The 57,671-nt window shown below is 59.2% G+C and carries 41 protein-coding genes, 3 pseudogenes and 2 riboswitches (1 of these 46 running past the window's edge); of the genes and pseudogenes, 27 read left to right on the top strand and 17 right to left on the bottom strand.

Annotated elements, in window-relative coordinates; all coding sequences use genetic code 11:
* Together mnmC and CTATCC11996_RS20950 are read right to left on the bottom strand one after the other, a co-directional pair.
* Positions 1-1,067 carry the 5' portion of a bifunctional tRNA (5-methylaminomethyl-2-thiouridine)(34)-methyltransferase MnmC2/FAD-dependent 5-carboxymethylaminomethyl-2-thiouridine(34) oxidoreductase MnmC1 gene (mnmC, locus tag CTATCC11996_RS20955; RefSeq protein ID WP_034349880.1) on the bottom strand. 901 nt of this gene lie to the left of the window's left edge, so only the first 1,067 of its 1,968 coding nucleotides appear in the window; its start codon is at positions 1,065-1,067; its stop codon lies beyond the left edge, outside the window.
* Positions 1,068-1,209: 142 nt separating this feature from the next.
* Entirely contained in the window at positions 1,210-1,875 is a 666-nt protein-coding gene (locus tag CTATCC11996_RS20950) for a trimeric intracellular cation channel family protein (protein ID WP_003069687.1), read from the bottom strand.
* 52 nt (positions 1,876-1,927) lie between these two features.
* Positions 1,928-2,047, bottom strand: a riboswitch (glycine riboswitch).
* A 13-nt stretch (positions 2,048-2,060) separates the two neighbouring features.
* Positions 2,061-2,153, bottom strand: a riboswitch (glycine riboswitch).
* Positions 2,154-2,549: 396 nt separating this feature from the next.
* On the opposite strand from CTATCC11996_RS20950, the gene CTATCC11996_RS20945 reads away from it, so the two are divergent.
* The 6 genes and pseudogenes from CTATCC11996_RS20945 (at position 2,550) to CTATCC11996_RS26405 (ending at position 19,065) form a co-directional block, all read left to right on the top strand.
* Positions 2,550-4,283, top strand: a complete 1,734-nt coding sequence (locus CTATCC11996_RS20945) for a ShlB/FhaC/HecB family hemolysin secretion/activation protein (RefSeq protein WP_003080149.1) — start codon at positions 2,550-2,552, stop codon at positions 4,281-4,283.
* 38 nt (positions 4,284-4,321) lie between these two features.
* Positions 4,322-16,594, top strand: coding sequence for a two-partner secretion domain-containing protein (locus CTATCC11996_RS20940; protein WP_003080147.1), 12,273 nt, complete (start codon positions 4,322-4,324; stop codon positions 16,592-16,594).
* A gap of 373 nt (positions 16,595-16,967) precedes the next feature.
* Positions 16,968-17,231, top strand: coding sequence for a MafI family immunity protein (locus tag CTATCC11996_RS20935; protein WP_003080145.1), 264 nt, complete (start codon positions 16,968-16,970; stop codon positions 17,229-17,231).
* Positions 17,232-17,309: 78 nt separating this feature from the next.
* Positions 17,310-17,999: pseudogene (locus tag CTATCC11996_RS25255) on the top strand (IS5 family transposase); the annotation flags it as partial.
* 270 nt (positions 18,000-18,269) lie between these two features.
* A complete protein-coding gene (locus CTATCC11996_RS26410) occupies positions 18,270-18,587 on the top strand; it encodes a helix-turn-helix transcriptional regulator (RefSeq protein ID WP_238532433.1) in 318 nt (105 codons plus the stop codon).
* 190 nt (positions 18,588-18,777) lie between these two features.
* Positions 18,778-19,065: a hypothetical protein gene (locus CTATCC11996_RS26405; RefSeq protein ID WP_236597809.1), complete on the top strand. Its 288-nt coding sequence runs from the start codon at positions 18,778-18,780 to the stop codon at positions 19,063-19,065.
* A 190-nt stretch (positions 19,066-19,255) separates the two neighbouring features.
* Here CTATCC11996_RS26405 and CTATCC11996_RS20920 read toward each other — a convergent pair whose 3' ends face one another.
* A complete protein-coding gene (locus CTATCC11996_RS20920) occupies positions 19,256-19,999 on the bottom strand; it encodes a LuxR C-terminal-related transcriptional regulator (RefSeq protein ID WP_042438064.1) in 744 nt (247 codons plus the stop codon).
* Between the two features lie 507 nt (positions 20,000-20,506).
* Complete coding sequence (locus CTATCC11996_RS26400) at positions 20,507-20,686, bottom strand: hypothetical protein (protein ID WP_238532432.1); 180 nt, start codon at positions 20,684-20,686, stop codon at positions 20,507-20,509.
* Here CTATCC11996_RS26400 and CTATCC11996_RS25980 point away from each other — a divergent pair.
* The 3 genes from CTATCC11996_RS25980 to CTATCC11996_RS20900 all read left to right on the top strand — a co-directional run bounded on the left by CTATCC11996_RS25980 (position 20,604) and on the right by CTATCC11996_RS20900 (position 22,407).
* Positions 20,604-21,227 (top strand): hypothetical protein, encoded by a 624-nt coding sequence (locus tag CTATCC11996_RS25980; protein WP_236597810.1) that lies wholly within the window; start codon positions 20,604-20,606, stop codon positions 21,225-21,227. The genes CTATCC11996_RS26400 and CTATCC11996_RS25980 overlap by 83 nt on opposite strands.
* A gap of 76 nt (positions 21,228-21,303) precedes the next feature.
* Positions 21,304-22,044 (top strand): hypothetical protein, encoded by a 741-nt coding sequence (locus tag CTATCC11996_RS25975; RefSeq protein WP_172590554.1) that lies wholly within the window; start codon positions 21,304-21,306, stop codon positions 22,042-22,044.
* A gap of 30 nt (positions 22,045-22,074) precedes the next feature.
* Positions 22,075-22,407 carry a hypothetical protein gene (locus CTATCC11996_RS20900; protein ID WP_034349878.1) on the top strand — a complete coding sequence of 111 codons (333 nt, stop codon included), beginning with the start codon at positions 22,075-22,077 and terminating at the stop codon, positions 22,405-22,407.
* Between the two features lie 136 nt (positions 22,408-22,543).
* Here CTATCC11996_RS20900 and CTATCC11996_RS25250 read toward each other — a convergent pair.
* Together CTATCC11996_RS25250 and CTATCC11996_RS20890 are read right to left on the bottom strand one after the other, a co-directional pair.
* A pseudogene (locus CTATCC11996_RS25250) lies at positions 22,544-23,248 on the bottom strand (IS30 family transposase); the annotation flags it as partial.
* 77 nt (positions 23,249-23,325) lie between these two features.
* Positions 23,326-23,949 carry a glutathione S-transferase family protein gene (locus CTATCC11996_RS20890; RefSeq protein ID WP_003080125.1) on the bottom strand — a complete coding sequence of 208 codons (624 nt, stop codon included), beginning with the start codon at positions 23,947-23,949 and terminating at the stop codon, positions 23,326-23,328.
* Between the two features lie 1,117 nt (positions 23,950-25,066).
* On the opposite strand from CTATCC11996_RS20890, the gene CTATCC11996_RS20885 reads away from it, so the two are divergent.
* Both CTATCC11996_RS20885 and CTATCC11996_RS20880 read left to right on the top strand, forming a co-directional pair.
* Positions 25,067-26,026 carry an ABC transporter substrate-binding protein gene (locus tag CTATCC11996_RS20885; RefSeq protein ID WP_003080121.1) on the top strand — a complete coding sequence of 320 codons (960 nt, stop codon included), beginning with the start codon at positions 25,067-25,069 and terminating at the stop codon, positions 26,024-26,026.
* A gap of 15 nt (positions 26,027-26,041) precedes the next feature.
* Complete coding sequence (locus CTATCC11996_RS20880) at positions 26,042-27,421, top strand: LLM class flavin-dependent oxidoreductase (protein WP_003080119.1); 1,380 nt, start codon at positions 26,042-26,044, stop codon at positions 27,419-27,421.
* Positions 27,422-27,487: 66 nt separating this feature from the next.
* Here the strand turns inward: CTATCC11996_RS20880 and CTATCC11996_RS20875 are convergent, their stop codons facing one another.
* Entirely contained in the window at positions 27,488-29,089 is a 1,602-nt protein-coding gene (locus CTATCC11996_RS20875) for a rhodanese homology domain-containing protein (RefSeq protein WP_003080118.1), read from the bottom strand.
* Positions 29,090-29,117: 28 nt separating this feature from the next.
* On the bottom strand, positions 29,118-29,741 hold the full coding sequence (locus tag CTATCC11996_RS20870) for a cysteine dioxygenase family protein (protein ID WP_003080116.1): 624 nt from the start codon (positions 29,739-29,741) through the stop codon (positions 29,118-29,120).
* 156 nt (positions 29,742-29,897) lie between these two features.
* Between CTATCC11996_RS20870 and CTATCC11996_RS20865 the strand changes: the two genes are divergently transcribed.
* From CTATCC11996_RS20865 to CTATCC11996_RS20820, 10 genes are all read left to right on the top strand, one after another.
* Positions 29,898-30,926 (top strand): ABC transporter substrate-binding protein, encoded by a 1,029-nt coding sequence (locus CTATCC11996_RS20865; RefSeq protein WP_042438597.1) that lies wholly within the window; start codon positions 29,898-29,900, stop codon positions 30,924-30,926.
* A gap of 10 nt (positions 30,927-30,936) precedes the next feature.
* Entirely contained in the window at positions 30,937-31,980 is a 1,044-nt protein-coding gene (locus CTATCC11996_RS20860; protein WP_034349873.1) for an ABC transporter permease, read from the top strand.
* Complete coding sequence (locus CTATCC11996_RS20855; RefSeq protein ID WP_003080111.1) at positions 31,974-32,780, top strand: ABC transporter ATP-binding protein; 807 nt, start codon at positions 31,974-31,976, stop codon at positions 32,778-32,780. Before CTATCC11996_RS20860 ends, CTATCC11996_RS20855 begins: the two co-directional genes overlap by 7 nt.
* A 43-nt stretch (positions 32,781-32,823) precedes the next feature.
* Positions 32,824-33,951, top strand: coding sequence for a c-type cytochrome (locus CTATCC11996_RS20850; RefSeq protein WP_003080109.1), 1,128 nt, complete (start codon positions 32,824-32,826; stop codon positions 33,949-33,951).
* A gap of 116 nt (positions 33,952-34,067) precedes the next feature.
* Positions 34,068-35,189, top strand: coding sequence for an LLM class flavin-dependent oxidoreductase (locus CTATCC11996_RS20845; RefSeq protein WP_003080106.1), 1,122 nt, complete (start codon positions 34,068-34,070; stop codon positions 35,187-35,189).
* Between the two features lie 28 nt (positions 35,190-35,217).
* Entirely contained in the window at positions 35,218-36,045 is an 828-nt protein-coding gene (locus CTATCC11996_RS20840) for a class II aldolase/adducin family protein (RefSeq protein WP_003080102.1), read from the top strand.
* A complete protein-coding gene (locus CTATCC11996_RS20835; RefSeq protein ID WP_003080098.1) occupies positions 36,042-37,187 on the top strand; it encodes an acyl-CoA dehydrogenase family protein in 1,146 nt (381 codons plus the stop codon). The genes CTATCC11996_RS20840 and CTATCC11996_RS20835 overlap by 4 nt, the downstream gene beginning before the upstream one ends.
* Positions 37,188-37,198: 11 nt before the next feature.
* The gene (locus CTATCC11996_RS20830; protein ID WP_114865082.1) at positions 37,199-38,191 is read left to right on the top strand and encodes a D-isomer specific 2-hydroxyacid dehydrogenase family protein; all 993 of its coding nucleotides are present in this window, start codon (positions 37,199-37,201) and stop codon (positions 38,189-38,191) included.
* A gap of 105 nt (positions 38,192-38,296) precedes the next feature.
* Positions 38,297-39,247: an ABC transporter substrate-binding protein gene (locus CTATCC11996_RS20825; RefSeq protein ID WP_003080090.1), complete on the top strand. Its 951-nt coding sequence runs from the start codon at positions 38,297-38,299 to the stop codon at positions 39,245-39,247.
* A 516-nt stretch (positions 39,248-39,763) separates the two neighbouring features.
* Positions 39,764-40,174 carry a VOC family protein gene (locus CTATCC11996_RS20820; RefSeq protein WP_003080088.1) on the top strand — a complete coding sequence of 137 codons (411 nt, stop codon included), beginning with the start codon at positions 39,764-39,766 and terminating at the stop codon, positions 40,172-40,174.
* A gap of 269 nt (positions 40,175-40,443) precedes the next feature.
* Here CTATCC11996_RS20820 and CTATCC11996_RS20815 read toward each other — a convergent pair whose 3' ends face one another.
* Positions 40,444-41,385 carry a LysR family transcriptional regulator gene (locus CTATCC11996_RS20815; RefSeq protein WP_003080086.1) on the bottom strand — a complete coding sequence of 314 codons (942 nt, stop codon included), beginning with the start codon at positions 41,383-41,385 and terminating at the stop codon, positions 40,444-40,446.
* Between the two features lie 140 nt (positions 41,386-41,525).
* Between CTATCC11996_RS20815 and CTATCC11996_RS20810 the strand changes: the two genes are divergently transcribed.
* The 3 genes from CTATCC11996_RS20810 to CTATCC11996_RS20800 all read left to right on the top strand — a co-directional run bounded on the left by CTATCC11996_RS20810 (position 41,526) and on the right by CTATCC11996_RS20800 (position 45,983).
* Complete coding sequence (locus tag CTATCC11996_RS20810) at positions 41,526-42,752, top strand: FAD-dependent monooxygenase (RefSeq protein WP_003080084.1); 1,227 nt, start codon at positions 41,526-41,528, stop codon at positions 42,750-42,752.
* Positions 42,753-43,148: 396 nt separating this feature from the next.
* Positions 43,149-44,291, top strand: a complete 1,143-nt coding sequence (locus CTATCC11996_RS20805; RefSeq protein WP_042438592.1) for a porin — start codon at positions 43,149-43,151, stop codon at positions 44,289-44,291.
* Positions 44,292-44,396: 105 nt separating this feature from the next.
* The gene (locus CTATCC11996_RS20800; RefSeq protein WP_003080080.1) at positions 44,397-45,983 is read left to right on the top strand and encodes an esterase-like activity of phytase family protein; all 1,587 of its coding nucleotides are present in this window, start codon (positions 44,397-44,399) and stop codon (positions 45,981-45,983) included.
* A 221-nt stretch (positions 45,984-46,204) separates the two neighbouring features.
* Here CTATCC11996_RS20800 and CTATCC11996_RS20795 read toward each other — a convergent pair whose 3' ends face one another.
* Positions 46,205-46,786, bottom strand: a complete 582-nt coding sequence (locus CTATCC11996_RS20795) for a TetR/AcrR family transcriptional regulator (RefSeq protein WP_003080078.1) — start codon at positions 46,784-46,786, stop codon at positions 46,205-46,207.
* A gap of 97 nt (positions 46,787-46,883) precedes the next feature.
* On the opposite strand from CTATCC11996_RS20795, the gene fabF reads away from it, so the two are divergent.
* A complete protein-coding gene (gene fabF, locus CTATCC11996_RS20790) occupies positions 46,884-48,155 on the top strand; it encodes a beta-ketoacyl-ACP synthase II (RefSeq protein WP_080569920.1) in 1,272 nt (423 codons plus the stop codon).
* A 220-nt stretch (positions 48,156-48,375) separates the two neighbouring features.
* Here fabF and CTATCC11996_RS26395 read toward each other — a convergent pair whose 3' ends face one another.
* The 3 genes from CTATCC11996_RS26395 to CTATCC11996_RS25750 form a co-directional block, all read right to left on the bottom strand.
* Positions 48,376-48,528: a hypothetical protein gene (locus CTATCC11996_RS26395; RefSeq protein WP_003080073.1), complete on the bottom strand. Its 153-nt coding sequence runs from the start codon at positions 48,526-48,528 to the stop codon at positions 48,376-48,378.
* Between the two features lie 210 nt (positions 48,529-48,738).
* Positions 48,739-49,302 carry a cyclic-phosphate processing receiver domain-containing protein gene (locus tag CTATCC11996_RS25970; RefSeq protein ID WP_174437025.1) on the bottom strand — a complete coding sequence of 188 codons (564 nt, stop codon included), beginning with the start codon at positions 49,300-49,302 and terminating at the stop codon, positions 48,739-48,741.
* Between the two features lie 222 nt (positions 49,303-49,524).
* Positions 49,525-49,893 (bottom strand): hypothetical protein, encoded by a 369-nt coding sequence (locus tag CTATCC11996_RS25750; RefSeq protein WP_157999254.1) that lies wholly within the window; start codon positions 49,891-49,893, stop codon positions 49,525-49,527.
* Between the two features lie 133 nt (positions 49,894-50,026).
* Between CTATCC11996_RS25750 and CTATCC11996_RS20775 the strand changes: the two genes are divergently transcribed.
* Positions 50,027-52,465 (top strand): autotransporter family protein, encoded by a 2,439-nt coding sequence (locus CTATCC11996_RS20775; RefSeq protein WP_003080069.1) that lies wholly within the window; start codon positions 50,027-50,029, stop codon positions 52,463-52,465.
* A gap of 672 nt (positions 52,466-53,137) precedes the next feature.
* On the opposite strand, the gene CTATCC11996_RS20770 is transcribed toward CTATCC11996_RS20775, so the two are convergent.
* Positions 53,138-54,046, bottom strand: a complete 909-nt coding sequence (locus CTATCC11996_RS20770; protein WP_003080068.1) for a sulfite exporter TauE/SafE family protein — start codon at positions 54,044-54,046, stop codon at positions 53,138-53,140.
* 20 nt (positions 54,047-54,066) lie between these two features.
* Here CTATCC11996_RS20770 and CTATCC11996_RS20765 point away from each other — a divergent pair, with 20 nt between their 5' ends.
* Positions 54,067-54,837 carry an AraC family transcriptional regulator gene (locus CTATCC11996_RS20765; protein ID WP_034349865.1) on the top strand — a complete coding sequence of 257 codons (771 nt, stop codon included), beginning with the start codon at positions 54,067-54,069 and terminating at the stop codon, positions 54,835-54,837.
* Between the two features lie 657 nt (positions 54,838-55,494).
* On the opposite strand, the gene CTATCC11996_RS20760 is transcribed toward CTATCC11996_RS20765, so the two are convergent.
* The 3 genes and pseudogenes from CTATCC11996_RS20760 to CTATCC11996_RS25645 form a co-directional block, all read right to left on the bottom strand.
* Positions 55,495-56,382, bottom strand: a complete 888-nt coding sequence (locus CTATCC11996_RS20760; protein ID WP_003080064.1) for a SphA family protein — start codon at positions 56,380-56,382, stop codon at positions 55,495-55,497.
* Positions 56,383-56,464: 82 nt separating this feature from the next.
* Positions 56,465-57,496 carry a 4-hydroxy-2-oxovalerate aldolase gene (gene dmpG / locus CTATCC11996_RS20755; RefSeq protein WP_003080063.1) on the bottom strand — a complete coding sequence of 344 codons (1,032 nt, stop codon included), beginning with the start codon at positions 57,494-57,496 and terminating at the stop codon, positions 56,465-56,467.
* A gap of 14 nt (positions 57,497-57,510) precedes the next feature.
* Positions 57,511-57,671 (bottom strand): annotated as a pseudogene (locus CTATCC11996_RS25645) (acetaldehyde dehydrogenase); the annotation flags it as partial.

Raw genomic sequence — 57,671 nt, 5'->3', positions numbered from 1 at the left:
AGCCATGACCTGGGCAGATGGGAAGGCTCGTTCAGGTCATGCTCGAGCACGCCGCCATGGGCCCAGTCCTGGGCTGGATGCAACTTTTGCGCTTGGCTCAGCTGCTGCAGATTTTGTAGCGTTGTGCGCACGCCGCTTCTGGACAGGCGCGACAGAACACTGTCATCGGGCGAAATATGCGGGCAAAACAAGCCGGCAGGCAGGCCTGATGCTCCTGCCGCAGGCTCGGCCGCCGCATCCAGCACCGTCACCTCCCAGCCGCGCCTGGCCAGACTGGCGGCAGCGGCGGCACCAGCCAGGCCCGCACCCAGCACCAGGCAGCGGCCGGCCTGGCCCACGGGCGCAGGCAGGCCGTCCGGGCGATGGCGCGGCTCCCATGCCGGGTTGTAGGCTGCATGCAGGTTATGGCGCTTGGGCGGCACGCCGGCGCGCTTCTTGACTTCGAAACCCTGAGCCTTGAGTGCCTGGCGCACATGGCCGGCCACGCACCAGGTGGCCAGCTGCGTGCCCCGGCGGCAATGGCGGGCAATGTTCTTCATGGCATCTTCATCCCACATCTCGGGGTTGAGCTGGGGAGAAAAACCATCCAGATATACGCTGTCCGCTGTCATCTGCTGCTTGCGCAGCATGGTCCCGGCATCGCCTATATAGAGCGTCAGCAGCACCTGGCCGTTGTCAAACGAGAGGCGATGCACGCCGGGCAGCAGTCCCCACCATTGCTCGGCCAGTTGTTCGCCAAGCGGGCGCAGCTCCTCATCGGCCGGCAGAAATGCGAGCAGATCCTCGCGCGAGACAGGGTAGGCCTCCACCGAGACAAAATGCAGAATGCGCGGGCGTCTGGGGTCGGCTTTCCATGCCGCCCAGGTGACCAGGAAATTCAGGCCGAAGCCAAAGCCGGTTTCCAGAATGCGCCACTGCGCTGCATCGGCCCAGGCAACTGGCAGATCGCAGCCACCGAGAAAAACCTGGCGTGCCTGGTCGAGGCCGCCGAACTCGCTGTGATAGCGATCGCCGAATCTGGAGCTATAGGGGGTGCCATCCGGCATCCATGTGATCGGTTCAGACATGGAAAGTGAAACTACATAGGTAATGCATGGCGCAGTCTAGGTCAGAGCAGCCAGGCAAGGGCCGCCCCGCAGTGATGGCTGCCTCCCCCTCCTGCGTAGCAAGAGAGGGGGAAGGCGCGCAGCGCCACAGGGGGAGTCTCGATCACTCCCAGCGCTGCTGGTACGAAAAAACCGGCAGGCGCCATTTGAAACGAATGGCGGCCAGACGGAAGGCCAGACCGCCGGCAAAACACACGATGGTGCTGATATTGGGGCTGACATCCAGATAGCGCAGGCCCAGGAACATCAGGCATACGGACAGCGACACGCTGGCATACAGCTCGCGTCGGAACACCACGGGGACCTGGTTGCAGAGCACATCGCGCAAGATGCCGCCGCTGATGCCGGTAATCATGCCGGCCATGATGATGACGATGGTCGGGTAGCCCAGCTCCAGCGCGGTATTGCAGCCGATCAGCGAAAAGGCGATCAGTCCCATGGCATCCAGCAGCAAAAACACCTGCTTGAGCCTGTGCATATGGCGTGCAATCACGGTGGTCAGCAAACCGAAGCTGATGACCAGATACACATATTCAGGGTGCTGGGTCCAGCCGATGGGGTAGTGGCCCAGCACCATGTCGCGGATGGTGCCGCCGCCCAGGGCAGTGACAAAGGCGATGACGACGACGCCGAAGATATCCATATTGCGCCGGCCAGCGGCGAGTGCGCCGGACATGGCTTCGGCAGTAATGGCCACCAGATAGATGACCAGCATGACGGTGAAGTTGGAGGCCTGGAACGAGTCCAGCAAAGAGACGGAAGGAAGCATGAAGGCACTTGAAAATAGACCAGCCACTCACATCGGCGGGAGTGTCCGGCTTGCCTCTCCCGCTGTCCTTTTACCTGAGAGTTGCGCATGAGCACCTTCGCGGTGGACATGCTTGCCCCTTCGGTGAGCCCTGCAGACTTGTGGTTGCGGGCTGCTCTCCAGTTGGCGATATCCGGGTCCTGTCAGACCCACCTGCGGTACTTATTGCCTGAGCGATTATGGGAGTTTGCGCCTTCGGCGGGAACCCTCGAAAGGCTCCGCTCTCCCGCGGGATGGGCGCGATTCTAGCCAGTTTCAGCGACTTTATTCGGGTTAATACCTGTATTGGTGTGTTTCTGCGGCTGCCGGCTCGGGGTGCGGAGGGCCGGTCTGAATCTGCCATGGCGCGCACAGGCGCGCGTCTTCGTCTGTGAAACAGTCCGCCATAAAAAACGCATACGCACGACATCGAAGCCCAAAAAGCGCAAAGCTCGTCGCAACGAAGGCCATTGCGCTTCGTTTGGCCAGCGCTGCGCCGCAACAAAGCATCCCCACGGCCATTTTTAAGACTCTTCTTATTTCGCTCGTTCGAGTCCGTTCCTATCCTTGTTCATTCCAGATCAAACGGTCACGGCGAACCTCGGCGTTCGCGTAAGGCCGCAGCGTGTTTGCTCACGCATGCAAAAGGGGATGGGATGGGAGATTGGTTTCGCCAGGCGCGTTGGGCCTCATTTGGCCTGCTGGTGCTGATGGCGCCGGCGTCTGCACAAGCGAAAAACAGTGCCGCACAGGAGAGCGCGGCGCAGAGCAATGCGGCGCAGGAGCTACTGCGCCAGCAAGAGCGTGAGCGGATACTTCGCGAGACGCAGGAAACAGCGACCGATGTACGGTTGCAGCCGGCGCAGGCTCCGCCGCTGGACCGGCTCCCGTTGGACGAAACTCCATGCTTCCCGATTGAACGCATCTGGCTTGATGGCGAAGACGCTCACAGATTCATCTGGTCCCTGAAAGCGGCCGACCCCGGCAATGACCCTGCCATGGGGCGATGCCTCGGCACCGACGGCATCAACATGGTCATGGCGCGTGTGCAGAACGCCGTCGTCGTCCGCGGCTTCGTTACCACGCGCATCCTCGCCGCGCCGCAGGACCTCACAACCGGCACGCTGACACTGACCGTCGTTCCCGGTCGCATCCGCCACATCCGTTTCGCGCCCGGTACTTCGCCCAAGGCCACTGCCTGGAATGCCGTGCCGGCCAAGCGCGGCGACCTGCTCAATCTGCGCGACATCGAACAGGCGCTGGAGAACTTCAAGCGCGTACCCACCGTCGAAGCAGACATACAGATCACCCCTGCCGAGGGCGACGATGCACGCCCCGGCGAAAGCGACCTGCTGGTTCTCTGGCGGCAGCGCTCCCCACCCGTTCGCTTCAGCGTGTCGCTGGACGACTCCGGCAGCAAGGCGACCGGCAAGCTCCAGGGCGGTGCCACGCTCTCGCTCGACGATCTGCTCATGTGGAACGACCTGTTCTACGCCAATATCAATCACGACGTCTTCAACGGCGGCAACAAGGCTACCCGGGGCTACACGGCGCATTACAGCGTTCCCTATGGCTACTGGACCCTCAGCGCGACCGCCAGCGGCTACAGGTACCGGCAGGGCGTTGCCGGCTACAGCCAGAACTACCTCTACAGCGGCACCAGCGAGAACGCCGAAATGCGCCTGTCGCGTCTGCTCTACCGTGATGCCAGCCGCAAGACCTCGCTCTATGGGCGCGGCTGGATGCGCAAGTCCAACAACTTCATCGACGACACCGAAATCGAGGTGCAGCGCCGCCGCACGGGCGGTTGGGAGCTGGGGCTCTCACACCGTGAATATCTGGGCAAAGGCACGCTGGATGCGAGCTTTGCCTACCGCCGGGGCACCGGGGCGTTTCATGCGATGCCAGCACCCGAAGAGGACTTCGGTGAAGGCAGCTCGCGGATGAAAGTCTTCACGGCTGAAGCCCAACTCATGGCACCCCTCAGCCTCGGCTCGCAAAGCGCACGCTACATCGGCAGCTGGCGTGCGCAGTGGGACCGCACGCCGCTGGTACCCCAGGACCGCTTCTCCATCGGCGGCCGCTACACCGTGCGCGGCTTTGATGGCGAGCTGACACTGATGGGAGAGCGTGGCTGGGTCTGGCGCAACGAACTCGGCCTGCAGCTGGGCGCCGGCCAGGAGCTCTATTTCGGCGTCGACTACGGCCGCGTCAGCGGCCCGTCCACGCGCTGGCTTCAGGGGCGCAACCTGGCCGGCTCGGTCATCGGCCTGCGCGGCGGCGCCAAGGGCTTCCATTGGGACCTCTTCGCCGCCACGCCCCTCCACAAGCCCCAAGGCTTCCTGACCGACTCGCTCACCACCGGCTTCACCCTCGGCTGGTCCTACTGAATCCGTACCGATTTCGCACAAGCAAGGGATGTGATGGCATGAACAAGAACCTCTACCGCATCATTTTCAACCGGGCGTTGGGCCTGTTCCAAGTCGTAGCAGAGATTGCTCGCTGCAACAGAGCAGGCGCAAGCTCGGGCACTACCGCCGGCAGCCGGTTCCTGGCCACCCTCCGTCCCTTGTGCTTCGCCCTGGCGCTTGCGCTCGTCCAGGCGGTCATCGTACCGATGGCCAACGCCCAGGTCGTCGCCGACCCGAATGCACCCGGTAACCAGCGTCCGACCGTACTGGAGGCTGCCAACGGCGTGCCCCTGGTGAACATCCAGACGCCCAGCGCTGCCGGCGTATCGCGCAACACCTACAAGCAATTCGACGTCGACCAGCAAGGCGCCATCCTCAACAACTCCCGCACCAATACGCGCACAGAGCTGGGTGGCTGGGTGCAAGGCAATCCTTGGCTGGGCAAGGGCACGGCCCGCGTCATCTTGAACGAGGTCAACTCCAGCGCCCCCAGCAACCTACGTGGCTATGTCGAAGTGGCCGGCGACCGCGCGCAGCTCGTCATTGCCAACCCGGCCGGTATCTCCTGCGACGGCTGCGGCTTCATCAATGCCGACCGTGCCACCCTCGCCACGGGCAAGCCGATCATCAACGGCGGCTCGCTGGAAGGCTACCGCGTGGGAGGCGGCGCCATCCAGGTGCAGGGCAAAGGCATGGACGCCAGCGGCACCAACTACACCGACCTGATTGCCCGCTCAGTGGAGGCCAACGCCGGCATCTGGGCACAGCAGCTGCGGGTCACCACTGGCAGCAACGAGGTCAGTGTCGACCATGCCCAGGTACGGAAGACCGACGCCAGTGGCGAAGCACCGGCCTTTGCACTGGATGTGGGCGCGCTCGGCGGCATGTACAGCCAGAAGATTGTTTTGGTCGGCACCGAGCAAGGCGTCGGGATGCGCAACGCAGGCAGCCTTGGCGCTCATGCCGGTCAGTTGGTGGTCACGGCCGACGGCCGCCTGGAAAACAGCGGCACGATGCAGGCCAGAACCGACACCCGCATCGACGTCAGCGGCGGCCTGGCCAATTCCGGAACGCTCAGCGCCGGCCGCGAGCTGGTGGTCAGCGCCCCGCAGGACATCGACAACAGCGAAGGTACGCTGAACGCGCGGCGCATCGAGCTCAACGCGCAGTCCCTGAAGAATCGGGGCGGTGCCATCGAGCAGACCGGCACCCAGGATCTGACCTTGCACGCCGGCCGCGCCAGCAACCGCGATGGCGGCCGTATCGGGCTGGCGGAGGCTGACCCGGGCAATGGCGCAGCACCGGGGGCTAGCACGGGAGGCGGAACGGGCGCTGAAACGGGAGGTGGAGCGGGCGGCGGCGAAGGCTTGCCCAATGACGGCAGTGCCAGCGAAGACGGCGGCCAGCCGGGCGCCGGCGTTGCGCCGCTGGCGAACGGCGCGCTGAACATTGCTGCAGCGCTGGACAACGACGGTGGTCGCATCATGGCTGGCGGCGATATCGACCTGACTGCCAAGGCCGGCCTCGACAACGACACCGGGCATCTGGGCGCGCGCCGGCTCGACGTGAGCGGCGACCTAGGCAACCGCAAGGGCGAAATCAAGGTCGCTGCCGATGCGCGCATCGCGGCAGGTCAACTCAACAACGATGCCGGCCTGATGCAGCTGGCCGGTCCCGTTGCCCTGAGCGCGCAGGACTTCTCCAACCGCGCCGGCATCTTCCAGCACAGCGACAAGGCCGACACCCACATCAAGGTCAAGGGGCAACTCGACAACAGCGAGGGCACCTTGGCCAGCAATGCGAAGCGCCTGAGCCTGGACGCCGGCCAGTTGGTCAACATCGATGGCCACGTCGCCCATGCCGGCGACGGTGGCCTGCAGGTCAATGCCGGCGCGTTCAGTGGCGCGGGTGGCGAGACGGCCACGGCCGGCGCCGCCAGCTTGCGCCTGGGCGATAGCGACCACCGCAAGGCCACGCTCAGCGCCGCGCAGATCGACCTCGACGCGCAGTCCTTCGACAATCGTGGCGGCAAGGTCATCGCTACCGGCAACCAGACCAACCGCCTCGAGGTGGCCGGTACGCTCGACAACGGCGACGGCACCATAGCCAGCAATGCCGACCTGGGCATCCGTGCCGGCACCCTCGGCAATGCGCAGGGGAACATCCTGCACGCCGGGGACGGCCGCCTTGATATCGATGCCGGCACCCTGCGCGGCGAGGATGGCAGCATCGCCAGCAATGGCGCGCTGGATCTGAAAGGCCAAACCACCGATCTGACCGGAGCCGCCACGCAGGCCAAGGCCATCACCGTCAACACCGGCATGCTGACCACGGCCAAGGGCACGCTCGTCGCCAGCGGCAGCGGGCCACTGGACCTCAAGGTCCGTGGCGCGATGGACAATCGTGGCGGCACCGTCGCCGGCAACGGCACCGTGGACCTGCGCGCGAAGTCTCTCGACAATACTGGCGGCACGCTGTCGGCCGCCGGCACGGACGCCAGCCGCATTGCCGTCACCGACCAGCTCGACAACACCGATGGGATCCTGGCCGCGGCGGGCGACATCACCGTGAAGGCCGGCGAACTGGTGAACCGGGGCGGCACCATGGTGGCGTCCGGGGATTCCGCCCTGGCCGTCAACGTCGACGGCACGCTGGACAACAGCGCTGGCGGCACCCTGGCCGCAGGTGGCGACATGGCCCTTGCATCCGGCGTGCTCTATAACCGAAAAGGCACCATTCAGCATACCGGCAGCGGCGCGCTCACCGTTGCCACGGGCGACCTTGCTGGCGCTGGCGGCACCCTCGTGAGCAGGGGCGCGCTGGACCTGAAGGCCGGCCGTGCCGACCTCCGCGGCGGCACCACCCAGGCCGACAGAATTGCTATTGCCGCCGACACGCTCAGCACGGCGGGCGGCAGCCTCGTCGCGCTGGGCAGCGATACCCTCGATGTGAACGTCGCCGCAGCGATGGACAACAACGGCGGCACCATCGCCGGCAATGGCGCGGTCAGGCTCGCCGCCCAGTCGCTGACCAACCGGGCCGGCAGGATTTCCGCTGCCGGCGCCGAGGCGAGCAAGGTTCAGATTGCGCAGCGTCTGGACAACTCGGGCGGCGCCATCGCCACCGCTGGCGACATGCAGGTGAAAGCCGGCGACCTCATCAACAGGGGGGGCTCGCTCGTCGCCGCAGGAGGGGCTGCGCTGAGCGTCGAGGCAAAGGGCCTGCTCGACAACAGCGGCAAGGGCATGCTTGCTGCTGGCGGCGACATGGCGGTTTCGGCCGACACGCTGGACAACCGGGACGGCAGCATCCAGCACGCCGGCGAAGGTGTGCTGCAGCTGGCCGTCAACACCTTGCAGGGGGAGAGTGGTGCCATCGCCACCAATGGTGGCCTGGAGCTGACCGGCGAGCACACGGACCTGCGCGATGCAAGCACGCTCGCCCGGCGTCTGTCTATCGACACCGGCACATTGACGACTGCAGGCGGCAATCTGAGTGCCACTGGTTCCGACCTGCTGGTCGTTCGGGCGCGCGAGCGTATCGACAACACGGGCGGCACCATCGCCGGCAATGGTGGCCTGGATATGCAGACCCGCGTTCTCGGCAATGCGCACGGCACGATTTCAGCCGCAGGCAGCGCGCCGAGCCGCGTTGACGTTACCGGTGCCTTCGACAATACCGGAGGTGCCCTGGCCGTGGCCGGAGACACCTCGGTTGCAGCCGGCACACTGCACAACCAGGGCGGCTCCGTGGTGGCTGCCGGTGACGCGGCTCTCAAGGTCGTCGTGGACCGCCTGCTGGACAACAGCGGCAAGGGCACGCTCGCCGCTGGCGGCAACCTGGCCGTCGGCGCAGCAGTCCTGGACAACCGCGGCGGTGCCGTGCTGCACTCCGGCAAAGGCACTGCGGATATTGTCGCTGCCGAGTTGCAAGGCGCAGGCGGCAGCATCGCCAGCAACGGTGCGCTCGCCATCGGTGGCGACACCACCGACCTCAGCGGCGGCAGCACCTTCGGCGAGCACATCCGCATCGAGACTGGCCGGCTGCTCAACAGCGGGGGCAAGCTCATCGCCACCGGCACGGATCTGCTGCGGGTTCACGCCCGCGACGGCGTGACCAACAGTGGCGGCACCATCGCCAGCAATGGCGCGCTAGACCTGCACACGGCCTCGCTCGGCAATCAGGACGGCAAGATCAGCGCAGCCGGCTCTGCCGACACCCGAGTGGAGGTTGATGCAGCCTTCGACAATCGCGGCGGCGAGCTGGTCGCGGGCGGGAGCATTCATCTCAAGGCTGGCGACCTGTCCAACCAGGGCGGCACGGTACTCGCCGCCGAGCGGGCGGCGCTGACAGTGAACGTCGCCAATCGCCTGGACAACAGCGCCGAGGGCACACTAGGCGCGGGCGGCGATCTGGCCGTGAGCGCGTCCGTGCTCGACAACCGCATCGGCACCATCCAGCATGCCGGTGACGGCACCGCCACCATAGCGGCCGGCGACCTTCAAGGCGCGCGCGGCACCATCGCCAGCAACGGGGCCCTGACGCTGAGCGGCACCACCACCGATGTCGGCGGCGGCACCACCCAGGCCAGGCAAGTCGCTATCGACACCGGCACGCTCAAGAACGTGGACGGCACGATAGCGGCCACCGGCGGCGCACCGCTGCTCGTGCACGCTCGCGACCGTATCGACAACAACTCCGGCACCATTGCCGGCAACGGCACGCTGGACCTGCAGGCCGGTGCGCTCTCCAACCAGGCGGGCAAGATTCAGGCGGCTGGCAGCGGCGACAGCCGCCTTTCCGTCACCGGACAATTCGACAACCAGCGTGGCAGCATCGTTGCTGCTGGCAACACCACGGTCACGGCGGGCAGCTTGCACAACCAGGGCGGCACGGTTGCCGCCACCGGGCAATCGGCGCTGTCCTTGTATGTGAACGGGCTGCTCGACAACAGCGCCAAGGGCACGCTGGCCGCTGACGACGACCTCACGGTCAGCGCCTCGGTGCTCGACAACCGAGGCGGTGCCATCCAGCATGCCGGTGACGGCACCGCCACCGTGCTGGCCGGTCAGCTGCAAGGCGCAGGCGGCAGTATTGCCAGCAACGGTACGCTGGACATCGGCGGCACGCTCACCGACTTCAGCGGCGGCAACACCTTCGGCGAGCGTATCCGCATCCACACCGGCCGGCTGCTCAATGCCGGCGGCAAGCTCATCGCCACCGGCGCCGACCAGTTGCTGGTTCGCGCCGTCGATGGCGTGGACAATTCGGGCGGCACCATCGCCGGCAATGGCGCGCTGGACCTTCAGGCCGGCTCGCTGGCCAACCGCGACGGCACCGTGCAGGCAGCAGGTGATGCAGCCTCACGCCTTCATGTGGCGGGCACCCTGGACAACACCGGCGGCCGAGTGCTTGCTGCCGGAGAAACCACCGTCAATGCCGGCGAACTGCTCAACCAGCGCGGCAAGGTGCAGACCTCCGGCGATGCCGGCCTGTCGGTCAGCGTAGCGGGCACGCTCGACAACCGGGACGACGGCCTCATCGCCAGTGCCGCAAAGGCCGACCTGAGCGCAGGTTCGCTGGACAATCGCGGCGCTGCCGTCAACGCAGCCGGCCCCCTGACTGTCGCAGTGCAGCTGGCGCTGGACAACCGTGGCGGCAAACTGGTCAGCGCCGCCGATCTTGGCGTCACGGCCGCCACGCTGGACAACCGCGACGCCGGCCTGCTCGTCTCCACCGATGGCAAGCTCGACGTGGGCACCCTGGGCCGCACCGAGAACGCGGGCGGCACCCTGCAAGGCGGTGGCGATGTCCGCCTGGCCAATACCGGGCTCGGCAATGCCGGCGGCTCGGTGCTCGGCGCCAACGTCGAAGTCGATACCCGTCTAGCTTCGCTCGACAACGCTGGCGGCTCCATCGCCAGCACTACCGGCACCCTCGACCTGGACAGCGGCGCACTGAACAACGCGGGCGGCCTGTTGCAGTCGGCACAGGGAATGCGCGTGGACACCCACGGCCGTGAACTGGACAACACCGACGTCGCCAGCACCGGCGGCATCCTCAGCGGCGACACGCTGGTGCTCAGCACCGGCAGCCTGAAAAATCGCAGCGGCATCGTGCAGAGCCAGGGCGATTTCATCGCCCGCACCGGCGCCATCGACAACACTGCCGGGCAACTGGGCAGCAACGCCAATGTCGATATCGGCGCCGTCTCGATAGGCAATGCCAGCGGCAAGGTTCAGGCGGGCCGCGACCTGACTGCCAACTTCTTCGGCGTGGCAAACAATGACGGCGGCCTGATGGTCGCAACTGGCGGCCTGGCTCTCAACGCCGCGCAAATCCTCAACCGCGATACGCAAAGCGCGGATGCCGACCAGCCGCTCGGCCTGCAGGGTGACAGCGTCGTGCTGACGGCCCATCGCACGGACAACACTGCCGGCACCATCGCCGCAGACAGCAGCATCGCCATCCAGGGCACGGGTGAGGGCAGCGTGCTGGACAACACCCTTGGCAACGTCACTTCGGGCGGCAGCATCGAGCTTGAGGCCAATCGCGTGATCAACCAGCTTGGCACGCTGCTGGCCGGCAAATCCCTGGGGGTGAGCGCCGACAGCCTGGGCGGCGACGGCAGCCTGCTGTCCAAGGGCGACCTGAGCCTCATCCTTCAGCAGGACTTCACCAACCTCAAGGAAATCACCGTCAACGGCCGCGCGCTCATCAGCACTGGCGGCCTGCTGACCAACCACAGCCTGCTCCAGGCCGGCGACCTCGAAGTGCGCGGCGCCAACGTCAACAACACCGCCACCGGCGAGATGAGCGGTGGACGCACCACCGTCGTTGCGCGCGATACCCTGACCAACCGTGGCCTCATCGACGGCAGCCAGACCCGCATCGATGCTGGCACGCTCGACAACGTCGGCACCGGCCGCATCTACGGCGACCACCTGGCCATCAAGGGCGGCACGGTCAATAACCGCGAGGAAGGCGGCCGAGCCGCCGTCATCGCCGCGCGCCAGCGTCTGGACATCGGCGCCGGGTTCCTCAACAACCGTGAGCAGGCCCTGATTTTCAGCGCCGGCAGCGGCAGCGACGCCATGAACATCGGCGGCACGCTGGACGCCAGCTACCAGGCCACGGGACGTGCGGGCCTCATCCTCAACGACAGCGCCACCATCGAGTCGCTGGGCGGCCTGAGCATCGACAGCGCTCGCCTGCTCAATCGCAACCTGCATTTCCGCACCGAACTGGCTCAGGTCGGCGGTCCGACCAGATACCTCTACATCCAGCCCAAGGGCGACCCCGGCAAGTACAGCGCCGACGATTACCAATGGGAAAGCTGGAGCCGCGCCGGGCGCTACCGCCACAAGCAAACCGGCGCGGAAGTACGGGACTGGACGCAGTACGACGTCATCCGGACCGAGTACGAAACACAGGTGGTTGAAAGCGCGCCCGCGCTCATTCGCGCAGGTGGCAGCATGAGCTTGCGTGGCGACGAGCTGCTCAATGACAAAAGCCAGATTATCGCTGGCGGCATCCTGCAGGGCGATCTGGACCGGCTGAACAATGTGGCCGCCATTGGCGAGCACATCACCAGCGAGTCTGGCACCAGCCAGTACAGCTACTCAAAGTGGCGCGGCGGAAGGAGGCGTTACTACCAGCGCCGGTGGGATGCAAAGATTGCCTACAACCCCGCCGACACCGTGCAGACGGTTGATCTCGGCGTGTCCAAGGTCGTGCAGAACGCTGCAGGCGGCGGCAGCGGCTTTGACGTGGACGGCCGTCAGATCGGTCAGGTCGACGCCAGCGTAGGCGGCAGCGCCAGCGCGGGCGGCAGCACCGGCCTGAAACAGATCACCGAAGTCCAGGCCGAGTTGAACGGCGTGAGCGGCCCGGGCACCGCCTCGGGCGGCCAGGTCACCGGCGGCAACGGACCGGCGCTGATCAAGGAGCAAGCCGTGGCCGGCAACAGCGGTCCGGGCCAAACCCAGGTCGATGACATCAACACGCTTGAAGGCCCCGGAGCCAGCCAGGCAACGGCGGTCGACACACTGGCCGGCCCGGGTCAGGCCAGCGGGCAGGATGTGGTCAACCGCAGCGGCCCCGGCAGCCAGCAAGGCGGCTCGGTGGACGGCGCCAGCGGCGATGCGCCGGCGGTCATCCGGACTGTCCAGGTGGACACCGACGTGCCCGCCAACAGCCTGTTCCGCACCGGCCCCAGCGCCGGCGGCTACCTCATCGAGACCGACCCGCGCTTCGCCGACTACCGCAACTGGCTCAGCTCCGACTACATGCTGTCCCAGCTCGGCTATGACCCGGCCACCACACACAAGCGCCTGGGCGACGGCTTCTACGAACAGAAGCTGGTACGCGACCAGATAGGCCAGCTGACCGGCCGCCGCTTCCTCGATGGCTATGCCAGCGACGAAGTGCAGTACCGTGCGCTGCTTGAGGCCGGCAGCACCTATGCCCGCGCGTGGAATTTGCGTCCCGGCGTGGCCCTCAGTGCCGCGCAGATGGCCCAGCTCACCAGCGATATCGTCTGGCTGGTGGAGCGCGACGTAAGGCTTGCCGACGGCACCACCACCCGAGCCCTGGTGCCGCAGGTCTACGTCCGCGTGAAGCCCGGCGATATCGACGGCGGCGGCAGCCTGCTGGCCGCCAATGCCGTCGACCTCAACCTCCAGGGCGACCTGGTAAACTCCGGCACCATCGCCGGGCGCACGGCGGTAAAGCTCACCGGCGAAAACCTGCGCAACCTGGGCGGCCGCATCACCGGCGATGCCGTTGCGCTCAACGCCAGGACCGACATCGACAATATTGGCGGCACGCTCGATGCCAGCTCCACGCTCCAGCTCAATGCCGGGCGTGACCTCAATGTTGTCAGCACTACCCGCCGCGACGTCAAGCAAGCCGGCCTCAGCGACTTCAGCCGTACCAACCTGGACCGTGTGGCTGGCCTGTATGTCAGCAAACCCCAGGGCACGCTAGTTGCCATGGCCGGGCGCGATGCCAATTTGATTGCGGCCCAGCTCATCAACAGCGGCAAGGACGGCCAGACCACCATCGCCGCAGGCCGCGACCTGACACTCGGTACCGTCAAGATTGCCGAGCAGGAGAACAACGTCCGCAATGCCAGCAACTACCTCAAGCAAGGCTACGTGCAGGATGTCGGCACCAACATCACTGCGGCGGGCGATGTGCGCTTGCAAGCCGGCCGAGACCTGAGCGCCATTGCGGCCAACGTCACCAGCGAACAAGGCGCACTGGTTGCCGTTGCGCACGGCGACGTCAACATCCTGGCCGGCGAAGCCAGCAGCAACTGGGCCGAAGGCCGCCAGCACAAGTCCAGGAGCCTTTTGGGCTCCAGCAGGAAGACCACCCGCGACAGCCTGGAAGAAAGCAGGGCGGTATCCAGCACCTTCAGTGGCAGCACCGTGGCGGTGCAAGGACAGAACGTCACCGTCACCGGAAGCAATGTCGTATCCGATGCCGACACCGTCATCGTGGCCAGGAACGACCTGACTATCCAGGCGGCGACGGAGACCTCCAGCGAGAGCCACTTCAAGGAGACAAGGAAAAGCGGCTTCCTCTACAACGGCGGCATCGCCTTCACCGTCGGCAACCAGATGCAGAGCGCAGACCGCAAGGATGTCAGCACGCATGCGGCTGCCTCGACCGTCGGCTCCACGGATGGCGACGTCAATCTGGTCGCCGGCAACCAATACCAGCAAATGGGCAGCCATGTCCTGGCGCCCAAGGGCGACATCGACATCCACGCCAGGAAGGTCGATATCATCGAAGCCCGGGAAACCGGCAAGAGCACCCAGGAAAGCAAGTTCCGCCAGTCCGGCTTGACCGTAGCCCTGACTTCGCCGGTGATATCGGCCGTCCAGACCGGCCAGCAGATGAAAAGCGCCACGGACAACACCTCGGACACGCGCATGAAGGCACTGGCCGCCGCCACCACCGGGCTTGCGGCAGTCAACGCCTACGCTGCCGTCAGCGCGGACCCGAAAGCCGCCGGCGGCCTCAATATCTCCATCACGGCCGGCTCCAGCAAGAGCGGCAGCAAGTCCACCACCACCTATGACACCGCTGCCGGCTCCACCGTGGCTGCAGGCGGCGACGTGCGCATCAGCGCCACCGGCGCCGGGCAGGATTCGGACATCACCGTGCGCGGCAGCAGCATCAGCACGGGCGGCAACACTCATCTCAAGGCCGATGGCGACATCAAGCTTCTCGCCGCCGAAAACACCGTCGAGACCAAGCACTCCAGCAGCAACTCCAGCGCGGGCGTAGGCGTCGCCATCTCGGTAGGCCAGGGTGGTGCCTCCATGGGCATCACCGCCAATGCAAGCCGTGGCAAGGGCAAGGGAGAGGGCAGGGACGTCACCTGGACCAACAGCCTCGTCAGCGCCGGCGAGCGCCTGACCCTGGAGTCTGGCGCTGATACCAACCTCAAGGGAGCGGTGGTCAGCGGCAAGCAGGTGGTGGCCGATGTGGGCGGCGATCTGAATATCGAAAGCCGGCAGGACAGCAGCAGCTACGCCAGCCGCAACCAGACGGTGGGCGGCAGCCTTACCATCAGCCCCGCAGGCGTGCCCATTGGCGGCGGATTGAATGCCGGCCAGAGCAAGGTCAACAGCAATTACCAAAGCGTTACCGAGCAAAGCGGCATCCAGGCAGGGGACGGCGGCTTCCAGGTCAGCGTCAAGGGTGACACCGACCTCAAGGGCGCTGTCATCGCCAGCAACCAGACGGCGATAGATCAGGACAAGAACCGTTTCAGCACCGAAGGCGCGCTCACCACCAGCGACCTGCACAACAGCGCCCACTATGAAGGTCAGGCCGTGGGGGTCAATGCCAGCGTGGGCAACGATGCAGGCAAGTTCGGCGTCAAGGGCGTGGGAGCCGGCGTAGGCCAGGACAGCGGCAGTGCCCAAGGCACCACCACCGCGGGTATCTCCGACATCGCAGGCGACCAGAGCGTGCGCACGGGCGATGCCACGGGCATCGAGCGGATCTTTGATCAGAACAAGGTGCAGCGCGACATCGATGCGCAGGTGGCAATCACGGCGGAGTTTGGCAAGCAGGCCAGCAAGGCGGTGGGGGACTTTGCAGGCCGGAAGTACAACGAACTCAAGGACTCGGACCCCGTTGAAGCGGCGAAGTGGAGCGAGGGCGGAGCCTATCGTGTTGCCCTGCATGCTGTGGTGGGAGGACTTTCAGGAGGAGTGCAGGGGGCGATGGGCGCTACTGCGGCCAGCGCAGCAGCCCCTTCTATTGAGCAACTGCAGCAGCAATTCCAGAGCGCGCTTCAAAATTCGGGATTGGGAGAGGGAGCCGCTAAAGTGCTTGCTAGCTTGGCAGGCGGCGCAACAGCCACGACGATTGGTGCAGTAGCCAGCAGTGGGTCTGCGGCAGGTGCGGCCGCGGCCTTTAATTCGGACATGAACAATCGGCAGTTGCATCCAAGTGAACGCCTGTTGGCTCGTACTCTCGCAGCAAGAAGCAATGGGAAATACGCAGTGACACAAATAGAAGATGCCTTGCGAGTCGCGGGAAATACTGAAACAGCGGAAAGTATCGTGGCGGGTATGGTTGTTGATCCCAGTGAGCGCGATGCGATTTATGACAGTGGAGCTGTATGGACCATTGGCAGCACAGGCCAAATGGTTCAAGTCGTACCGAAGCAACCTGCAGCTGATTTAATGCAATTTATCCAAAGCAGCACTGCAGGTAAATATGACTGGTATATGCCATCGTCAAATGGTAATGAACTTGCCTCGACGCCAAGAGATCGCCTGACCGGAGCTCCATTAGACGAGCAGGGTCGCTATAGTCAGATCATCATTCTAGATGGAAAAAAATACCAGCCAAAATATTTTCCATGTGCGAAACCAGAGTGCTTGGGGTCAAATTTGGATAGTTCCGACCCTGGAACTAACGCGTATATCAAGGCTATGGATGCACAGATATTTAAAGACATTAGTACAGGCGCTAACTATGCAACTCTGATGACTCCCGCTGGGGCTTCAGGTCAAACACTTGCGGCCCTTGGACTAGTTGCATCGGCGGGGAGCGCGGTTACTGATAGCAATGCTCTTGATGAGTTGCTGAAATATGGATCGCAGAAAGGAAGTGAAAAATTATTTGTAGATATTCTTGGGCATACTCCTGCAAATGCAGCAAGAGCAATTTCCATTATTGATCTATCTGGAGGATGGAGTGCATTTGTTGAGAGAATTAAAATTGATATTTTAGAAATAAGAAATAAAAGTGAAAATTAAAAAAAATATTCATATAATTGTTATATTTTTCGGTATATTTATTTCTGTGTATTTCTTTAAAGGGTGGGAGAATTTTATTGGATATTTAGGTTTTTTATTTCTGTTAGCATGGAATATATATGCATTTCTAAATGGGAAAAATATGATTTCCATTCCGAAGATGACAGAGAATGTGAGAACTAATGGAAGTCACGAGGCTAGATATTTCTTGTACGTGGTGTCATGGTGTGTTATTGCCATTTTTAGTGCGGGATACATCTACAAACGCGTTCTTGCTTAAAAGGACGTCATTGTATAAATCGATGTGCAGCAAGCATTAGTCTTGTTGCATGAGCCGTCCGCGTAATCCTCTACAACAAAGAAGTAATCGAAAATGACTCAAGAAGAAGAGCTGCGCCAACTAGCAAATGCGTTTTTTCGGAAACTGGATAAATTTCATATCGATGCCATAAAGGAATATGTAGACCATGGAGAAAGCACACTAGCGCTGGAGATGTTGTGTGATTTTCTCGGTGATCATGGCGTAGTCCTGAGCACATTCGAGTATCAAGAGATAACTCGCCTAGGGGTGTTGTTGGATCTAGATATCAATGATGCTCGACTCACGTATCTCCAGACTCTTATGACAAATCACTAGTGTGTAGAAGTTTAAAAACGGGGTGACCTTCGCCAAAGAACATAGCTTGCGCCCTGGTGCTGAACTCTCTGCAGAGCAGGTTTTGTGCATCCGCTGCTGGCCTTGTCTGGGCTGCCGTGGACAGTTCCCGACTTCAGCACGCTGCGCCTCAGACAACGCAGCCTGGATTTGCAAGTGGCATATAGACCCAGCTCGGGCGAGCTGAACTTGCTGCTTGACTCCACAGGGACCACGTTCCTGGGGGAGGGCGAATGGAAGTGCAAAAAGCATGGCGCAGAACGTCGGCGTCAATGGCGCAAGTTGTACATCGGTATTGATGCGTAAACACTGCAGGTACGAGCTATCTGCTTTACTTCTAACAATGTCACGGGCGCCGCAGTGTTGCCGCAGTTGCTGGGGCCAGTTCCTGCCGAGGTGCCCCTGCTGACAGTGACAGGCGCCGGGGCTTATGGCACGCAGCCTGTGCATGCGGCAGTCATGCTGCGCCCATCATTCCCCCGAGAAAGAGTGACAGGGTGTGCAAAAAGCGATGCCTTGGCACACCGCAACGCGGCTATCGCCGCATGCCGGCGTCTCGGTCGCAAGCTCTGGAAAAGCTGGAGTGGATACCACCGGAGCAGCCTGGTTGAGACCAAGATGAACTGCGTCAAGTGGCAGGGTGAACGAGTAATGTCACGCACGTTCGAGCGGCAGGTCAGCTAACTGCACATTCGAGCCGCCATCCTCAATCGGTTTACTGAACTGGGCTGCCCGCAGACGGTGGCTGTGACTTCGTCACATCTGGGGTTGGGGAAATCTGACCTGGGGCTGATATATGAAACAGCGCCCACGGGGTGAGGACGTGATCAGCAAGCATTTTTATGAATGCAAATCGTTCTTACTCTACTTACGTGCTAGAGTTCCTCCTACATTGGTTCCAACTATTAAGAATCAATATTTATTGCATAGATTAACTATGGTGCAGGCACCTAACACCCGAGTTCAAGAGGCCATATGTCTAGGGAGAGCGCGTCACTTGCCACTAAACATGTCATCCCTATGGATGAGGTGTTGATTCGGACAGCGCTATCAAAATCGATGCTCTACAAGCTCTTGCGGCAGGACAAGTTTCCTCACCCAACGCCGATGAGCAATAGAAGCATTGGCTGGTTCGAGGTGGACATCGAAAACTGGCTACAGGCTAGAAATGCAAATCGCCAAGTCAATCTTGCACTCCCCCTCGTCTACATGGCGGGCAGGATGGGCGAGCCTGTAGACGACGAGAAGCCAAGCGGGGATTTTTCTTGCTGGCGAATCTTCGATGTTTCCAAATCCACTGCCCTCGGTGATTTAGAAACGGAAAGCTCAGGAAGCTGAAGTACTGATCGCGCCACCGCGAGAAATGGTCTTTCACGGGACGCGCACGAGGTTCATGTACTCTGGTCCCTGGAAGGCCAGAGGCAGCGACCACGGGCACACGCATGGAGTGACTTCGTGCTCGCCTGATATAGCTCAGAACGCGGCATACCGTGGAGCGCTCCAAGGCATTTCACGGGCTGATGTAGTTGTGGCCTATCTCGAAGATCTGAAAGCCTATGACACTCTGGTTGAGATTGGCTACGCCCGGGCGGCTGGTAAGAGGGTGATCGTGATTACATCGCCGGCACTTCATAAGCCACCGCTTAACGATGGTTGGAGTAGCGGGCTCTGGTTTGCTATCCGGGCTGCGGATCGGCACATTGAATTGCCGGACCACTTTGGCAGCACCTCAAAGGAGCACTGGCAATTGGCTCATGAACAAGCAGCAATGATGGTTGCGGAGTGGTATCCAGGCACTATGGTCTCTACCGCCTAAAGCCTTGCCCATACCCAAGTTGCGAAGGCTTTTGAACATTACCAAATAGGGGTTGCCTAATTGAAAGCAGTCAGGTAAAAATCGTCTTCAACCTTACGAATAAATTCTCTTATCAAAAATACTCAATCAAAGAATATCTGTAAAAAAATTCCATTTATCTCGAAATTGAAATTCAGGCAAACAAGAGATTTTAAATGATTCCTGTCAGCATCGCATATCTGACAGCTTGTGCTCTGGTTCTGACCTGCATTTTTCCATAAATATTTTTTACATGTGTTGCCACAGTCAATGGGCTGATTTCCAGGTGGGACGCAACCTCTTGAGTGCTTTTCCCTTGAGCTATCAATTTCAATATATCTATCTCTCTTTCAGTCAGCGACTCAAATTTTTTATGAGTGGAGATGTTTTCCCCCTGCATAGATGCCTTGAATATTTTGGGAATGATTTTCTTCGCCACTCGGGGCGAAATCGCAGCCCCTCCATTGGCGACTTCCAGCACAGCCTGCAAATAGCTTCCAAACCATGAATTCTTTACCAGATATCCAACAGCGCCTCTCTTAAGAGCATCCATGGCGGCATCATCGTTTTCACTTGCAGAAATTGCGATGCATAGCACCTCAGGTCTTTTTAGCTGGATCGACTCCAGCAGCTCAGCTCCTTGACCTTCGCCAGTAGACAGGTCAATGAGGAGTACATCGAACTCTTGCGAAAAGATGCTCTTACGAGCCTCCTTGTAGCTGGACGCCTGCCCTACCAGAAGAGTGCGCGGGTCACGCATGAGCTCCTGCGAGATCACGTTCCTGATGTGTCTGTCTTCGTCGACCAGAAAGACTCGCACAGGTTGGCTCTGCTGACCTTTCATGTCGGACGGCCACATGCCACCGAAAGCGATAGATGCGCCTTCAGTTCTGCCGACGTCAGACCGTGAACTCATAGATGCGTCGGTTAGATACATGTGACACCCCAGCAGATCGATTGGTTGGAAGTCACGCAGAAAATAAAATTTGTTTTACTGAAAATCCATAGAAAACAAATAAAGAAAAATTGAGTTTAATTTCTTACATATTAATACTCAAATACAAGGTATTAACCATCCTGGAAATAAATCTAGATAAAAACCCTTTGTTTTTGAAATAATTGTCTTAAAAATAATCTGTAATAAAGATTACATTTTTTATCATTGTAGGAATTTTTCCAAGGGTGCTATTTATTCAATAGCGCATCATCCTCAATCCACAAGAAATGAGTCATCTTTTTATCATTTTAAATTTGCAAAAAAATATCTTTGAATAGGGTATTACTGTTTTCTTAACATTTTCTGAAACTGCCACTACCGAATGCCTGTTTTGGAAAGTAACTAAGCACTCCAAAACTTGACGACGGTTAACAGGGGCCTTTTGCAGGTCTGCAAATGGTCTTTTGCTCACACACACTCTCTCTTTCACTTGTCTGAAAACTCGCTATTCAAAGGAATGATCATGAAAAAGTCTCTGATTGCCATGGCGGTTATTGCGTTGACTGGTGTTGCCTCTGCTGCCGTGAGCAGCTCAAGCATTGCAGCCACAAACACGACGTCGAGCGCATCTTCTGGCACGGTGTCGGGTGCTGCCAGCTCGGGCAACGGTGCTGCGCTGAGTTCAAATAGCGCCACTTCCGGTGCGACTTCCAATGCCAATGCTGCTGGTGGCGGCTTCGCTATTGGACCTTTCGGCGCCGGTGGAGCAACTGTCGGTGGTAGCGCAACTACCTTCGGTAACGTGAAGAGCCTTTCGGCAACCTCGGGCAACGCAGTTGCTGGTGGTGGTGCAGCAACCAATGCCAATGCGGGCTCGGCTGCTGCTGCCGGCTATAACGCAGGACCCGTCAGCGGCACTGCCTTCGGCGGCGCCTCTTCTCAGACAGCGAATGTTGCTGCAACTGGCGCCGGCCCTGGCGGCGGCTTGGCTTACGTCAACAACAATGCTGGCACCACCTCTGGCTACAACGCCACATCGGGAGCCGTTTCCTCACCTTGGGGCTCGTTGACCAACACCACATCGAACGCAGGCTCTGTGGGTACCGTCCACCAGAATGCGGGTTCCTGGGGTAACGCCGGCTACTTCTCCAATGGTGGTGGCACCTCCGGTCTTGCTGGTGCAGGCTCTACTGCCAATGCCAACTAAGGCCGCTGTCCCAAGATAGTTGTGTGTGTCCCGGGTCTGGCTGCCTGGCCGGGCTCGGGCAACATAGGAGCAAAGCATGAAATTCTCAATAGCTCTGTTAAGTCTTTGCGTTCCTTTGTGCAGTTATGCGCAAAGTGCCGACAGCAGCGCGCAAAGCTCCTCTAACTCCTCATCCGTGGGGGCACAACAGAATCAGTCGGTCACCATTGTCAATCCAGTTGCCGCTCCGGCGGAGAGTCGATCTGTCGCCACGATGGACAGCAGATCCACTTCAACGTCCGATCAAAACATCACAACGAGCGGAACAACGACCCAGAACCTGAACAACACAGTGTCCGGGACGTCCAAGAACATTGTGGAGTACACAGGTACTTACACCATGAAGAACGTTCCCAGCGTGAACGGCCCCAACCTCACGACCAGCAATGACACCTGCATGGGCAGCAGCAGCGGCAGTGCCAACGGCCCAGGCTTTGGCGTGAGCTTCGGTACAACCTGGACGGACGAGCATTGCAAACGCCTGAAAATGAGCCGCGAGCTCTGGAACAAGGGCATGAAGGCAGCCTCGCTGGCTATGGACTGCATGGATCCTGCCGCTCGCGTGGCACTGGAGATCACGGGTTCGAAATGCCCGCAATCCATGACCGCTGATGAGCGCCGCAACAACTACGGGCCGGATGCTTCGGCACAAGGTAGCCCAACTCCTGCTGCGTCCCCCTCAGAGGCTCAGTCGAGTTTGGCACCTGAAGTCATTCGCCCCTCGCTTGTAACATCTGTGATGGAAGATCCACGTACAGCACAGCTGTACGACAATTAGTGGGCGTGATTCCTAATCTAGGAGGCCGCTATGGGCAAGACTCTAGCTCTTTTAGCGATTGCACTATGCTGCGCTTCGTCTTTGGCTGCACCCGACTCCAGGGCCATCAACGAGCCGTTGAGCATTCAGCGCCAGATCTTCGGAAGCGGCGAGCAAGGTGCAGCAGGCTCGCAGCAAGCAGAGCCGGTTGGTGACTATGGCGTCTGGCATGTGCCGCAGTACCTGCCTGGCTATCCGACTGCTGCAACGATATGGCCCCGCGCTATCCCTGTGAAATGCAAGGGCGGGCAGTGCGAAGGCTATGTGATTACCCCGCAGATGGGGCCAGGTGAGTACCTGTTTTTCGTGCCTACCAGCGAATAGGCTAATCAAAGGCATAACAGGAGGGCAGCACTTCACTGGTGTTGACCGCAACTCACCTAACAAGGGCGGGCTTCAACCCGCCCTTGTTGATTTTTTCTCTGCAAATATGCGGCCACTCACCACTGAAGCGGCTCATATTACTTCCCCGCTGCCATGGGCTTTGTGGGTCGCAAAAGTAGACTTGGATGTCCGTGGCCAAGGTGAATTGCTTATGGGCATCCATCTCGGCGCCCCTGTCCCAGGTTAGCGATTTGTAGAGTTCCTGCGGCAGTTTGCGAGCATGCTTGATGAGCGCGTTGACGACTGTCTGCGTGTCTTTGCCATCAAGCTTTATCAACATCACGTAGCGCGTTTGACGCTCGACCAAGGTCGCGATCTGGCTGTTGCCACTGCCAAAGACCAGGTCGCCTTCCCAATGCCCAGGCAAAGCTGTTTGGGCCAATGCGCGGTTCGCAACGAGTTTGCAGCACTTGGGGCGCCTCGCTCGGCCCCACGCAGCTGCATCTGCCTGGTTCGCCCGGTAGCTGTGGTGCCCACCATTGCGCTTCATCTCCCGGCAGATTGTCGATGGTGCTCGTCCCAGTCGTTCAGCGATGGCCCGAATCGACGCCCCCACGATGGCTCGTGAGATATTTTCTCGCTGGGCCAGCGTCAATGCGGTTGCGGCCCGTGCTCGTTGGGCGGGACGGATTCCACCTGTCTCGCCCAGGATTCGATGGATCGAAGAGTGAGCGCGATCAAAGAGCTTGCCGATCTCATGCAACGTCCAGCCTTGCTTCCATCGCTCCCACATCAGCGCCTTCTGGCTGTCCGAATAGTAGATTCTGGGTCGCTGCTTCATTTGCAGCACTCCTGCCGCTTGCGCGGTGGTTAGTGTGTTGCATCGAGCGGTTGAATCCGCCGCTGATGGCCGCCCTCTCAGGGCATTCCATTTCTGCCATACAGACGATAACTTGGCCTACGGCTTAAGCGCTCGTAATAGTCCCGTACCGCCGGATAGTCCGGGTGCGCCAGCGGTGTTTCAAACCACCTGTTTACTGACAGGCCAACAGGTATGTCCGCAAGAGAGAACGCCTCACCGCAGACGTAGGCACCGGTCGAATCCAGTTGCCGATCCAGGATCCCCATATGCTTCGACCATTCCCGGCAGCCGGTTGCCAGCGCATGGCTGTCCTGGTGCTCGGGAGAGCGCCTAACCAATGACATGAAGGCATAGCTCCAGGACTTGTTGAGATCTGTCGCCTGCCAGTCCATCCATTGGTCAACTCGCGCCCTCGCCAGCGCCTGGAGCGGGTAAATCTCAGCGCCGCTATAGCGGTTGGCCAGATAGCGAATGATGGTGTTCGACTCCCACAAAACAAAATCGCCATCCTGGATGACCGGCACCATGGCATTGGGATTGAGCGCCATGAATTCAACCGTATGTGTCGACTTGAAGCCTGACCCCCAATCCTCTCGCTCAAAAGGTATGTTCATTTCGGCACAGGCCCAGAGTACCTTGCGTACATTGATTGACGATGCCTTGCCCAACACGCGCAACATTTCATGCCTTTCTTCTGTCGAGTGACGCTTTCAGGTGAGTCTATGCGGACATTGATCGTACAAAGCGAGCCGGCCTGTTAGAAACCCATCCACGTCTCGCCGCATTTAAGCAGCACTTAGGCTTTGGGTTAAATCTGGGCGATGGCTTCTGGCAGATTCTTGCAGTCGCTGTTCTACCCGAAGCTGTTGATCGGAGGCGCAGACAGTCATTCAATTCGCATCTGTAACCGGGGACAGGTCACAATCGACACATGGATACACGTCTCCTACTCCTGCATCTAGAACATCCGTTAGCTGCGTACTCAGGCAATGCATCGGTCGCTCAAGTAGTCATGGCAGGGTTGAACTACGAAGGCTCCGACTACTGGGCAAACCTAGCTGTTGAGTGGTTAGAGCAAGGGGCCGCTGTGGATGCCGACATTCTTCAAGCTCTCACTCGAATATCTCAGAACAAACATTTTTCACAAAGACTACGGCATCGAAGTACAGCCATTCTTCGCCAGGCAACAAAGTAGCGAGGGCCTCCTCAAGCACACTTTTAACGTCGAAACTCATCAGTCTTGATATTCCGCTTTGGGTCGCAAGCTCCTGTTCGCACGACGTGACAGCGGACATCCAGCAACCATCGGCCAGCACTTGATGGTCACTGTCCGCAGTTCCCCTGAAACATGTCGTTGGACAGTCACCTGCGTCGATGCTCGAATGGCCGGTATGGGACGGTGGCCGTTAGGAAGCGTTGCGACTACGAGCAGCAGCAATCGCTGCAAAGCCGACCTGGGAGTCAGAAGTCGGCTTCAGCTGGTTGCAGCCGTGCGACTCAGAAATGCCAATGACTGCTGAATGGCCCACAGCCGTTATTGCATCAGGGCCTTTAATGTGGCCCTGCCTAACACCTCAAAGTTGTTGAGGAGGGTGTTCTTTCAAGAGGCCACATGCTAAGCAGGTATTGCACAGGGTATATCCATATCTGTTTTTCTTCCTTAACGCACCACGAAACAGCTTCTAGAGTCAGGACACGATTTCGCTGGCCTGGAACTTCAGGCAGCGCCGATTCCCCATCGTGAACTGCCTTATGGAACCATATTCCCCTTACTCGCTCTCGCTCTCAAGAAGGCGCATGCTGCAAAGTGCTGGAGTCTTATCGCTGGCTGCGGCTTTGCCATCCATCGGCAATGCACAAAGCAATTTGCGTGGTGTGACTTTGCGTGCGGCTACCTATAAAGGTGGCCACAAAACTTTGCTGGAGGCCGCAGGCCTGGCGCAAACGCCGTATCAGATTGACTGGAAAGAGTTCAACTCTGGTGTGCAGCACATTGAAAGCATCAACGCCGATGCGCTGGATTTTGGCTCTGGCAGCGAGATACCAGCTGTGTTTGCCGCCAAGGCCAAGGCCTCGGTCAAAGTGGTTGCGGTCTATCACGAAGACTTGAACAACCAGGCCACGCTGGCGCAAAAAGACTCGGCCATTTACAAGGTGGCAGATCTGCGTGGCAAGCGCGTGGGCTATGTGCGCGGCACCACCTCGCATCTGTATCTGTATCAACAGCTCAAGGAAGCTGGGCTGAGTTTTGACGATATCAAGCCCGTCAATCTCTCGCCCGCAGATGGACTGTCGGCTTTTGCGCGCGGGGATATCGATGCCTGGGCCATCTATGGCTACAACGGCCAACTGGCCCGCACACGTCATGGTGCACGCATTCTCAAAACGGCGGTGGGTTATCTGTCGGGCAATTTTCTGATTTATGCCAATCCAAAGGCGGTGCAAGACGTGCAACGCCAAGCGGCCCTCGCTGATTTGCTGCAGCGCCTGCAAAAAGCCTATGTCTGGAGCAATGCCAACTTTCTGGACTACGCCAAGGCCCAGTCCGCACAAACGCGCGTGCCGGTGGGTGACTTGGTCGAAATCTATAACAACCGCAGCCAGAACAGCAGTGTTCAGGCGGTAAGTGACAAAGCCGTTTTAAGTCACCAGCGTGTAGCCGAAGCTTTTCAGTCCATGGGGGTGCTGGAAGGTTCGGCCGATGTGCGGCCGCTGTGGGACAAGACATTCAATCGATATTTAGGCGGTGCAGCCTGAAGGAGGGGAAGCAAGATGAGCAAACGACAACTTAAGGCAGGTTTTGTGCTGCATGGCGTGGGGGCGGGTTGGGGAGACTGGCGCCATGAGGCGGCGCTGACCGATGGCAGCGTGAATTTCGGCTTCTATCGAGAGCAGGCACAGCTGGCAGAAAAAGCGGGTTTCGAATTTCTGTTTGTGGCCGATAGCGTGCATATCACTGAGCGCTCCAGTCCGCACTATCTCAACCGCTTTGAGCCGCTGACGATTCTTTCTGCACTGGCGGGGGCCACCTCTCATATCGGTTTGGTTGCCACCATTACAGCCAGCTATAGCGAGCCGTTTACGGTGGCGCGCCAATTGGCTTCGCTAGACCATATCAGCGGTGGCCGTACGGGCTGGAATGTGGTGACTTCTTGGCTGGATGGAAGTGCGCGCAACTACAGCCGCAACGAGCACTATGCTCATGATGTGCGCTACCGCCTGGCGGGCGAACATCTGGATGTTGTGCAAGGTCTGTGGGACTCATGGGAAGACGATGCACTGGTGCGAAACAAGGCCACGGGCCAATTCTTCGACAAGAAGAAGCTACACCGTTTGGATCACAAGGGTGAATTTTTCTCGGTGGAAGGGCCGCTCAATATTGCACGTTCACGGCAAGGCCAGCCGGTGATTTTTCAGGCCGGAGCCTCTGAAGACGGTAAAAATTTTGCAGCCTCACGCTCAGATGCGATCTTTTTTCACGCCGATTCGCTGGAGCAAGCCCAAGCCTATTACCGCGACGTAAAAGCCAAGGTGGCAAAGTTTGGGCGTGACCCGAACAAGGTGCTGCTCTTGCCTGGCATTCGCCCCATCGTAGGACGCACTGAGGAAGAGGCGCAAGAGAAGTACCGCATTGCAGCGAGCCTCGTGCCTATTGAGAATGCCTTGGCTGCTTTGGCCCGGCCTTTCAATGACCATGACTTCTCGGTCTATCCGCTGGATGAACCCTTCCCTGATTTGGGCGACATCGGACGCAACAGCCAGCAGGCCGCTAGCGATCACATCAAAAAGATTGCGCGTGAAAATGACTGGACTTTGCGTGAGGTGGCGCAGTGGTTCGCTACGCCAAAGACGGTGTTTGTCGGCACGGCGGAGCATGTGGCCAATGAAATTGAGCGCTGGTTCAACAACGAAGGCGCAGACGGCTTTAACTTCTTTGAAGCTTTGCCTAATACATCGCTGAAAGACTTTGTTGAGCTGGTTGTGCCTTTGCTCAAGCAGCGCGGCATTTGGCGCGAAGCTTATGAGGCTGATACCTTCCGCGGCAACCTGGGGCTGGATGTGCCCGTGAACCGCAATACGCTCAAGCGCTTGGCTCAAGAGGCGAAAGAGACTCAAACAACGCAGAGTCAGCCAGAAACAGCAGTGGTTTGAGTGTTCGGTATAAATTAAAAAAGGCAGCTTGCGAGCTGCCTTTTTTGTGGGCGAACGTGAGACCGTTCAGATCACTTTGAAACCATGGGTACCATCGCGGCCCAGTTGCTCCACTAGACCAAACTCCCAGTCCAAATAGGCCTGCATGGCTTCATGGGCGTTGTCTGTGCCTTCATAGGGGCGGCGATAGCGATCGACGCGGGGGCTGGCAAGGCGTTGCTCACCGGTTTCAACGGGCAGGCCTGTATCGGCCCAAGCCTGGTTGCCTCCCTCCAGTACCTCAACGGTTGCGCCGGTGGCCTCGGCAAACTCTTGCACCGCGTATTTGGCCAACAAGCTGCTGCCGCAGGTCAGCACATAGCGATCGGCCTTGGGAATGCGGCTCAGTGCTTGTTGGAGGTCGGTTCGCAGCGCAAACCAGGCACCGGGGATATGGCGGCGCACATGGTTGGCGCTGGTGGTCAGGTCCACCACGGCAATGCTGTCTTTAGGTGCTTGGGCAATTGCATCAGCCAATGCTTGGGGCTTGATCCAGGTCACGGGCGCTGTGGGCGCAGGCAGGTTTTGTGCCACCGGGCTGCTGTCTGAAAAGTCAGCACTGGTCAGACCGTCAAGCACATACACATTCCAGCCCATCTGGGCCAGCCAGGAGGCTGTCATATTGGCACGTACGCCATCATCGTCAGCCAGCACGATGCGAGCGCCACGTACCGGTGCAGAGACATCGGTTTCTTGCACCAGTTGACCACCGGGTGCGCTGCGAAAGCCAGAGAGATGGCCTGCCGTGAATTCCTCGGGGGTTCTGACATCGAGCAGATAAGTGGTGCGATCCACTTCTTTTCGCCAGTTGGCAATATCGCTGGGCACAGCGCGTTGTACGCCGGCTTTGTCTGCCACGTCGCGGGCTTGTTTGGCAGCAGCAGCTTTGTGCTCAGCAGAGACTGTGGCTGGAGCACGGCGATCGGCACCATGCTCCAGGGTCTGGCCTGCTAGCGTCCAGCCAATCGTGCCATTGCGCAAAGCGGAAACAGGATTGGGCAGACCTGCGTTGACGAGCGACTGGGTGCCAATAATGCTGCGTGTGCGGCCCGCGCAGTTCACGATGATGCGTGTTGCCGGGTTGGGAGCCAGTTCACGGGCGCGCAAGACCAGTTCAGCACCTGGCACGCTGCTGCTGCCGGGGATGTTCATGGTTTGGTACTCGTCATAGCGGCGAGCATCGAGCACCACGACATCGGCTTTTTGATCCAGCAAGGCCTTGACTTCGGGGGCGGGCAAAGAGGGTGTGTGACGTTCGGACTCCACCAGTTCGCCAAAAGACTTGCTGGGGACGTTGACGTCGATAAAGATTTCGCCGCCTGCATCGCGCCAACCTTGCAAGCCGCCTTGTAGCAGACTGACCTGGGTAAAGCCTTGGGCTTGCAGACGTTGTGCAGCAATTTCAGCAAGCCCTTCACCGTTGTCATAGACCACGATCTGGGTATTGGGGCGGGGAATGCGCCAGCGTGCATCCAACTCTAGTCGGCCCAGTGGAAGGTTGGCGGCAAACAGCGGGTGGCCTTGCGCAAACGGATCTTCTTCGCGCACATCAAGCAAGGCAATTTCATGCTTGGCAAGCAAAGCTTCGCGGACTTGAGCGGTCGTGGTGTAGGAAATAGGTTGAGTCATGGCGCGCGAGAGAGAAAAGTCAGTGAAATCAATGAGAGGTGGCAGCGTGCAATTCGGTTTCGCGCGATCTGTCCCAGATGTTGGGCAGCGCGGTGTTGCTGTAGCCTGAGATAAAGGCTTTTTCCTTGCCGTCTTCTGTGAAGACAGAACGGTGGACTGCGCCGATGTTGGCTCCATAGACATGGATGCTGATGGAGGTTTGGTCTTCAAAGAGATTGCTGACCTGGTGCACATCACCGATGGTGGGAGAGACGGCTTCCACGTCGCCCAGTGAAAGCACATGGGCGGCACCCTGAGGATGCCATTGCTTTTCAGTGTTTTGCGCAAAGCCTTGGGACTTTTCCCCGCCGCGCAGCAAGCCAATCAAACCCCATACCGTATGGTTGTGCACCGGCGTTTTTTGACCGGGTCCCCAGACAAAGCTCACCACGGAAAAGCGCTCAAGTGGATCTGCATACAGCAGGTACTGCTGGTAACGCTCTGGTGATGGCTGGGCATAGGCATCTGGTAGCCAGTCATCGTGCTGAACTAGGTGGTGCAGCAGCACCTTGCCTCGCTCCAGCAACAAGGCTTCTTCAGGAGCTTCGTTGACTAGCTGGGTGAGTTGCGCGAGAAAGCGGCGCAGTCTTGCAGGGTTGTGGCTTGTCGTCATGGCTTTCGTTTACCAAAAGTGAAGTCTGAGCCGATTGCAGCAGAAGCGTGGCTCTGCTGGCCGAATACTTTCGCATAAGGATCTTTGTTTTTCTTCGTTGGTGTACCAGGGGTCTCTTGGGTTCAATGCAGGCTTGGCAACATAAAGGGATTGGTCATGGCGGCATTGGATCCAGCACAGCTGGGCGAGGGTAATGGCTTGGGGCGTCGTGCATTTTTGCGTACAGCGTCTGCAGCGGGCGCTTTGGGCTTGGTGGGTTTGGGGGCAAACCAGGTTCTGGCTGCTCCACCCGCGCGTAAGCTCAAACTGGCCTGGAATATGGGTGCGGTTTGTCTTTCGCCAGCACCGGTGGCCATAGAACGCGGTATTTTTGAAAAACATGGTCTGAATGTTGAGCTGATTAACTTCAGCGGATCTACCGATCAGCTGTTGGAATCCATTGCCACAGGCAAGGCCGATGGCGGCCTGGGCATGATTCATCGCTGGCTCAAGCCTTTGGAGTCCGGCTTTGATGTCAAGCTGGTCGGCAGTAGCCATGGCGGCTGCGTGCGCTTGGTGGGCTTTCAACCTGCGGGTGTCACCACGCTCAAAGCGCTCAAGGGCAAGACGATTGCTGTTTCGGACCTGAATAGTCCCGGTAAGAATTTCTTCTCGATTCTGCTTCTCAAGGCTGGTTTGGATCCTGAAAAGGACGTGAACTGGCGGCAGTTCCCCGGCGACATGCTGGGTGTGGCGGTGGAAAAAGGTGAAGCCCACGCAATTGCTGACGGCGACCCGAATCTCGCCATCATTGAGCGTCGCACCAAGGGCCTGGTGGAACTGGCGACCAATTTGAGCGGTGAATATGCGACCAAGACTTGCTGCGTGGTGGGGGTGACGGGCAAGCTGGTGCGAAACGAAAAACCGGTGGTCGCTTCTTTGGTCAGAGCAATCAACGAAGCATCTGATTTTGTGGCCAATTACCCTGCGGAAACGGCTCGTATCTACAGCGCCTATTCGAAGGTGTCTGAGGCTGACTTGCGTGCGGTGCTGGCTACATTGACGCACAAGCATCATCCGCAGGGCCAGGCTTTGCGCCAAGAAATTGAGTTCTACGCACGTGATTTCAAAACCGTTGGGGTGCTGAAGTCCACAACGGATCCCGCTCGCTTTGCGACCCATGTTCACGTGGATGTACTGACCTGAGGAGAAGGCTATGAGTGCGGTGAATATTTCTGCAACGCTGGAGCACTCTATCGAGGTTAAGTCTCCGTTGTCAGTGCCCCAGACACGTAGATCGATCCAGGCTTTGTGGTTGGTTGGATTGTCGGCTGCGGTGTCCTGGGGAGTTCTATCTGCAGTGACCTTGCTCTGGTCCAACGCAGAGGTCGGCTTTAGCGATTGGGCCTACACCACTGAGTTTGGATGTGCTGCTGCAGTTGTGGCGCTGGTTGCGTTACTGCAAGCGATGACCCCTTTGATTGGTATTCCCGTCACAAAGCGGGTTAAGGCACTGGGGCCTTGGTTGGTGGCGTTGGGCGCAGGTTTGACAGTGTGGGAAATTGTGACCGCCAAATTGGCCAGCTTGCCAACGCCATTTTTTGCACCGCCTCAAAGCCTGATCGAAGTTTTTACAACGGACGCAGCCAAACTGCTGGACAGCACCGGCAACTCTTTGGTGCTGTTGTCCGCAGGAATTGTGTGCGGTGCGTGGACGGGCTTTCTGGTTGGGGTATGGATTGGTTGGTCGCGTCAGGCCAGCTACTGGATTCATCCGGTGCTGCGGGTTCTGGGACCCATCCCCACCACGGCTTTGCTTCCCGTCTCGTTTTTCTTCTTTCCATCCAGTTGGTCCACTGCGGTGTTTTTGATCGCTTTGGGAACAGGTTTCCCTGTGGCTGTGCTGACATGGTCTGGCATCGCCAGCGTGAACAAGAATTTTTATGACGTGGCACGAACCATGGGGGCATCGCAGTGGTTTTTGATCTTGCGTGTGGCTGTACCTGCTGCCTTGCCTCAGGTGTTTGTGGGCCTGTTCATGGGTTTGGGCGCAGCGTTCTCCACCTTGGTTGCAGCCGAGATGCTTGGAGTGAAGTCGGGCTTGGGTTGGTATCTGACCTGGGCGCAGGGCTGGGCAGCCTATCCCAACATGTATGGGGCGCTGATTGTGATGGCACTGCTGTTCTCGGGCCTGATTAGCTTGCTATTTTTGGTTCGTGACCGTGTGCTGCGCTGGCAAAAAGGAGTGGTGAAATGGTAGGGCGAGTTGCAGAAGTCACGCAGGCCGAAGCATCCACGGTGCAAGCGGGCGCGCATGTGCAAATTGAGGCTGTTAACCACTGGTTTGGTGACGGCGACAAGCGCTTGCAGGTGCTGGATGATTTTTCTTTAGATATTGCTCCTGGCGAGTTTGTGGCCCTCTTGGGCCCTAGCGGCTGCGGCAAATCGAGCCTGCTGCGTTTGGTGGCTGGCCTGGATACGCCGACGACGGGTGAGATACGTCACAACAGCCAGCAGATTGAAGATCCGGCTCCTTCGCGCTTGTTGGTGTTTCAAGATCCCACGCTGTTCCCATGGCGCACTGTGCGTGACAACGTATTGCTGGGTTTGCAGGCCAGAGGTTTGCAGAAGACCCATGCCGCACGTGTTGATCAGGCTTTGTCTTTGGTGGGGTTGCAAGATTTTGCGCAGGCCTTCCCGCATCAATTGTCTGGCGGCATGGCGCAGCGTGCGGCTTTGGCACGGGCCTTGGTCAATGATCCTGAGTTGTTGATACTCGATGAACCGCTGGGCAAGCTTGACTCCTTGACGCGACTCGGTATGCAGACGGAAATTGTGCAGCTGTGGCAGCGCAAAGGCTTCTCTGCGCTTCTGGTAACCCATGATGTGGAAGAGGCGCTATTCCTTGCGCAGCGCATCGTGGTGCTTTCAGATCGACCTGCACGGGTCAAAGCCGTGTTGCACAACGATCTGCCATATCCGCGCCACCGCAGCCATCCAAAACTGACGGAGCTGCGTCACGAAGCCCTCAAGCTGCTGGGTCTGGATGCGAGTTGGTAACTTGAGAATTTGGTAATGGCGAGCAGAGCTTGAATAGGTTGGTATGACGGATGATGGCGTCAAGACCCTTTTATGGGTCTTGCACCAGGCCCAACTTGGCCTGGCAGCTTTCCTGGAAATATTGGGGGTCAGCTCTTGGCCTTTTAGCCATAGATTGGCGGCAGAGCAGCTTCTTTTTGATCGCGGCCAGGCTGCGCGCGTGGTGTGGGCTGCACTGGCCATCGCTGCATTGCTGCTGATTTTGGCTGTGGCCCTGTGGTGGCGAAAGAGGCCACGCAGGCTGCTGGGGCTCGGGGCTCTGGCGATCTTGATCGCTCTGTTCACGCCATGGCCTATATGGCGTTTGCTGTTGACGCCCACCGTCCCCACCGCGTTTCACGCCAGCGCCGTGCCTTTTACAGCAAGTGCAGTGATGCAAGGGCGGCAGCTTTATCAAGCACATTGCTTGCGTTGCCACGGCGCGTTGGGTGACGGCGATGGAGTAGATGCCGAGAAGCAAGCGATATGGCCACCTACTTTGAATCGATCCATCTTGTGGCGACGATTTGAGGGTGAGCTGTTCTGGAGTGTTCGCCATGGCATGACAGACAGGCATGGCGGCGCAACCATGCCTGCTGCCGATGCGTTAATGACGGATGAGCAGATCTGGAAGGTCTTGGGCTTTGTTCGTGCGCAAGCGGCGGGGCAGTCTCTTAAGCGTGAAGGTGTTTGGGAGTTTCCTGTGGCTTTGCCAGATGAGGCCGTGAGGTGTGCAGGGCGTGGTCCAAGCAGTCAACGCTTGGATGCCTTGCGTGGGCAGACCGTGCGCCTGGTCTTTGCAGGGGACACCAGGGTCAGAGAAGACCCGCGGATGGTGACGGTGTCGGTGGGTGAGACGCAAGGCATAGATTGCACAAGCGATAGTGCAGAGATGCGCCGCGCTTTGAGCGTCTTGCTGGGGGCGGAGGATGGCCAGTTGGGCGGGTATCAGATTCTGGTGGATAGACAGGGTTGGCTGCGCGCGCAATCCAGGCCTGGTAGTTCCGGCTGGAGTGAAGATGATCTGGTGTGCCGCACGGCGGATGCCCCCCAAATCAGCAAGCCTGCTCGCGAGGTTGACGGCTTGCAGGCTCTGATACGTCGTATGGATGCCGAGCCTGTGCGCACGGTGGTTGCGGGTTTCTCTCACTGAGTTGTTTCTCAGATTTCACATGCGAAAAACGGATGTGAAAACTCGTTTTTCTTCGTTGGTTGATTTAGGCGTTCGACCTATGGTGGAGGTCAATGATCAACTAACAAGGAATACACATGAGCGCTCAGTTCATCGGCATGATTCAGCCCCATGAAGTATCGGAAATCATTGCCAGACGTGGTCCTGCCATAGATCCCGCTTATGTTCGTGCATTTGCTCAGGCCCACGAGTACGCGGGCTTTGACCGTATTCTGGTGCCTGCCAGCGGCAGCAGTCCGGATACGTTGCTGACGGTCAACTATGCCGCAGCTGCAACAAAAAATATTAACTTTCTGCTGGCACATCGCCCAGGCTTTGTCGCGCCTACATTGGCGGCTCGCCAGTTGGCGACTCTGGACCATTACACAGGTGGTCGGGTTGCGGTGCACATCATCTCGGGCGGCTCCGATGAAGACCAGCAGCGTGATGGCGACTTCTTGAGTCATGACGAGCGCTATGCGCGAACCGATGAGTACCTAGGTTTGCTGCGCCGTGTTTGGGGCGAAGACAAACCGTTTGATCACGAAGGGCGCTACTACCGCGCCAAGGGTGTGTGGTCTGAAGTCAAGCCTTTGCAGCAACCTCATATTCCGATCTACTTTGGCGGAGCTTCAGCACCTGCGCTGGAGGTTGCAGGTCGCCATGCCAATCTCTATGCATTGTGGGGCGAGTCTTTGGCTCAGGCGGGTGATCTGGTGCAGCGTGTAAGAGCCGCTGCAGCGCTCCACAAACGTGAGATCGATTTCAGTATTTCGTTCCGACCTATTCTGGGCGCGACGGAAGCCGAAGCCTGGGATCGTGCGCAGCATATTCTTGAAGCTACAAGGCACTTTCGTTCCGAACAAAGCTATGCCCGTGGTGGCCCACAGCAAAGCGAGGGTGCACGTCGTTTGTTGGCTGATGCCGCCAACGGTGACCGTGTGGATGAGCGCCTGTGGACGGCGATTGCCCGTGAAACAGGTGGGCGCTCCAACACCACATCGCTGGTGGGCACGGCCGGGCAAGTGGCCGATGCGCTGATCAAGTACTACGACCTGGGCATTCACACCTTCTTGATTCGAGGCTTTGATCCTTTGCCAGATACCTTGGCCTATGGGCGTGAGCTGCTGCCTCTGGTGAAGGACAAGCTTGCAAGCAGCAAACGGGTGAGCGTTGCGGTCACCCATTCATCGCCAGCCTTGCAAGCCCTGGCGGCTTGAAACTCTTTTTGAAGAAATCGGATTGTCTATGTCTACTGTTATTGCCTTGTCCGAGCAAGTGCTCAGTCAGCGACTGGAGATTAACGCCCACCCCCGTCGACAAGACTGGTTTGAAGAGCCTGCGCCGCAGCGCAGCATCCTGCAAGAACGCCAATATCGTCGCGAGCAACTTGCGATTGCTTTTCGATTGTTCGCACGCCATGGCTTGCATATAGGCCTGGCCGGCCATATTACGGCCCGTGACCCTGAGTGGAGTGACCATTTCTGGGTCAATCCATTAGGCATCAACTTCTCGCAAATTCGTGTTTCGGATCTATTGCTAGTCAACTCTGCCGGAGAAATTGTGGTGGGCAAAGGGCCGCTGAACCGTGCAGCATTTGCGATTCATGCAGCCCTGCATGAGGCGCGCCCCAATATCGTGGCTGCGGCGCACACCCATTCCACCTATGGCAAGGCATGGTCCACCTTGGGGCGCTTGCTAGACCCGTTGACGCAGGATTCTTGCGCGTTCTACCAGGATCATGCGCTGTTTGACGATTATTCCGGAGTGGTGCTTGAGACCGATGAGGGCGAACGCATTGCCAAGGTGCTGGGAGAGCGCAAGGCGGTGATTCTCAAGAATCACGGTATCTTGACAGCGGGTCCATCGATCGAAGCTGCGGCTTGGTGGTATATCGCACTAGAGAATGTTTGCCACACACAGTTGCTTGCAGAAGCGGCAGGCACACCGCAACCCATACCGCACGAGATTGCTGCATTGACGCATTCGCAAATTGGTGGTCCTGGTGGTGCTCATCACACCTTCCGCGATTTGGCAGCCGTTATTGTGCGTGAGCAGCCGGAGGTGCTGCAATGAACGCGCCATTGAAATTACCGGAGCTGGTGCGCAGTCTGTCAGCTGATTTTGCGCAGCGTGCGGCCGCGCATGACAGGGATGCGAGCTTTCCTTTTGAGAATTTCTCGGATCTGCATCAAGCGGGCTTGCTGACCTTGGCCGCGCCCATCTCGCTTGGTGGGCAGGGGGCCACATTGGCGCAGCTCAGTGATGTGATTGGAGCGATTGGTAAGGGCGATCCTGCTACGGCACTGGTGCTGATCATGCAGTTCACTCAGCACCGCAGTTTGGGGCGCGGGGGTAATCGTTGGCCCAAGGCTTTGGCACAAAAAGTAGTGCGTGAGGCCGCTGAGAAAGGGGCGTTGATCAACGCCTTGCGTGTGGAGCCTGAGTTGGGGTCTCCTGCGCGTGGAGGTCTGCCTGCCACCATTGCACGCCAAACGCCGCAGGGGTGGCGAGTCTCGGGGCGCAAGCTGTACTCAACAGGTGCGCCGATTCTGAGTTGGTATGCACTATGGGCGCGTACCGATGAGGCCGAGCCTAGAGTAGGCTATTTGCTGGTTCCAGCGGGGCTGGCCGGTACACGTATTGACGAGACCTGGGATCACCTGGGCTTGCGCGCCAGTGGGAGTCATGATGTCGTGTTTGAAGATGTGCTGGTGCCTTTTGAGAATGCAGTGGATTTGCGTCTTCCGGCCGAATGGCTTGGTGCAGATCCCCAGGCGCAGGCAGAGATTGCCGTGCTGATCTCTGCGCTTTATACGGGTGTGGCCGAGGCCGCACGTGATTGGTTGCTGGGTTTCTTGCATGCACGCAAACCGTCTTCTTTAGGAGCTTCTTTGGCGACCTTGCCGCGTGCCCAAGAAGTCGTTGGCCGTATAGAAAGTCTGTTACTGACAAATCAGCGCTTGATCGCTGGACTGGCCAGAGGCCTGGACGATGGTGTATTTCCATCCGCGAACGAAGCAGGGCTGATCAAGAGCGTGACTACCAATAATGCAGTGCAGGCGGTGGAGCTGGCCCAGTCGCTGACCAGCAACCATGGGCTGACACGGCATAACCCCTTGGAGCGTCATTGGCGTGATGTGCTGTGCGGTCGTATCCACACGCCTCAAGACGATAGCGTGTGGATTACCGCGGGGCGCAAGGCCCTGGGGGTTTGATCATGGGCTCAATGACAGACGCACCCGCCTTGGCGCCTTCGCTGCGCCAGGCCATCGTGCTTAATCAGTTGGGAGGTGCGGTTTTGTCTGCATCTACCGGTGTGCAGGTTTTGGATGCGGGCCAGGATTTGGCCTGGGAGCGTTGTCACGAGGCCGATGTGCTGCTGACGGCTCCACGTAATGGCTGGCGCGATGCCCCTAAAGAAAAGCCGGCAGGCTGGCCCGGGCGCCTGCGTTGGGTGCATCTGGCTTCGGTTGGCATCGATTATTTTCCCGCTTGGTTGTTTGAGGGTGTGCAAGTCAGCTGTGCGCGTGGTGTGGCGGCTGAGCCTATTGCCGACTACGTGCTTTCTGTACTGCTGGAGCAGTCTTTGGCGTTGAATGCGCGCCGTGCGAAAAACGCTGCGGATTGGGAACGGGAGTCGACTTTGGTGATCTCCCAACCCATGGGGCTGCTTGCAGAGCAAACACTGGGTATCGTGGGTTACGGTGCCATCGGTAAGGCGGTAGCCCAACGTGCAAAAGCATTTGGAATGACGGTGCAGGTTTTGCGCAATGGAAAAGGATCTGCGCAGTTGAATGAGGATGGCGCATCCTATGCCAAAGACCTGTCTCAATTGCTTGCTAGCAGTGACCATGTGGTGTTGGCTTTGCCGTTAACAGCGGCGAGCAGGGGATTGATCAATGCCGATGCACTGGCGTATTGCAAGCCGGGCCTGCATCTGATCAATGTGGCTCGTGGGGGCTTGGTAGACCAAGATGCACTCAAGGTTGCGCTGGATTCAGGTCTGCTCGGCGCAGCCAGCCTGGATGTGACCGAGCCTGAACCTCTGCCAGAAGACCATTGGCTCTACAGCCACGAGAAGGTCAGGCTCACCCCGCATATTTCTTGGGCCGCAGGCGATGTGCAAGCTGCGACCCGGGACAAGTTTGCCGAGAATCTTCAGCGTTATCGGCGCTCCCAAGCTCTATTTGATGTGGTGGATCTAAGCAAAGGCTACTGAGTTGTCTCACCGTTTTTCGCATAAGCATCTGCGAATTAATCGCTTCACCTAAAGCAACTTGACTGCTGCAATGGTTCTTGTATTTCAGACATCACAAGGACGGTTATGCAGAGAAGACACTTCCATCAAGTGCTGGGCGCTGTTTTGGCGGGCTCCAGCTTGTTGGGCGCTTCAAGTGTGGGGGCGCAAGGCAATCGCGTGCAACTGCGCGCAGGCGATCAAAAAGGCGGGTTGAAAGCCTTGCTGGATGCGGCGGGTGAGACCAAGGATTTGCCCTATGACATCAAGTGGAGTGAGTTCCCGGCAGCCGCACCTTTGGCGGAGGCGCTAAATGCCCGGGCCATTGATTTCGGCATTATTGGCGATGCACCCCTGTTGTTTAGTCTGGCGGCGGGCAGCGCTGCCAAGGCATTTGCCGCACAGCGCTCTGATGCCTATGGCACTGCCATTCTGGTGCGCCCAGATTCAGCATTCCAATCCGTCAACGACCTTAAGGGCAAAAGCATTGCCACGAATCGTGGCTCGATTGGACATTTTGTGGCGCTCAAAGCCTTGGATGCTGCAGGGCTGCCACTGGACTCCGTGCAGTTCAAATTCATTCCGCCAGCCGATGCCAAGTTGGCGCTGACACAAGGCGCGGTGGATGCGTGGGCAACTTGGGAGCCATACACAGCGTTGGCGGAAACCAGCCAGCATGCACGCGTACTGGTGAATGGACGAGGGTTGTGGAGTGGCCTGAGCTTTTTGGCTGCAACCGATGTAGCCCTAAAAGAAAAGCGTGAAGCCCTGCAGGACTTCAAACAGCGTGTCGCCAGAGCACAAATCTGGTCATACAAAAATGCCGATGCTTATGGACAATCACTGGCCAAAATCATCGGCATTCCCGTGGCAGCAGCGACTCTGCAATTTGAGCGCAGAGCCATGCGTTGGCAAGACATTGATGCCGCAGTCATTGCCGACCAGCAGCGAACCGCGGATTTTTATGTGAAAGCACGGTTACTCAAGCAAAAGCTGGAGGTTGAGGCGACCTTTGATAAGAGCTTTAGGCTTCTTTGAATCGGGCTGGGATTTATCAAAAATTTTGATACCAGAAACTGAATCGCATCGCCTTCGTGAAAGGTAACTACGGACTTCCAGCTTTTATCGAAGGGTGCTGCCAACTACTCAAAGAAACCTGCCATTGAGAAGCTCCCTGCCTTGTAGCTCGGATGAACGCTATATGGTGGCTTGCGAAAATTCGTGATGTGAGTGCGAGCAGCCGTAATCGCTGCTTGGCGGTCCTCGATTGTCAAATCTTGAAGTGCAGCAACCGGTCGATAGCTGCCTTGGAGCACTGCGACTCTCGGTTGCGGCCATTGCCAGCCTACGACCCTAACGACAGCTAGTGCGGTTGGCTGACACTGGTGCAGCTGGATATGATGCATCAATAGCCACCCGCTCCGAAACTGGGAAGCTGTGGTTACCTGGGCAGGAAGACGGCCTCACATCCAGCATGCAGCTGCTGGACGAACTGTTGACGTCGCTCGCCAACGCCTGAAGATTCCCTCTCAACACAGACCTTGAAAGTCTCGAATGTCCAAGAAAATCTTCGTCAATCTGCCCGTTGCTGACCTGCCGAAGGCCAAGTCCTTCTATGAAGCAATCGGCGCTGTCAACAACCCGCAGTTCAGCGACAACACCGCCGCCTGCATGGTCGTCTCCGACAGCATCTACGTGATGCTGCTCACCCACCCGAAGTGGGCCACGTTCACCCAAAAGCCTATCGTCGACGCCCATGCTGCCAGCGAAGTCATGTTGTGTCTGAGCGCCGACGACCGCACGGCCGTCGACAGCATGGTTGAGGCCGCTTCCGCTCACGGCGGCAAGGCGGACGTGAACCCCCCTCAAGACTATGGCTTCATGTATGGCCGCAGCTTCGAGGACGTAGACGGCCACATCTGGGAAATCATGTTCATGGACATGAGTCAGATGCCTCAAGGCTGACGCAACCTCGACCATCGGCAACGCTTGCTTATGGACGTCCTCTAGCGCTGCCGGCGCGGCAATGTGCTGGCCGCCCAGGCCGGTAGCACCGTTTTTGGACTTCGCTGACAGCCGACTTCTCCGGCTGGGATCGCATATCCGGGGTGTCCGCGTCCTGTCATATCCGAGCGCTCACGCTGTCAGCCAGAAGCGGGCATTGAGAAAGTCATACCAAGCGACTGCTTGCGCTTCAAAGGACTCCACTTTGAGCCCGGTGCTCCACTTCGAGCCTAGACCTTCCCGCAAGGCCCGGGGGCCATGGGAGGGCTAACCGCGTCAGCCAACCGCACTTGTATCAATTGCAGCAGCGCCCGGACACGCGCAGTCACGGAATGGCGATGACTGTATGCCCCCAGCAATTGCAGAGGGGCAGGCCGAAGGTCCAGTGACACTTCCTGCAATCGACCCGTAGCAAGGTCTTCCTGGCAGGGGTGGGCGGCCACAATCGCGAAGCCGATGCCTTGCCGTGCGCCAGCTACGGCCAGCTCTCCGCTGTTGACGCGGTAGCGGCTGCGGACCGGCACCTTGACGATTTGCCCCGCGGCGTCCTGAAACTGCCAGGGCTGGCCCTTCAGCGCACTGAGGGTGGTGATGCAGGGCAGAGATTTCAGCTCACGCACATGGCGTGGCATGCCGGTCCTGGCCAGTAGGGAGGGGGCGGCAACCACGATGCTGGGCAGTGTGGCGAGTTCGCGGGTGATGAAAGCACTGTCCTCCTGATGGCCCCGGTGGAAGACGATGGAAAGGTCCACGTCTTCTCGAAGCACTTCGAGTCCGGTCATCCGGGTATCGCATTCGAGCTCGATGCCTGGATGGAGGCTGCAGAATTCGGCAAGGATGGGGGCCAGCAGCCTTGGTGCCTCGCCAGGCATGCACATTTTCAAAGGGCCACGCAGTTCGCGCTGCACCGCGCCAAGCTCCTCCTGCGTGGAGAGCAGGGTGTCGAGCAAGGGCTTGGCGCGCTCGTAGAGCAATCGACCGGCTTCCGTCATGCGCAGGTGGCGGGTGCTTCGCTCCAGCAGCCGTGTACCGAGTCTGCGCTCCAGTGACGCGACATGGCGGCTGACGTTGGACGAGGGGATGGCCAAAAGACGCGATGCGCCAGCAAAGCTTTGCTCATCAACAACCGCCGCATAGACGCGTACGGTATTCAGATCAAGTGCATCGCGCATTGATTATCCCGTTTGAGGTATGAAAACGTCCCGATTTTGCATGCTAGTTCTCTGCAGTGGCGAAATTTAAGATGCCCTTTTGCCCGATGTGAGGCTGTGGACCGAGCACCGGGCACCCTATGAGCAAGGAGAGATTCAGCGTGGAAATTGGAATACTTGGCGGTGGCATTGCGGGCTTGAGCGTGGCGCTGGCTTTGCGCAAGCAGGGTTACAACCCTCGGGTCTATGAGCGCCGAACGGAGCCGGCAACCATGGGGGCGGGCGTGACGCTTTGGCCCAATGCGAGCTTTGTGCTGGAAGAGCTGGGGCTGCTGCAAGACATCGAGGCCATTGGCGGTCGGCCGCTGACAATGCGCCGCCAGGATGCCATGGGCAATGCATTGGGAGGTCTCGATATCGCCTTGCTGGACCGGACGATGGGATACCCGACCTACACGGTGCTGCGCAGGCACTTGCAGGAGGTGCTGCTGGATCACGCAGCCCGGGCCGGGATACCGGTGGAGTTCGGACACCGGGCGGCGGCCATCGAGCTGGATGCTCATGGCAGGGCCGTGGCCTATTTCGAAAATGGCACGAGCATCCGTCCGGATCTGCTCATTGGCGCCGACGGTCGCATGGGGTCAGTGGCGCGCAAGTTTGTCGCGGGTGACAACACACCTGTCTATCAGGGCTTCGTGAACTGGATCGGCGTGGCGCAGGGGCCGCATGCGCTGGTGGACGATATTGCGATTCAGGATTTCTGGGGGGCGGGCGAGCGCTTTGGTTGCGTGCCGATTCGACCCGACCTGGTGTATTGGGCTGCGGCGAAGGCTCGGCCCCTGACTGAAGCCGTACCGGCCGCAGATATGCGCAAGGAGGTCGAAGATTTGTTCGCGGGATGGCCTGAACCAGTCGCGCATCTCATCCGTGCCACGCCCGCCAATGCCATCCGGCTGATTGCGGTGCATGACCTGGAGCCGCTGCATACATGGAGCAGGGCGAATGTGCTGCTGGTTGGGGATGCAGCACACGCGCCGTTGCCGACGTCGGGGCAGGGTGCCTGCCAGGCACTGGAAGATGCGTGGCATTTGGCCCGGTGCCTGGATGGCGCAAGCGATGGTTTGGACGACGTCTTTCAGGCGTTTGCAAATATCCGTACCTCGAAAACTGCAAGGCTGGCGGAACAGGGTCGGGTCTTCGCGCGCGGGTTGTTCGCCACTGATCCTGAAACCTGCCGCATCCGCAATGAGCGGGCCAAGGCGTCCGATCCTGTGAGTGACGTGCAGGTCTTGGCTGCTGGATGGGGACAGGGCCTGCCAATGCCTGGCTGCCCCGACGGCACGCCGGCGCAGGAGAGAGGCATCGGCAGCCTGTACCGCATTGAATGACGTGCACTGGATTCCACGCGGATAGAAAGCCAGGTCGCCAGTGACGAGAGTCGCGCGGCCGGCTGAGCTTTTCAGGTGCTGGATGTGCCTCGTCGGTTTTTATTCAGGCGCCTTCTTCCATGCATCCGGCTAGCGCGCATGTGTGCACCAGCCGGCAAGCGCCGCATAGCAGGCATGGTCGTTGACACTCGAACGACCGCAACGGGTTGATCTGCGACTGCCGCAGTCCGGCCAGGGGCTACTGGTAGCTAACTCTGCGCATGCACCGCTGCTGTTACTTTCATGTCACACAGTACAAGCGTCACGAAAAGTACTTATGTGTTGCTTAGAGTTTCGGCAGCGGTTGCAAGAGAGCCACCGCCATTCCCTCTGATAAGTTCCGTTCGTATCTCGCCAATGAAAAATCATAAAACGTGCTCGCGTACTCTGGCAGTCGTGGTTGGCTCATTCCTCGCTTCTTCATCCAGCCTGGCCCTGGCACAGTCTTCCATCACCATTTTTGGCGTAGTGGACGTCGGCATCACCAGTGCCAAGTCCGGCGGCAACAGGCTCAATGCTCTGAACTCCAGCCAAGGCAAGACCAGCCTGATCGGCTTTCGCGGCACGGAAGACCTCGGCGGCGGCACCCAGGCTCAGTTCTGGCTCGAAGGTGGCCTCAGCCCTGACACCGGTAGTGGCGGCAGCAGCGGCTCTCTGGGTTTCGAGCGCCGTTCCACTATCGGACTGATCAACAATTCCTGGGGTGAAATCCGCCTGGGTCGCGACTACACCCCCAGCTACAACATCTTCACCGCGTTCGGTGGTCCTGACACCACCACCGGCGTGCAGGCCAACCTGTTCCAGACGATCCGCCAGACTGCGTATAACGCCGCCAGCCAAAGCGGCACGGTGGATCGCACGCGCATCAGCAACTCCGTGGGCTACTTCCTGCCGCGCAACCTGGGCGGTGTCTACGGCCAGTTCTCGGTTTCCTTTGGTGATGAAAACGCCTCCAACTCTGGCGCAAGCAAGGCCCGAAGATACATAGGCGGTAACCTGGGCTATCGCTCTGGCCCGCTGAACGTGGGTATCGGCTACGGCAAGATCGACGGCACTGCTGCCGTGACTTCGCCCAGCGCCATCGCCGCAACCAGCGACCTGGAAGACTTGGCGCTGGGCGCTTCATACAACTTCGGCAGTTTCGTGCTCAGTGGCGGATACAACAGCCTGAAGTGGAAGCCCGTCAGTGGCGCAACCTCCGGTAAGGTGGACGGCTTCTACCTGGGCGCTACCATCCCCGTGGGGCCCGGCAGCTTCCGCGTCAAGTACGCCAGCGCCGAGTTCAGTGGTAACGCCACAGCTCTCACGCGCAGCGGTGGCAAGACCGACAAGTATTCGATCGGATATGTCTACGACTTCTCCAAGCGCACCTCTGTGTACGCCGGGGTTGCGCGCGTCAACAACAAGAATGGCGCCAGCATTGGCTTGATCGGCGGCCCTGCAGGTGTCGCCAACACCGGGTCGACTGGTGTGGATATCGGCATCAGCCACTCGTTCTGAGCGGCGCAACGCCTCTTTGTGCAAAGAAGTCTCCAAGGTCGAGCAGGCCTTCGCCTCGTCGGGCTTTTTTGGGGACTTCCATCTTCCTCTCAAGCCATACCCGCCATGCGCCACTTCACTTCTTCATCCTGCCTGATGGCCGCGGCCGCGGCCGCCGCTGCGGTTGCCTTGCTGAGCGCCTGCGCCGACACCCGCCCGCTTCAGGTCGCCAGCCCCGAGACGGTCATGCAGACCACCGGCGTCGGCAGCATCAGCGCCGTCGTCACGCGTCAGGACGTTCAGTTCGACGACAAGTTCTATTTCCCCTACGAAGGCAACCATCCCGCCACCAAGGCTGATTTCCCCAAGGGCTTTCTGCCGGCCTATGGCTCGGGCCTGGCCTTGAAGGGCAGGCGCGCCGACGGCACGCTGGAGTTCTACGCCATCACCGATCGCGGCCCGAACGCCACCACCGGTCCGCTCACGCAGATCACCGACGGCTCCAACTCCACGGGCTTCGCCAGTTCCACGGTGTTTCCCTCGCCCAACTTCACGCCGTCCATCGGCGTGATCACCCTCGGCAAGGACGGAGCCAGGCTCGTTTCGACCCTGCCGCTCAAGTTCAGCGCCGCGCAGAACGCCAATGGTCGTGTGCAGCCACGGGGCATCACAGGCAACACGGGCGAGCAAGTTCTGGACGACTCCTTCACCTATCCCGGCAAGGCCAAGGGCTACAGTGAATTCGGCCTGGACACCGAATCCGTGGTGGTGGATGCCGCACGCAATGTGCTGTGGGTTTCCGACGAATACGGTCCCTTCATCGTGAAGATCGATCCGGCCACCGGCATCATCCTGAAGAAATACAAGCCCGGCACTGGCACGGCCGATCTGCCTGCCATCCTCGCCAAACGCCGCGCCAACCGTGGCATGGAAGGGCTGAGCATCGATGTGGCCAGCGGCAAGCTGCACGGTTTCCTGCAAAGCCCGCTGAACGACGGAAAGGCCGACTACACCACTGCTGCAGTTCCCGGTGCGACCGGCAAGTCGGAAAACGTGCGCGACTACGCCCGCTTTGTGCGCTGGGTGGAGTTTGACCCGACTACCGAGAAAACTCGTTTGTTTGCATTGCCCGTGGACGGCAGCTGGTACAGCCAGGGCAAGACCGGCAACGCCAAGCTGGGTGATGTGGTCTCGCTGGGCAATGGGAAGTTCATTGCCATCGAGCAAGGCACGGGCAAAGACAAAAAAGTCTTTAACGATCTGGTGCTGATCGAGTTCCCCGCCAACGCTACCGACATCACTGCGCTGGGCTCCGACCTGGAAAAGAGCAGCCTGACCGGCAAACCGGTCAATGGCTCGGACTATTCCAAGGTAGTGGCACTCAAGAAGACCCGGCTCTTCAACTTGAACGCCACCGGCTGGGTGGCCGAGAAGGCCGAGGGCCTGGCACTGGTCGATGACTACACGCTGGCGCTGACCAACGACACCGACTTCGGCGTCTCGCTGGCCGTGCTGGATGCCAGCGGCAAGGAGATCGAAGGCTCGGACGTCACCAAATGCATGGTGGATGCCGACGGCAAGATCGTGAGCGATGGCAAATGCGCCAAGGGCGCGGCGAGCCTGCGCTTTGCCACCAATGACGTCAATGATCGCGCACAGCGACTGTGGACCTTCAGGTTCAGCAAGAAGTTGAGCGAATACGGCGCTCCCTGATCGACAGCGGCTTTTACAGCCGCTGTCTGCTGTAGCCCAGCGAGCCGTACCGGCGCCAGTCGGCCCGCTCGCAGCAGGGCCGTGTTGATGCGACGCACGGCGACCTGCGCTGGTGCTCCACCGGTCTGGATTACGGTGCGGTCTGGACCAGACCGTGACAGCCGCCACGCTCCAAATTGACATGCGCATCAAATGTGCGAGCGCGTGCCTCATTCAGGCGACTAAGGGGCTAACTGTTCTCGCAAGGTTGCCAATATTTCTTCAGAAAGTGCCGGGTTGCCCGCAGCCGTAGCGCGAGCGAGAATCAAGGCTCCAACCATGCTGCTGAGGGTCACGATAGTCTGAGTACGTTTGGCCGCGTCATCACCTTGGAGCACGCTCATAAAGCGCTGGATATTGCGTTCCACTCCCTGGGCAAAAACCTCCGACATCTCAGGCCCCGCTCTTGCAGCATCTGCTGCCAATGCCGCAGCGGGGCAGCCCTCTCCGGGGTGATCGCGATGTGTCGCAGAAAGATAGCCATGCACCAGCGCGCGGAGTCTGGTTGCAGGCACGCCATCCGCCTCCGAGGACTCCAATCCGTCTAGCGGCGTGATGGTCCACTCAAATGCACGCAGGCAGGCCTCGCGTGCGAGAGCATCCTTGGACTCGAAGTGCCGGTACAGCCCGCCATGTGTCAAGCCCGCATCGCGTGTGATCTCTGCCACGCCCACGCCATCCAGGCCCTTTTCTCGATAAAGGCGCGCAGCGGCATCCACGATTCCTTCGCGATTCTCTGCGGCCTGTGCTTTGCTCACTTTCATACGTTAGATGATACTCATCATCAAAACTCATTTATGATTGCGATCATCATCAATAAAGTTGGGCTCAGCTTCTGGGCTCAATAACGGAAGGTGCAGCATGGGTCGTCGGGTAGTCATCACCGGTTTGGGTTTGGTCTCTCCTCTAGGGTGCAATGTGGAGCTGGCCTGGCAACGCCTGCTGGCCGGCCAGTCGGGGGTACGTGCCTTGAGCGCTGTTGTGGGTGAAGGCACAGGCGTCTCCATCGCCGGACGGGTACCAGGCCTGGAGGAGGACCTGCAAGCAGGGTGGAGCCCCGAAGCCGTGATCTCGGCCAAGGAGCTACGCCGCATGGATCGCTTCATCGCATTTGCATTGGGGGCGGCAGACCAGGCTCTGACACATGCGCAATGGGCTCATCCAAGCGTCGAGCAACAGGAGCGCGCGGCGACCGTCATCGGCTCAGGTGTGGGCGGCTTCAGCACCATTGTTGAAGCGGTGCGAACCACGGATGGCAAAGGGCCGCAGCGCTTGTCGCCTTTCACCGTACCGGCGTTCCTGGCCAATCTGGCTTCGGGACAGGTGTCGATCAGGCACCAGCTCAAGGGGCCGTTGGGTGCTCCGGTGACGGCTTGTGCAGCCAGCATCCAGGCCATTGGCGATGCGGCACGTCTGATTCGCAACGACGAAGCGGACATGGCGCTCTGCGGTGGTAGCGAAGCCACGATTGACCGAGTTGCGCTCGGCAGCTTTGCTGCGGCAAAAGCAGTGACCACTTTCTGCGGCGGCGATCCTGCGAAGGCTTCCCGACCTTTCGATCAGGCACGGGACGGTTTTGTCATGGCCGAAGGTGCAGGCCTGCTGGTGCTGGAGGCACTGGATCATGCATTGGCGCGCGGCGCCAGGCCGCTGGCCGAGGTCGTGGGCTATGGCACCTCTGCCGATGCATACCATGTCACCTCAGGTCCTGAGGATGGATCAGGCGCCGCGCGATCGATGCGCGCCGCGTTGCGACAGGCACAGTTGCAGGCTCGTGATATTCAACACCTGAATGCTCACGCAACCTCCACTCCCGTGGGTGACCGGGGAGAGCTGGCAGCCATTCGTCAAGTGTTTGGAGCAGGCGCTGGCCCCTCCATTACGGCCACCAAGTCAGCCGTGGGCCACATGCTGGGAGCTGCAGGCGGAGCTGCTGCGATCTTTACCGTATTGGCCTTGCGCGACCAGATCGCGCCGCCCGTGCTCAACCTGGAGCAGCCAGACCCTTTGGCGGACGGCCTGGACCTGATCGCCGGGAGTGCGCGTGCTCATGCAATAGAGCACGCCATGCTCAATGGATTTGGTTTCGGCGGTGTGAATGCGTCGCTGGTTCTGAAGCGATTTACTGCCTGAGCCATACCTTTATCAGAGGCCTCATCAGGCCATATCGCACATGCGGCTCTTGGTTGATCGTGCAGGCTTCTCACCCGAACGAATGCCAATGGCCGGTAGTGCGGGTTCTATAGAAGCCTGGTTCAGCGGACGCTCGATGCAAGCAGCAAGTCTGTGGCGTCTGCTTTTGAGGACTCTGGCGTAACAGGGCTTCGGTCAGAAGCAGACGTACATGTGCAACTCAGTTCTTCACAAGACCCAGAGCTTCACCCAGCCCGGTTAGAAAAGTGACTTGCTGTCCTGAAAACGTCGTAGCAAGGATTGCAAATTGCAGGCACAGCGAAGATTGGGTTTCTTCATCTGCCGTTTGGAGAGTTGCGGCCAGTTGCTCCATTGCTTGAACTGCTGCATCAGGAGACAGCACATCCTCCCCAGAGAACTCAAGAAATAGGGCACTCTCAGCAATAGCTTGTGCAACGTGCGGATCGGTTTCTTTCTCATGTTCCGGGTTCCCGCGAAAGCCTGGGTTTAAGCCATTGCCAGGGCTGCTTTGGATCAGCCAGAGTCGGTGTGCTCACCCAGAAGCAGCTTTCTTGGCGGAGTGCTATTTTTTCCCTGTCTGCTGAGGTCGCAGCTTGCTTTCTTCTAGGCGAAATTGAAGATAGCGTGAAAGCAAATGCTCAAGATTTTTAGCCCCAACTGGATTCTGAGAGTGGATGACGAATCTGAAGTTCGGGCCGATGAATCCAGGACTTTCCAGGTCTCGATTGATCAACCAATTTACGAACCTGATGGCGGTGTCCTCGCCTCCCAAATCGTGATCGAAGCTGATCAGATCAGGGACACCGTTATTTGACACATAGTCAGCAGCTTCTTCTGTGCTCCTGACAACATGCCATGGTCCGCCCTGATTCGGAGGGAAGCGCTCATCATCCAGAAACAAATTTATGCGACCGTTGTTTGTCATGAAGCTACCCAAGCAAGAGAACTGCAACAGAGCGCAAGTCTGCCACGCCCAGCTCGGGCGGCAACTGAAGAACATAAGGCATGCAGCTGATATGACAGACCGCTTCGGGCCGATCAGCGACAACCCCAACGGACCAATAGCGGTCAGCCCTTGCTCTGCATTCAGCGAAGTCCGAGGATAGGTCGAGCCTGCGTCGACCATGATGCAATCGAGTCTGTTTTTCTGGACTGAATGGGCCAGCTACAGCACAGCAATCTCACCTGATTTCAGGCGACAAACCATGTGACGCCTAATTTGTTATCTTTGACATCGCATTTTGTCGATTCGTCATTTTTCCTTTGTAAAACAACGTCATGAGTCGCCTTGAAGCCGCTTTTCGTCATGATGTAATTCGCCTCGTCTGATTTTGTAACTTGATATAAGTCAAATAAGAGGGGGCGGATTCATGGGATCCAATTTTTCGCGTGGCATGCGGTGTACCGCTGCGCGCGTTTCGCAAGCATCACCCATCACTTTAGCCATCGCGCTGTTGTTCTCCGCGGGCGCATCAGCCGGGCAATACACTGCCGGGACGGAAGCCGAATTTCGCTCGGCGCTCGCGCAAGCCATGGCCGACGGCGATCCCAGTGCCACGATCCGCCTGACTTCGAGCTTCACGATCGCACCTCCCGGAACTTCGTCATTTCCCCGATTCAGCAAGCCGATCACAATTGATACGCAGGGCTTTGAGTTCATCAGAGCTACAGCAGCAGCTAACTTTTCAGTTAATGCCGGTGCACCGGCGACGTTCAACGGAACATATCTGGGCGAATCGGGTGCCACCCCTGGTCTTGCTCTCGCATTCCTTGGCTTCGGCGGGGCACAAGTCATCAACAACGGAACGCTCGCCGGTGGCAACTCCACAGCGAGTGGCACGAGTGGCGGCGTGGGTGTCTCCCTCAACGGCTCCATCACTGCCATCAACAACGGCACCATCAAAGGCGGCGAAGGGGCAGGTTACAACGCTGCCAACAACAATCTGGGGGCCGGCATAACGCTTGCGACCGGTACCTCTGTTGCAAACTCAGCGACAGGGCTTATTGTCGGTGGCAGTGGGTCTGGAGGCATGGCAGGTTCTGGCGTCAGCATCAGCGCCACGTCCGGCAGCACGGTGATCAACGCAGGCACTATTCGCGGTGGCGCCGACCTGAGCGGGGGATCCGGTGGTGGCCGCGGTATCCGTGTTACGAGTGGCACGGTATCTATTCAAAACTCCGGTTTGATCGAGGCTGGGGCTGGCAACTCGGCCATCTACGCGCAGGCGAGCGGAACCACACTGTCCATCATCAACTCGGGTGCTATTCGCGCCGGTGATGGCTATGCAAATGCGATCGAGTTTGGTGTGTCAGGTACCAGTACGCTCGAATTGCAGGCTGGCTCCAATATTGTCGGCAATGTTGTGGCTGGTGCTTTGGGTGCAAGAGATACCTTTCGCCTGGGCGGCAGCGCCAACGATGTGTTCGATGTGTCGACCATTGGTGATACAGCACAGTACCGCTACTTCGATAAGTTCGAGAAGACTGGCACCAGCACCTGGGCGCTGATCGGTGACGGCACAGTGACCACTCCATGGACAGTGAACCAAGGCACGCTGCAGATCGGCAACGGCGGCAGCAGCGGCAGCCTTGCCAGCGACGTGGCGGTCAACAACGACGCGACGCTTGCCTTCAATCGCTCGGATACTTATACCTTCAGCCATCTCATCTCGGGTACTGGCGGTGTGGCACAAAACGGCACCGGCACGACGGTGCTGGATACGGCCCAGGCCTATACCGGCCCGACCACCATCAATTTCGGCACGCTGTCCATCGACGGCTCCATTACCAGCCCTGTGACGGTGAACACGGCCGGTACGCTGTCCGGCTCCGGCACGATCTTCGGCAATGTCACGAACACTGGCACAGTAACGCCGGGCGGTGGCTCGGGCGTGCTGACCATCGCTGGCAACTACATCGGCAACGGCGGCTTGGTGCGCGTGAACACCGTGTTCGATGGTGATGCATCGGCATCAGGCCGCCTTGTAGTGACGGGTGATACGTCGGGCAACGGTCAGATCCAGACAGTCAAGGTCGGTGGCTCAGGAGCACCAACCGTAGAAGGCATCAAGGTGATCGATGTGCAGGGCGCATCGAATGCGAACTTCACCTTGCTGGGCGACTACTCGTTCCGAGGAGATCAAGCCGTTGTCGCTGGCGCGTACGCCTACCGCCTCTACAAGAATGGTGTGTTCAAGCCTACTGACGGTGACTGGTATCTGCGCTCTACGTTGATTGATACGACACCTCCCGGTGGTACTGGTGGCACGGGCAGCGCAACAACCGAACCCGCACCACTGCTGGCACCGACCGTGCCTCTTTACGAGGCATACTCCGGCGTGCTTCAGCGCTTCAACGAACTGGGAACACTGCAGCAGCGCGTCGGCAACCGCTCGTGGTCGCCCAATGCCTCATTGCAGGCAGAGCAGGAAGACGGCAAGCCGAGCATTGGCCGTGGTGCGTGGGCACGCATGGAGGGCTCGAACACTCATGTCGACCCATCGACCAGCACCACCGGTGCTCGCTACAACGTCCGCAACTGGAAGTTCGAAGGCGGCGTGGATGCGCCTGTCGTGCAAAACCAAGCCGGCACGCTGGTTGTGGGGCCGACCTTCCACTATGGCTCTGGCAATGCCAGCGTCATGTCGATGTTCGGTAATGGCTCGATCAATACCACCGGCTACGGTATTGGCGCAGCAGCCACCTGGTACGGCAACAATGGTTCATACGTGGATGGCCGAACCACCGTAACCTGGTATGACTCCAGCATCAGCTCTTCGACTCTGGGAACCAAGCTGGTCAACCACAACCGCGGCATCGGTGTAGCCACCAGTCTGGAAGCCGGTCACCGCCTTGCGCTGAGCGGCAACTGGTCGATCACGCCTCAGGCTCAACTGGCCTGGTCGCAGATACGTTTCGATGCGTTCACTGACCAGTACGGCGCCAATGTGGCACGTGACAACGGCGACAGTCTGGTCGCGCGCCTGGGCGTGTCTCTGGATCATGAGACCAAGTGGAGCGCAGGCAATGGCAAGGCCAATCGCTCACATGTGTACGGTATTGCCAACCTGTACTACGACTTCCTGAGAGGCACCTCGGCACGCGTCGCAGATATGAATGTGACCAGCAAGGACCAGGCGCTGTGGGCCGGTATTGGCTTGGGTACATCACTGAACTGGGATGATGGCCGCTACACGGTTTATGGGGAGTTTATGGCGCGCACCAGCGTGCAGAACTTTGGCGACAGCCATGCCGTCGGTGCGAAGTTCGGCTTCCGTATGAAGTGGTAAGCCTGCCTGAGTTCAGGGGATGGCAATCAAGGTCCACCCAGTGTGGGCCTTTTTTAGTTGTGACGATTTGGAGCCGTTTGCGAAGGTCTGCTTAGGGGCGGTAGTACCCGTTCCCAGCTTACGAGAGCTGCCGCTCAGTTTGTCTGGCGCACTGCGATTCAGCCCGATTCTGGTTTGAGATGCACCGCTGGGGTCTGCCCGGATAGCCGGTCAACGTCTTCCGGAGTGTTCGTCAGCGCCAACTTCAAATCTCCGTCTGCTCAGAGGTCTCGAGGGCATTTTCGGCTTCGATGCCCCGGTACCTCACTGTCGACCCCAGTGTGCAGTGGCCGAGCCGCAACTGCACAGGGCGCAGGTTCCTGGTGCGGCGATAAATCAGTGTCACCTTCGTCCTGCATTTGAAGCCCTACACGCAGCGCCCAGATGTCCTTGAGCTTGAACGGTGCCTCCGGTCCGCCGATCTTGCCCTTGCTCCACGGCTCGCGATGAGCGGTATTACCTGTGGCTCTCCCATCGAGTTGAGGGCTACACAGGATGCGCTCCCGAGCGGGCGCGCATCCGAATCGCCTGAGCGATTAGCGATTGGCGTTGGCAGCAGCCTTCTGTTTGTCAGCCTCCTGTCGCAGCCAAGAATTCAGCCGGCGTTCGGGATACAGGCCCAGCAGCTCGCATTCATGTTGTCACCATGGCCAAGAAGACGGCGATCAACAGTCCCAAATACACCATGGCGTGAACTCGGTCTGGAATGCGCCCGATCCACAGCGATGCTGCACGGATACCAATCCAGGAACCGGCCACGAGCACAGCAGCAGCTCGTATGTCGATATAGCCGAGGTGCCACTCGCCAAGAGGTAAAGGAGATTGAGTGGACAGGACGATGTAAGTCCCTGTTCCTGCCAGTGCGACCGGCAGTGATAGCGGATTCGCCATGGCGGTAGCTCGTGTCATTTCGATCCCACGGCGGCGCATCAGGGGAACGGTCATCACGCTGCCGCCGACCCCTAGCAATGCAGCAACCCACCCGATCACCAGTCCAGACAGTGCATTCTTCAGCGGCCCAGGGTGGTGCTGCTTTGCCGAGGGCTGAGCAAGAAACCCAGGCCTCAACCAGCAGTCCAGAATGGTCAGCACCATATAGGCCGCAAAGGCCCAACGCAGCCACTCGCTGTGAACAACGGTTGCCGCAAGTGCGCCAAGTGCAGCCCCCGCGCCAATGGGTCCCAGCAAAGGCCTGACATTCATCCAATCCACTGTTCCAGCCCGTTGGTGACGCCAAGTAGCGAGGAGCGCACCGAAGACCATCACGCAGGTGGATGTTGCAACGGCAATCTGCATGGCCGATTGCCCCACTGCGCTGCCTGGGAGGTTCGGTGTAGACAACAAGCGGTACAGCAGCGGAACCACCACGAATCCGCCGCCAAAACCAAACAGAACGGTAGTGACGCCCGTTACACATCCGCAGACCGCCAACAACAAATACAACGACACGAAAAACTCCATTGATGCAGGAGTCGTCACAGTAGATGGCTCTGGAGTGGCGCGCTTCCGATGTTTGGTCAACAATATTTGTATTTCGGCCATTCACTCTTTGCAGTCTTGCTGTGCGCAATCAATCACTGAACTTCCTAGATGCTACGCCTCGTGCTGTCGTGGCCATTGGCACCGATTACGCGCCTGGCACCGTTCTGGATACCCATAGCCATCGCCGGGCACAATTCCTCTATGGCGCGACCGGGTTGATGGAAGTCGGTACTGACGATGGCGCCTGGGTGATACCTCCCCACTGTGGCGTATGGATTCCAGCAGGCAAGCCGCACAGGGTGAAGATGGTGGGAGTCAATACTCGAAGCCTGTACATCGAGCCTGACGAGGTGCCACGGAGCCAATCGCATTGCGAGGTGCTGGCCGTGTCCCCGCTGCTGCGGCATCTGCTCATCGAATCCATCGACTTGCCGGCGCTGTACGACGAGCGCGGTCGCGATGGCGTGCTGATGTCGCTTTTGCTGCTGGAGGTCGGCCGCGCAGAAGCACTGCCGTTCTTTGCGCCTCTGCCGCGGGATGAACGACTGGCGACTCTATGCATTGCTTTCCTTCACCAACCCGATGTGCGCTTGTCGCCGCTGGCCTGGGCACGGCAGCTACACCAGAGTGAACGCACCTTCAGCCGGTTCTTTCGCTCGCAAACCGGACTATCGTTTTCAGAGTGGAGAAGCCAGGCGTGTCTTCTTTTTGCGATGTCCAAACTGGGGACCGGTGATTCAGTGACAACGGTGGCGCTTCAACTGGGCTATGACAGTCCGGGTGCCTTCTCCACGATGTTTCGCAAGAGGCTCGGGAGCAAGCCGTCAAACTTCATGGCGGCAGAGCGGTAATCCGCGCCGGCGGCCACGTTGTTGATTCATTGCAGGCTCGTGAACGTCTGCCTTCAGGAGCCAGTTTTTCAGATCAGTCCAGCTTCGTGCTTCGCCTCCTTTGGAGGCACTGCCATCAAACCTGTACACGCTCCAGCCTGAATGCGCTCTGTTTGGATCGAGGCATGCACTGGTCTTTTCTTCGACCGTCCATGCAACACAAACGTGTGGTACGCAGAGGCTGAAAGCTGTGTATCGACCAGTGGCAGGCTGGGTAAATGAAAGAGGCGGAGCAGCTGCCAACATTGGCACCTTGGGAGTAGTTGAAGCGGCACCAGCCTAGCTCCGGGTCTCTGTCGGCTGGCAGCTATTGGCCTGGCGCAGCCGTTCGCGAAGGCTGCTTGGCCGACTGCTTCAAGCTGACAGCTGTCGGCCAGTTCCTTTACGCCGATGTCCCCAGATGGGGCGTCAATCAGATGAAAGCCGAATTTCTGTTTTTGGCCGATCTAAGACGGTTGCTGATCGACCAGATGAAGACGGTCAGCTCGCAGCTAAGTTCAGCGGTGTCATTGGGCGTCCGCTTGGATGATCGGTTCGGCCTCACTTCGGCTCAAAGTGTGCAAGTTGCGTTGCGACGATGTGCGTGCAGGCCGAGAGTATCCTTGCTGGGGCGCTGGGTCAGAGAGGCAATGCTGCCCTAAGCCATAGCGCATTGCCTTGAGCGCTATTTTTCATGTTCTTTTCGAACTGCCATTTGGCCGTTAGAAACCAACCGCGCCCGCTGTCATATTTGATGCTCGGGCCTATTGCCATCCCACTGGTCTTGCTGTTGGACAGTTCAACGCCCATTTGCTTGTCCAGTTGGGTCTGTTTTCGGTAGTAGCCACCCAGGCCAAGTACCCAGCCATTTCCCAGCCCCCATCCAGCTGCATAGTCCAGGTGAAATTCTTGCCCTGACCGGTAATCAGTCGCCTTGTTCACGCGGTTGATGAGGTATCCCATGCGTAGATCACCGTTGAAGCCTTGGCTGTTGAGATATGAAACAGCCAGAACTGGCTCCAAGGCAGAGTAGTTTCTGCCCAGGTTTGCAAGATCTCCATTCCGATAGCTTCCTGTGGGAAGCGTGACGTCCAACCCCAAAATGGTGTGCAGGTTGGAGCCGTGGTGATGACCCACGCCCAAGCCCATTGTGATGTCACCGAGGCCGCTTTTCTTTTGAGACTGGCCGCCCATCTTGGCTTCGACTTCAACCAGCGGTGCAAGCATGTGCGCGACGAGATCACCACCCAGTACCGAAACCCCTGGAACCCAGATGACACGAGGTGTGATCGCTGTGGCTCGAACCTTGAATCCAGGAATGCCTATTTGCTTGCCGGAGAAGTCATTGAGCCGGTTGGCTTCGTAATGATTCACGAAGGCGATCCCGTAGATGCCAGGTGGAGGCAGTGCTCCTGCAACAAAATTTTCCGCCCCGTTGGGGTAGACAGAGCCTCCCCCTTCGGCAGCGTTCGCACTCGCTGCTCCAATGACAGAAGCGCAGATCAGAAGGTGAATTGATTTATCCATGATGTCTCCTTTTAGAACGTGATTCGTTCTTTCTTTTGTGGATAGGTGGGTAATGCGGCGGCCAGCAGGAAGGGCGCGGTAATCAGCTTGCTGTTGCTTGGCGCGTTCTGAGCAAGTCCAGGGCGACGTCGACAATCATGTCTTCCTGACCGCCGACCATGCGGCGCTTGCCCAGCTCGACTAGGATGTCCACGGCCTTGAGTCCGTATTTGGCGGCAGCCACTTCAGCGTGACGCAGGAACGAGCTGTAAACGCCTGCGTAGCCCAGTGCCAGCGTCTCGCGGTCCACGCGCACCGGGCGGTCCTGCAGCGGGCGCACGATGTCGTCGGCCGCATCCATGAGCTTGTACAGATCCGTGCCGTGGTTCCAGCCCAGGCGCTCTGCGGCTGCGATGAACACCTCCAGCGGAGCATTGCCGGCGCCAGCTCCCATGCCGGCCAGGCTGGCATCCACGCGGTCGCAGCCTTCTTCCACGGCCACGATGGAGTTGGCCACGCCCAGGCTCAGGTTGTGGTGGGCGTGCATGCCGGTCTGGGTTTCCGGCTTGAGGGTGTCCTTGAAGGCCCTGAAGCGCTCCCGCACATCATTCATGCCCAGTGCGCCGCCCGAGTCCACCACATAGCAGCAGGTGGCTCCGTAGCTCTCCATGAGCCTGGCCTGTTCAGCCAGGGCCTTGGGCGAGGTCATATGACTCATCATCAGAAAGCCCACTGCTTCCATGCCCAGATGGCGCGCGTACTCGATGTGCTGGCGGGACACGTCGGCCTCGGTGCAGTGGGTGGCCACCCGCACCACGCGCACACCGGCGTCGTAGGCGGCCTTGAGGTCGTGGACGGTGCCGATGCCCGGCAGCAGCAAGGTGGTGATCTTGGCGTGCTTGACCACGCTGGCCACGGCCTCTATCCACTCCAGGTCGGTATGGGCACCAAAGCCATAGTTGAAGCTGGAGCCTTGCAGGCCGTCTCCGTGAGCGACCTCGATCGAATCGACCCTGGCCTCATCCAGTGCCTGTGCGATCTGCCTGGCCTGCTCCACGCTGTACTGGTGACGAATGGCGTGGCTGCCGTCGCGCAGGGTCACGTCGGAGATGTAGATTTTCTTGGTTTGTGTCATGGTGTGTCGTCTCCTCAGGCGGCCACGGCGAGCGTCGCCAGCATGCGCTCGGCCATGTGCTCTGCAGTGCGCAGGCCGGCGCTGGTCATGATGTCGAGGTTGCCGGCATAAGCGGGCAGATAGTGGGCCGCACCCTCAACCTCCAGAAAGATCGAGGTTTTCAGGCCCGTGATGG

Origin of the sequence: Comamonas testosteroni ATCC 11996 (assembly GCF_000241525.1) — a bacterium.
In the GTDB taxonomy this organism is placed as follows: domain Bacteria; phylum Pseudomonadota; class Gammaproteobacteria; order Burkholderiales; family Burkholderiaceae_C; genus Comamonas; species Comamonas testosteroni.
The sequence above is the reverse complement of the archived record's forward strand: the minus strand, read 5'-3'. Positions and strand labels throughout refer to the sequence as shown.

Excerpts from the sequence above, each read along its gene's own strand:
- CTATCC11996_RS20950 (WP_003069687.1), bottom strand. The coding sequence starts at position 1,875 with ATGCTTCCTTCCGTCTCTTTGCTGGACTCGTTCCAGGCCTCCAACTTC.
- CTATCC11996_RS20945 (WP_003080149.1), top strand. The coding sequence starts at position 2,550 with ATGGGAGATTGGTTTCGCCAGGCGCGTTGGGCCTCATTTGGCCTGCTG.
- CTATCC11996_RS20940 (WP_003080147.1), top strand. The coding sequence starts at position 4,322 with ATGAACAAGAACCTCTACCGCATCATTTTCAACCGGGCGTTGGGCCTG.
- CTATCC11996_RS20935 (WP_003080145.1), top strand. The coding sequence starts at position 16,968 with ATGACTCAAGAAGAAGAGCTGCGCCAACTAGCAAATGCGTTTTTTCGG.
- CTATCC11996_RS26410 (WP_238532433.1), top strand. The coding sequence starts at position 18,270 with ATGGATGAGGTGTTGATTCGGACAGCGCTATCAAAATCGATGCTCTAC.
- CTATCC11996_RS20920 (WP_042438064.1), bottom strand. The coding sequence starts at position 19,999 with ATGAGTTCACGGTCTGACGTCGGCAGAACTGAAGGCGCATCTATCGCT.
- CTATCC11996_RS25975 (WP_172590554.1), top strand. The coding sequence starts at position 21,304 with ATGAAATTCTCAATAGCTCTGTTAAGTCTTTGCGTTCCTTTGTGCAGT.
- CTATCC11996_RS20900 (WP_034349878.1), top strand. The coding sequence starts at position 22,075 with ATGGGCAAGACTCTAGCTCTTTTAGCGATTGCACTATGCTGCGCTTCG.
- CTATCC11996_RS20890 (WP_003080125.1), bottom strand. The coding sequence starts at position 23,949 with ATGTTGCGCGTGTTGGGCAAGGCATCGTCAATCAATGTACGCAAGGTA.
- CTATCC11996_RS20885 (WP_003080121.1), top strand. The coding sequence starts at position 25,067 with ATGCTGCAAAGTGCTGGAGTCTTATCGCTGGCTGCGGCTTTGCCATCC.
- CTATCC11996_RS20880 (WP_003080119.1), top strand. The coding sequence starts at position 26,042 with ATGAGCAAACGACAACTTAAGGCAGGTTTTGTGCTGCATGGCGTGGGG.
- CTATCC11996_RS20875 (WP_003080118.1), bottom strand. The coding sequence starts at position 29,089 with ATGACTCAACCTATTTCCTACACCACGACCGCTCAAGTCCGCGAAGCT.
- CTATCC11996_RS20870 (WP_003080116.1), bottom strand. The coding sequence starts at position 29,741 with ATGACGACAAGCCACAACCCTGCAAGACTGCGCCGCTTTCTCGCGCAA.
- CTATCC11996_RS20865 (WP_042438597.1), top strand. The coding sequence starts at position 29,898 with ATGGCGGCATTGGATCCAGCACAGCTGGGCGAGGGTAATGGCTTGGGG.
- CTATCC11996_RS20860 (WP_034349873.1), top strand. The coding sequence starts at position 30,937 with ATGAGTGCGGTGAATATTTCTGCAACGCTGGAGCACTCTATCGAGGTT.
- CTATCC11996_RS20855 (WP_003080111.1), top strand. The coding sequence starts at position 31,974 with ATGGTAGGGCGAGTTGCAGAAGTCACGCAGGCCGAAGCATCCACGGTG.
- CTATCC11996_RS20850 (WP_003080109.1), top strand. The coding sequence starts at position 32,824 with ATGACGGATGATGGCGTCAAGACCCTTTTATGGGTCTTGCACCAGGCC.
- CTATCC11996_RS20845 (WP_003080106.1), top strand. The coding sequence starts at position 34,068 with ATGAGCGCTCAGTTCATCGGCATGATTCAGCCCCATGAAGTATCGGAA.
- CTATCC11996_RS20840 (WP_003080102.1), top strand. The coding sequence starts at position 35,218 with ATGTCTACTGTTATTGCCTTGTCCGAGCAAGTGCTCAGTCAGCGACTG.
- CTATCC11996_RS20835 (WP_003080098.1), top strand. The coding sequence starts at position 36,042 with ATGAACGCGCCATTGAAATTACCGGAGCTGGTGCGCAGTCTGTCAGCT.
- CTATCC11996_RS20830 (WP_114865082.1), top strand. The coding sequence starts at position 37,199 with ATGACAGACGCACCCGCCTTGGCGCCTTCGCTGCGCCAGGCCATCGTG.
- CTATCC11996_RS20825 (WP_003080090.1), top strand. The coding sequence starts at position 38,297 with ATGCAGAGAAGACACTTCCATCAAGTGCTGGGCGCTGTTTTGGCGGGC.
- CTATCC11996_RS20820 (WP_003080088.1), top strand. The coding sequence starts at position 39,764 with ATGTCCAAGAAAATCTTCGTCAATCTGCCCGTTGCTGACCTGCCGAAG.
- CTATCC11996_RS20815 (WP_003080086.1), bottom strand. The coding sequence starts at position 41,385 with ATGCGCGATGCACTTGATCTGAATACCGTACGCGTCTATGCGGCGGTT.
- CTATCC11996_RS20805 (WP_042438592.1), top strand. The coding sequence starts at position 43,149 with ATGAAAAATCATAAAACGTGCTCGCGTACTCTGGCAGTCGTGGTTGGC.
- CTATCC11996_RS20800 (WP_003080080.1), top strand. The coding sequence starts at position 44,397 with ATGCGCCACTTCACTTCTTCATCCTGCCTGATGGCCGCGGCCGCGGCC.
- CTATCC11996_RS20795 (WP_003080078.1), bottom strand. The coding sequence starts at position 46,786 with ATGAAAGTGAGCAAAGCACAGGCCGCAGAGAATCGCGAAGGAATCGTG.
- fabF (WP_080569920.1), top strand. The coding sequence starts at position 46,884 with ATGGGTCGTCGGGTAGTCATCACCGGTTTGGGTTTGGTCTCTCCTCTA.
- CTATCC11996_RS26395 (WP_003080073.1), bottom strand. The coding sequence starts at position 48,528 with ATGGAGCAACTGGCCGCAACTCTCCAAACGGCAGATGAAGAAACCCAA.
- CTATCC11996_RS25970 (WP_174437025.1), bottom strand. The coding sequence starts at position 49,302 with ATGGTCGACGCAGGCTCGACCTATCCTCGGACTTCGCTGAATGCAGAG.
- CTATCC11996_RS20770 (WP_003080068.1), bottom strand. The coding sequence starts at position 54,046 with ATGGCCGAAATACAAATATTGTTGACCAAACATCGGAAGCGCGCCACT.
- CTATCC11996_RS20760 (WP_003080064.1), bottom strand. The coding sequence starts at position 56,382 with ATGGATAAATCAATTCACCTTCTGATCTGCGCTTCTGTCATTGGAGCA.
- dmpG (WP_003080063.1), bottom strand. The coding sequence starts at position 57,496 with ATGACACAAACCAAGAAAATCTACATCTCCGACGTGACCCTGCGCGAC.